This window comes from Acinetobacter sp. 226, from assembly GCF_048147925.1.
Classification (GTDB): Bacteria; Pseudomonadota; Gammaproteobacteria; order Pseudomonadales; family Moraxellaceae; genus Acinetobacter; species Acinetobacter pecorum.
Genome location: NZ_JAYWYX010000011.1, coordinates 1 through 57,671 on the forward strand (window position 1 = coordinate 1; position 57,671 = coordinate 57,671).

General features: G+C 43.2%; 55 protein-coding genes and 1 other RNA gene (1 of these 56 running past the window's edge). 36 read left to right on the forward strand and 20 right to left on the reverse strand.

The features are described from left to right. The first annotated feature begins 430 nt into the window (after window positions 1–430). Together mhpT and VXP95_RS06695 are read left to right on the forward strand one after the other, a co-directional pair. On the forward strand, window positions 431–1,636 hold the full coding sequence (gene mhpT / locus VXP95_RS06690; protein ID WP_416705473.1) for a 3-(3-hydroxy-phenyl)propionate transporter MhpT: 1,206 nt from the start codon (window positions 431–433) through the stop codon (window positions 1,634–1,636). A gap of 140 nt (window positions 1,637–1,776) precedes the next feature. Continuing rightward, window positions 1,777–2,103 carry a hypothetical protein gene (locus VXP95_RS06695; protein ID WP_064095995.1) on the forward strand — a complete coding sequence of 109 codons (327 nt, stop codon included), beginning with the start codon at window positions 1,777–1,779 and terminating at the stop codon, window positions 2,101–2,103. Between the two features lie 48 nt (window positions 2,104–2,151). Here the strand turns inward: VXP95_RS06695 and glnG are convergent, their stop codons facing one another. Together glnG and glnL are read right to left on the reverse strand one after the other, a co-directional pair. Continuing rightward, window positions 2,152–3,633 (reverse strand): nitrogen regulation protein NR(I), encoded by a 1,482-nt coding sequence (gene glnG / locus VXP95_RS06700; protein ID WP_064095996.1) that lies wholly within the window; start codon window positions 3,631–3,633, stop codon window positions 2,152–2,154. Then, a complete protein-coding gene (gene glnL / locus VXP95_RS06705; protein ID WP_064102040.1) occupies window positions 3,620–4,729 on the reverse strand; it encodes a nitrogen regulation protein NR(II) in 1,110 nt (369 codons plus the stop codon). The genes glnG and glnL overlap by 14 nt, the downstream gene beginning before the upstream one ends. A gap of 341 nt (window positions 4,730–5,070) precedes the next feature. Between glnL and rimO the strand changes: the two genes are divergently transcribed. The 12 genes from rimO to lpxA all read left to right on the forward strand — a co-directional run bounded on the left by rimO (window position 5,071) and on the right by lpxA (window position 17,514). Continuing rightward, window positions 5,071–6,414, forward strand: a complete 1,344-nt coding sequence (gene rimO, locus VXP95_RS06710) for a 30S ribosomal protein S12 methylthiotransferase RimO (RefSeq protein WP_064095998.1) — start codon at window positions 5,071–5,073, stop codon at window positions 6,412–6,414. A gap of 46 nt (window positions 6,415–6,460) precedes the next feature. After that, entirely contained in the window at window positions 6,461–7,189 is a 729-nt protein-coding gene (gene pyrH, locus VXP95_RS06715) for a UMP kinase (RefSeq protein WP_004786170.1), read from the forward strand. Window positions 7,190–7,269: 80 nt separating this feature from the next. Beyond that, entirely contained in the window at window positions 7,270–7,824 is a 555-nt protein-coding gene (gene frr, locus VXP95_RS06720; RefSeq protein WP_064102041.1) for a ribosome recycling factor, read from the forward strand. A 7-nt stretch (window positions 7,825–7,831) separates the two neighbouring features. Beyond that, on the forward strand, window positions 7,832–8,584 hold the full coding sequence (gene uppS, locus VXP95_RS06725) for a polyprenyl diphosphate synthase (RefSeq protein ID WP_064096000.1): 753 nt from the start codon (window positions 7,832–7,834) through the stop codon (window positions 8,582–8,584). Between the two features lie 3 nt (window positions 8,585–8,587). Continuing rightward, window positions 8,588–9,412: a phosphatidate cytidylyltransferase gene (locus tag VXP95_RS06730; protein ID WP_064096001.1), complete on the forward strand. Its 825-nt coding sequence runs from the start codon at window positions 8,588–8,590 to the stop codon at window positions 9,410–9,412. Next, entirely contained in the window at window positions 9,413–10,609 is a 1,197-nt protein-coding gene (ispC, locus tag VXP95_RS06735) for a 1-deoxy-D-xylulose-5-phosphate reductoisomerase (RefSeq protein ID WP_416711733.1), read from the forward strand. Window positions 10,610–10,612: 3 nt separating this feature from the next. Next, window positions 10,613–11,968, forward strand: coding sequence for an RIP metalloprotease RseP (rseP, locus tag VXP95_RS06740; RefSeq protein WP_064096003.1), 1,356 nt, complete (start codon window positions 10,613–10,615; stop codon window positions 11,966–11,968). Between the two features lie 84 nt (window positions 11,969–12,052). Continuing rightward, entirely contained in the window at window positions 12,053–14,584 is a 2,532-nt protein-coding gene (gene bamA, locus VXP95_RS06745; protein WP_416711760.1) for an outer membrane protein assembly factor BamA, read from the forward strand. An 82-nt stretch (window positions 14,585–14,666) separates the two neighbouring features. Beyond that, the gene (locus tag VXP95_RS06750; protein WP_416711734.1) at window positions 14,667–15,164 is read left to right on the forward strand and encodes an OmpH family outer membrane protein; all 498 of its coding nucleotides are present in this window, start codon (window positions 14,667–14,669) and stop codon (window positions 15,162–15,164) included. Window positions 15,165–15,167: 3 nt separating this feature from the next. Next, a complete protein-coding gene (gene lpxD / locus VXP95_RS06755; RefSeq protein WP_064102044.1) occupies window positions 15,168–16,238 on the forward strand; it encodes a UDP-3-O-(3-hydroxymyristoyl)glucosamine N-acyltransferase in 1,071 nt (356 codons plus the stop codon). Between the two features lie 5 nt (window positions 16,239–16,243). Continuing rightward, on the forward strand, window positions 16,244–16,729 hold the full coding sequence (fabZ, locus tag VXP95_RS06760; RefSeq protein ID WP_171254947.1) for a 3-hydroxyacyl-ACP dehydratase FabZ: 486 nt from the start codon (window positions 16,244–16,246) through the stop codon (window positions 16,727–16,729). Continuing rightward, a complete protein-coding gene (gene lpxA / locus VXP95_RS06765; RefSeq protein ID WP_416711735.1) occupies window positions 16,726–17,514 on the forward strand; it encodes an acyl-ACP--UDP-N-acetylglucosamine O-acyltransferase in 789 nt (262 codons plus the stop codon). The genes fabZ and lpxA overlap by 4 nt, the downstream gene beginning before the upstream one ends. A gap of 60 nt (window positions 17,515–17,574) precedes the next feature. Here lpxA and VXP95_RS06770 read toward each other — a convergent pair whose 3' ends face one another. Further along, window positions 17,575–18,372, reverse strand: a complete 798-nt coding sequence (locus tag VXP95_RS06770; protein WP_144723955.1) for a YbgF trimerization domain-containing protein — start codon at window positions 18,370–18,372, stop codon at window positions 17,575–17,577. A gap of 294 nt (window positions 18,373–18,666) precedes the next feature. On the opposite strand from VXP95_RS06770, the gene ffs reads away from it, so the two are divergent. After that, window positions 18,667–18,763, forward strand: an RNA gene (gene ffs, locus VXP95_RS06775) — signal recognition particle sRNA small type. A gap of 210 nt (window positions 18,764–18,973) precedes the next feature. On the opposite strand, the gene VXP95_RS06780 is transcribed toward ffs, so the two are convergent. The 4 genes from VXP95_RS06780 to VXP95_RS06795 all read right to left on the reverse strand — a co-directional run bounded on the left by VXP95_RS06780 (window position 18,974) and on the right by VXP95_RS06795 (window position 21,979). Then, window positions 18,974–19,591 carry a regulatory protein RecX gene (locus tag VXP95_RS06780; RefSeq protein WP_416705467.1) on the reverse strand — a complete coding sequence of 206 codons (618 nt, stop codon included), beginning with the start codon at window positions 19,589–19,591 and terminating at the stop codon, window positions 18,974–18,976. 91 nt (window positions 19,592–19,682) lie between these two features. After that, window positions 19,683–20,726, reverse strand: a complete 1,044-nt coding sequence (recA, locus tag VXP95_RS06785; RefSeq protein WP_416681074.1) for a recombinase RecA — start codon at window positions 20,724–20,726, stop codon at window positions 19,683–19,685. A 145-nt stretch (window positions 20,727–20,871) separates the two neighbouring features. After that, complete coding sequence (locus VXP95_RS06790) at window positions 20,872–21,312, reverse strand: RNA-binding S4 domain-containing protein (protein WP_144723958.1); 441 nt, start codon at window positions 21,310–21,312, stop codon at window positions 20,872–20,874. Then, the gene (locus VXP95_RS06795; protein ID WP_416711736.1) at window positions 21,305–21,979 is read right to left on the reverse strand and encodes an HAD-IA family hydrolase; all 675 of its coding nucleotides are present in this window, start codon (window positions 21,977–21,979) and stop codon (window positions 21,305–21,307) included. Before VXP95_RS06795 ends, VXP95_RS06790 begins: the two co-directional genes overlap by 8 nt. Window positions 21,980–22,656: 677 nt before the next feature. On the opposite strand from VXP95_RS06795, the gene VXP95_RS06800 reads away from it, so the two are divergent. The 4 genes from VXP95_RS06800 to VXP95_RS06815 all read left to right on the forward strand — a co-directional run bounded on the left by VXP95_RS06800 (window position 22,657) and on the right by VXP95_RS06815 (window position 25,247). Next, window positions 22,657–22,896, forward strand: coding sequence for a hypothetical protein (locus tag VXP95_RS06800; RefSeq protein WP_064096049.1), 240 nt, complete (start codon window positions 22,657–22,659; stop codon window positions 22,894–22,896). Between the two features lie 335 nt (window positions 22,897–23,231). Next, window positions 23,232–24,083, forward strand: a complete 852-nt coding sequence (locus VXP95_RS06805) for a 3'(2'),5'-bisphosphate nucleotidase CysQ family protein (RefSeq protein ID WP_416711737.1) — start codon at window positions 23,232–23,234, stop codon at window positions 24,081–24,083. Between the two features lie 60 nt (window positions 24,084–24,143). Next, entirely contained in the window at window positions 24,144–24,884 is a 741-nt protein-coding gene (locus VXP95_RS06810; protein ID WP_064096051.1) for a histidine phosphatase family protein, read from the forward strand. A 237-nt stretch (window positions 24,885–25,121) separates the two neighbouring features. Next, window positions 25,122–25,247 (forward strand): hypothetical protein, encoded by a 126-nt coding sequence (locus tag VXP95_RS06815; protein WP_257220449.1) that lies wholly within the window; start codon window positions 25,122–25,124, stop codon window positions 25,245–25,247. A 192-nt stretch (window positions 25,248–25,439) separates the two neighbouring features. On the opposite strand, the gene rpsT is transcribed toward VXP95_RS06815, so the two are convergent. Then, window positions 25,440–25,709 carry a 30S ribosomal protein S20 gene (rpsT, locus tag VXP95_RS06820; protein WP_005096723.1) on the reverse strand — a complete coding sequence of 90 codons (270 nt, stop codon included), beginning with the start codon at window positions 25,707–25,709 and terminating at the stop codon, window positions 25,440–25,442. Between the two features lie 214 nt (window positions 25,710–25,923). Between rpsT and VXP95_RS06825 the strand changes: the two genes are divergently transcribed. From VXP95_RS06825 to VXP95_RS06835, 3 genes are all read left to right on the forward strand, one after another. Then, entirely contained in the window at window positions 25,924–26,589 is a 666-nt protein-coding gene (locus VXP95_RS06825; protein WP_064096052.1) for an NAD(P)H-binding protein, read from the forward strand. Between the two features lie 12 nt (window positions 26,590–26,601). Then, window positions 26,602–27,111, forward strand: a complete 510-nt coding sequence (rraA, locus tag VXP95_RS06830) for a ribonuclease E activity regulator RraA (protein ID WP_416711738.1) — start codon at window positions 26,602–26,604, stop codon at window positions 27,109–27,111. 101 nt (window positions 27,112–27,212) lie between these two features. After that, the gene (locus tag VXP95_RS06835; protein WP_416711739.1) at window positions 27,213–27,992 is read left to right on the forward strand and encodes a glutathione S-transferase N-terminal domain-containing protein; all 780 of its coding nucleotides are present in this window, start codon (window positions 27,213–27,215) and stop codon (window positions 27,990–27,992) included. A gap of 78 nt (window positions 27,993–28,070) precedes the next feature. On the opposite strand, the gene VXP95_RS06840 is transcribed toward VXP95_RS06835, so the two are convergent. Genes VXP95_RS06840 through VXP95_RS06850 form a run of 3 tightly spaced genes read right to left on the reverse strand, consistent with a single transcriptional unit; the run spans window position 28,071 to window position 30,246 of the window. Further along, the gene (locus VXP95_RS06840; RefSeq protein WP_416711740.1) at window positions 28,071–29,240 is read right to left on the reverse strand and encodes a JmjC domain-containing protein; all 1,170 of its coding nucleotides are present in this window, start codon (window positions 29,238–29,240) and stop codon (window positions 28,071–28,073) included. Window positions 29,241–29,269: 29 nt separating this feature from the next. After that, window positions 29,270–29,863 (reverse strand): Maf family protein, encoded by a 594-nt coding sequence (locus tag VXP95_RS06845; RefSeq protein ID WP_416681081.1) that lies wholly within the window; start codon window positions 29,861–29,863, stop codon window positions 29,270–29,272. Beyond that, window positions 29,863–30,246: a DUF2237 family protein gene (locus tag VXP95_RS06850; protein ID WP_004279857.1), complete on the reverse strand. Its 384-nt coding sequence runs from the start codon at window positions 30,244–30,246 to the stop codon at window positions 29,863–29,865. The genes VXP95_RS06845 and VXP95_RS06850 overlap by 1 nt, the downstream gene beginning before the upstream one ends. A gap of 139 nt (window positions 30,247–30,385) precedes the next feature. Here VXP95_RS06850 and VXP95_RS06855 point away from each other — a divergent pair, with 139 nt between their 5' ends. From VXP95_RS06855 to VXP95_RS06870, 4 genes are all read left to right on the forward strand, one after another. Next, window positions 30,386–31,573, forward strand: coding sequence for a phosphoglycerate kinase (locus tag VXP95_RS06855; protein WP_064102051.1), 1,188 nt, complete (start codon window positions 30,386–30,388; stop codon window positions 31,571–31,573). A gap of 151 nt (window positions 31,574–31,724) precedes the next feature. Continuing rightward, window positions 31,725–32,003 (forward strand): hypothetical protein, encoded by a 279-nt coding sequence (locus VXP95_RS06860; RefSeq protein ID WP_064102052.1) that lies wholly within the window; start codon window positions 31,725–31,727, stop codon window positions 32,001–32,003. A 120-nt stretch (window positions 32,004–32,123) separates the two neighbouring features. Then, a complete protein-coding gene (gene fba / locus VXP95_RS06865; protein WP_064096059.1) occupies window positions 32,124–33,161 on the forward strand; it encodes a class II fructose-bisphosphate aldolase in 1,038 nt (345 codons plus the stop codon). A gap of 86 nt (window positions 33,162–33,247) precedes the next feature. After that, window positions 33,248–34,102, forward strand: a complete 855-nt coding sequence (locus VXP95_RS06870) for an EamA family transporter (RefSeq protein ID WP_416705424.1) — start codon at window positions 33,248–33,250, stop codon at window positions 34,100–34,102. Here VXP95_RS06870 and VXP95_RS06875 read toward each other — a convergent pair. Together VXP95_RS06875 and nfsB are read right to left on the reverse strand one after the other, a co-directional pair. Beyond that, on the reverse strand, window positions 34,065–34,292 hold the full coding sequence (locus tag VXP95_RS06875) for a hypothetical protein (protein ID WP_416681084.1): 228 nt from the start codon (window positions 34,290–34,292) through the stop codon (window positions 34,065–34,067). The two genes, VXP95_RS06870 and VXP95_RS06875, sit on opposite strands and share 38 nt — an antisense overlap. Window positions 34,293–34,397: 105 nt before the next feature. Further along, window positions 34,398–35,051, reverse strand: a complete 654-nt coding sequence (gene nfsB, locus VXP95_RS06880; RefSeq protein WP_416711741.1) for an oxygen-insensitive NAD(P)H nitroreductase — start codon at window positions 35,049–35,051, stop codon at window positions 34,398–34,400. Between the two features lie 243 nt (window positions 35,052–35,294). Here nfsB and hpaI point away from each other — a divergent pair, with 243 nt between their 5' ends. Beyond that, a complete protein-coding gene (hpaI, locus tag VXP95_RS06885; protein WP_416681085.1) occupies window positions 35,295–36,089 on the forward strand; it encodes a 4-hydroxy-2-oxoheptanedioate aldolase in 795 nt (264 codons plus the stop codon). 673 nt (window positions 36,090–36,762) lie between these two features. Beyond that, window positions 36,763–36,984: a transposase gene (locus VXP95_RS06890; protein ID WP_171254949.1), complete on the forward strand. Its 222-nt coding sequence runs from the start codon at window positions 36,763–36,765 to the stop codon at window positions 36,982–36,984. A gap of 29 nt (window positions 36,985–37,013) precedes the next feature. Here VXP95_RS06890 and VXP95_RS06895 read toward each other — a convergent pair whose 3' ends face one another. Both VXP95_RS06895 and VXP95_RS06900 read right to left on the reverse strand, forming a co-directional pair. Continuing rightward, on the reverse strand, window positions 37,014–37,733 hold the full coding sequence (locus tag VXP95_RS06895) for a UDP-2,3-diacylglucosamine diphosphatase (protein ID WP_416711742.1): 720 nt from the start codon (window positions 37,731–37,733) through the stop codon (window positions 37,014–37,016). Between the two features lie 110 nt (window positions 37,734–37,843). Next, complete coding sequence (locus tag VXP95_RS06900) at window positions 37,844–38,353, reverse strand: peptidylprolyl isomerase (protein ID WP_064096065.1); 510 nt, start codon at window positions 38,351–38,353, stop codon at window positions 37,844–37,846. A 423-nt stretch (window positions 38,354–38,776) separates the two neighbouring features. Here VXP95_RS06900 and VXP95_RS06905 point away from each other — a divergent pair, with 423 nt between their 5' ends. Further along, entirely contained in the window at window positions 38,777–40,504 is a 1,728-nt protein-coding gene (locus VXP95_RS06905; protein WP_416711743.1) for a glutamine--tRNA ligase/YqeY domain fusion protein, read from the forward strand. A gap of 69 nt (window positions 40,505–40,573) precedes the next feature. Continuing rightward, a complete protein-coding gene (locus VXP95_RS06910; protein ID WP_416681088.1) occupies window positions 40,574–41,485 on the forward strand; it encodes a bestrophin family protein in 912 nt (303 codons plus the stop codon). A gap of 79 nt (window positions 41,486–41,564) precedes the next feature. Here VXP95_RS06910 and VXP95_RS06915 read toward each other — a convergent pair whose 3' ends face one another. The 4 genes from VXP95_RS06915 to putA all read right to left on the reverse strand — a co-directional run bounded on the left by VXP95_RS06915 (window position 41,565) and on the right by putA (window position 48,004). Continuing rightward, complete coding sequence (locus VXP95_RS06915; protein WP_416711744.1) at window positions 41,565–42,125, reverse strand: lecithin retinol acyltransferase family protein; 561 nt, start codon at window positions 42,123–42,125, stop codon at window positions 41,565–41,567. A gap of 391 nt (window positions 42,126–42,516) precedes the next feature. Beyond that, the gene (locus VXP95_RS06920) at window positions 42,517–42,741 is read right to left on the reverse strand and encodes a hypothetical protein (protein WP_034436106.1); all 225 of its coding nucleotides are present in this window, start codon (window positions 42,739–42,741) and stop codon (window positions 42,517–42,519) included. 243 nt (window positions 42,742–42,984) lie between these two features. Continuing rightward, window positions 42,985–44,067, reverse strand: a complete 1,083-nt coding sequence (trmA, locus tag VXP95_RS06925) for a tRNA (uridine(54)-C5)-methyltransferase TrmA (protein WP_064102057.1) — start codon at window positions 44,065–44,067, stop codon at window positions 42,985–42,987. 184 nt (window positions 44,068–44,251) lie between these two features. Further along, window positions 44,252–48,004 carry a trifunctional transcriptional regulator/proline dehydrogenase/L-glutamate gamma-semialdehyde dehydrogenase gene (gene putA / locus VXP95_RS06930; protein ID WP_416711745.1) on the reverse strand — a complete coding sequence of 1,251 codons (3,753 nt, stop codon included), beginning with the start codon at window positions 48,002–48,004 and terminating at the stop codon, window positions 44,252–44,254. 118 nt (window positions 48,005–48,122) lie between these two features. On the opposite strand from putA, the gene VXP95_RS06935 reads away from it, so the two are divergent. Next, the gene (locus VXP95_RS06935) at window positions 48,123–48,617 is read left to right on the forward strand and encodes an Lrp/AsnC ligand binding domain-containing protein (protein ID WP_416711746.1); all 495 of its coding nucleotides are present in this window, start codon (window positions 48,123–48,125) and stop codon (window positions 48,615–48,617) included. A 64-nt stretch (window positions 48,618–48,681) separates the two neighbouring features. Here VXP95_RS06935 and putP read toward each other — a convergent pair whose 3' ends face one another. Continuing rightward, window positions 48,682–50,190, reverse strand: coding sequence for a sodium/proline symporter PutP (gene putP / locus VXP95_RS06940; RefSeq protein ID WP_416711747.1), 1,509 nt, complete (start codon window positions 50,188–50,190; stop codon window positions 48,682–48,684). Window positions 50,191–50,599: 409 nt separating this feature from the next. Here putP and aspA point away from each other — a divergent pair, with 409 nt between their 5' ends. The 5 genes from aspA to VXP95_RS06965 form a co-directional block, all read left to right on the forward strand. Next, window positions 50,600–52,051 carry an aspartate ammonia-lyase gene (aspA, locus tag VXP95_RS06945; RefSeq protein ID WP_416711748.1) on the forward strand — a complete coding sequence of 484 codons (1,452 nt, stop codon included), beginning with the start codon at window positions 50,600–50,602 and terminating at the stop codon, window positions 52,049–52,051. Between the two features lie 129 nt (window positions 52,052–52,180). Then, window positions 52,181–52,546: a hypothetical protein gene (locus tag VXP95_RS06950; RefSeq protein WP_171255283.1), complete on the forward strand. Its 366-nt coding sequence runs from the start codon at window positions 52,181–52,183 to the stop codon at window positions 52,544–52,546. Window positions 52,547–52,669: 123 nt separating this feature from the next. Then, window positions 52,670–56,128, forward strand: a complete 3,459-nt coding sequence (gene mfd, locus VXP95_RS06955; RefSeq protein WP_416711749.1) for a transcription-repair coupling factor — start codon at window positions 52,670–52,672, stop codon at window positions 56,126–56,128. A 229-nt stretch (window positions 56,129–56,357) separates the two neighbouring features. Continuing rightward, entirely contained in the window at window positions 56,358–56,792 is a 435-nt protein-coding gene (locus VXP95_RS06960) for an HIT domain-containing protein (protein ID WP_004646760.1), read from the forward strand. A gap of 56 nt (window positions 56,793–56,848) precedes the next feature. Further along, on the forward strand, window positions 56,849–57,671 hold the 5' portion of the coding sequence (locus tag VXP95_RS06965; RefSeq protein ID WP_064102061.1) for an adenylate/guanylate cyclase domain-containing protein. The gene runs 623 nt beyond the window's last position; 823 of the gene's 1,446 nt are visible here — the first part of the coding sequence; it begins with the start codon at window positions 56,849–56,851; its stop codon lies off the right edge, out of view.

Consider the following 57,671-nt stretch of genomic DNA (forward strand, 5'->3'; position numbering starts at 1 on the left):
TTTCGACAGTTAGTTAGCTTTTTAACCCCTAAACCTATGAAAATCGGGTGGGGATGATTTTTTTGTCGTGTGCAGAGTTTTTTATTATATGAAATTTAAATCAAATTAACACTGATTTTTCTCTTAACAAAAGCCCGCATCTCGCGGGTTTTTTATTGGCTGGTGGTTTTGTATAAGTTTTGACTATCGTGAGATTAGAAATACCTACTATGAAGTCAAGTTATTGAAAAATATATTCAATTGAAATTATTAAGATGTAATAAGTCTGGATACTTAATCTTTTAGGTCTAATTTTGACACTATTTATTGCCGATGAGAGTACTTAAACCCGACTATTGTCGTGCTATTTCTCAATCAGCATTAAGTTGAGAATAGGGCAACGGATCGCCAGGTGATGAAGCGATTTGTAGATTATTGATGGAGATCAATCATGGCACAGCCATACAGCGGAAAAACCCAAAAAATCTTAACCATATTCTTATGTTTTTGGGTCGCATTTTTTGAAGGTTTTGACCTTCAAGCTCCCGGGGTTGCAGCGAAAGGAATTGCAGCAAGCTTTGGTTTAGGTCAGGTTCAAATGGGTTATGTGTTTAGCCTGGGCGTCTTTGGAATGCTGTTCGGCGCATTCTTTGGTGGACGTATCGCAGATTATTTAGGGCAAAAGAAAGTCCTGATGCTCTCTGTGACTATTTTTGGTCTGTTCATGTCGCTGACTGCGATTGCGCCAAGTATCGAAGTTTTATATGCAGCGCGTTTCTTTACCGGGCTGGGTTTAGGTGCTGCAATGCCGACCATGATTTCAGTCGTCGGTGATGAAGCAACGGAAGCCAACCGTGGCAAGTTAAATAGTTTGATGTATTGTGGTTTGCCGGTAGGTGCGATCTTTGTTGCCGGTCTGGCCATGCTGCTTCCGGATATTCAATGGCAAACCTTATTCCTGATTGGGGGATTAACGCCTTTGGTATTAATTCCATTGATGGCGTTTATTCTTAAAGATAAGCCTAAAATGAATGTGGAAGTGCCGGTTTCTGGCGAAGCTGTACCGGGAATGGCTGAAGTTTTGTTCAAGCAGCGACAGTATAGAAATACATTACCTCTTTGGGTTGGTTTCTTTTTTACTCTCATGATTAATTATATTTTGATCAGCTGGTTGCCTAATTTACTTATGGAACAAGGCTTACAGAAGCAGCAGGCATTTTTGGTAATGTTAATGTTCCAGATAGGGGCAGTGATTGGAACCTTAAGTCTGGGTTATTTACTGGACCGTTTAAAGCTTTGGCAAATGGCAGTCATTATTTATAGTGGTTTGTTTGTGGCGCTGGTATTACTTTTTACCACTACTTCTATTCCACTTTTGATTTTTGCGGGAATTATGGGAGGTATTTTCTCTACAGGTGGCCAATCTATTCTCTATGGGATCTCACCGATTTTTTATTCGGACTTGGGTAAGGTGACTGGTGTAGGGAGTGCAATCTCGCTAGGACGTTTAGGGGCGATGACCGGACCGTTGTTAACCGGAAAAATTCTGGCATTGGGTTTGGGAACTACAGGTATTCTTATGGCAAGTTTACCGGCAGTGGTGGTCTCGGCAGTCGCAGTCACAGCATTATCACGTTATAAGGCTGCGCATACCTAATTGGGCCTTGAGAGCAGAGCTATCAATATTAAAAAAGGGAGTCTGAAGATTCCCTTTTTTATCAACTGGATTTTTAATTGAGTAAAGACAAGCCATAAAATTTGCTAAAATAGACAAATAGCAAACAGATTGACTTTCATATGGCATATCAAATTATTCCGCTTTCGATTCAGGCCACCGATAATATTGCCTGCCCACATTGCCACCAAGACATCATTAACTGGCAGGAAGAGCAATATATCCAACCTTGTGAACATACCTTATTTATTGCCATGGATATTGGCTTTGAATATATCACTGATGAATTCGAGCAAACCATGCAAAAAACAGTGGATGAATTGCATGCCAATGACGACGTGGTAAATATGTTTGAGGAAATTAGCCTAAGTACATATCCAAACTATTTAATATTAAAATCTGATTTGGGCGCAGCAGGCTATTCACGTTATATTGGTTTAACTGTCTAACTTTTTACTGGTCGTAATAAAAAAGCACCCGCGGGTGCTTTTTTATTTTCAGGCCTGGCTTTCGATTTCTTCTACTTCGTCATCATCAGCACTGTCCATGCCCAGTTCTTTAAGTTTGCGGGTCAAGGTGTTACGCCCCCAGCCCAGAAGTTCAGCAGCATGACGCTTACGGCCGCGTGTTTGTTGCAGGGCTGCATTAATTAGAGTGCGCTCAAACATGGGTGTCGCTGCATCCAGTAATTTCATCTCGCCATTTTTCAGCTTCTGGATTGCCCATTGACCTAGTAATTCATCCCAGTGATGCGGTGCAATCTGGTTCAGGTTTGGGATCGGAGCACCAGGATCCTGTTGCTGGATCGGAATCTGTTTCAGTTCAGGTGGCAGGTCTTCAGGATAAACTTCACGACCTGTAATCATTACGGTTAGCCAGCGACAGGTATTTTCCAGCTGACGAACATTACCTTGCCAAGGCAGCTTTTGCATGTATTCCTGAGTTTCAGGACGCAATATCTTGGGATTTACACCGAGTTCCTTCCCGGCACGTGCAAGGAAGTGCTGTGCCAGCATCGGAATATCTTCACTGCGATGTGCCAATTTGGGGATATGAATCCGGATCACATTCAGGCGGTGATACAAGTCCTCCCGGAAACGGCCATCATGGACCAGTTTTTCCAGATCCTGATGTGTCGCTGCCACGATACGCACATCGACCTTAACCGGAATATGACCGCCAACACGGTAGAACTCACCATCTGCGAGTACACGTAGTAAACGGGTCTGGGTCTCAAATGGCATATCGCCAATTTCATCTAAGAACAATGTACCGCCGTTGGCCTGTTCAAAACGACCTTGACGTTGGGTATTGGCACCGGTAAAGGCACCTTTCTCATGGCCGAATAATTCTGTCTCGATCAGGTCTTTTGGAATGGCTGCCATATTGAGCGCAATAAAAGGTTTTGAACTGCGTGGTGAATGACGATGCAGGGCATGCGCCACCAGCTCTTTACCTGTACCCGACTCACCATTAATCAATACGGTAATGTGCGATTGAGACAAACGGCCAATGGCTCGGAATACTTCCTGCATGGCAGGTGACTCACCAATAATCTCTGTAGATTGAATTGGCGGGGCAGTCTTTGCTGACTCTTGCTGCTGCAGCTTGGTAATATGTAAAATTGCACGATTTACCAGCGCCAGCGCTTCATCAATATCAAAAGGCTTAGGTAAATATTCAAATGCACCGGTTTGATAACTTGATACAGCAGATTCCAGGTCTGAATGTGCTGTCATAATAATGACAGGCAGGTCCGGATAACTGTGTTTAACCTTGCCCAGGAAGGTGAGTCCATCAATACCCGGCATGCGGATATCGGTCAGAATTACATCGGGTGCTTCAATACTCAATTGATCCAGAGCAGATTGTGCTTCTTCAAAACTGGTCACATCCAGACCTTCTTCTTTAAAGGTCTTTTCCAGTACCCAGCGCATGGCGCGATCATCATCAATCACCCATATTTTATTTCGCGACATGATTTGACTCCCAAGGTAAATATAAGCTAAAGACAGTTTTTCCAGCCACGGACTGACACTCGATCATGCCGTTGTGCTGATGAATAATATTTTGAGCAATACTGAGGCCCAGACCGGTTCCTTTGGCCCGACTGGTGACCAGTGGATAAAACACCGATTCGATAATATCTTCCGGAACTCCCGGGCCATTGTCTTCAATATCAATCCGTACCACAGAACGGTGAATCACCCCGTTAATGGTAAAGAGACGCTGAATCCGGGTTCTTAAAATCAGTTCCGGTTGATGTTGGATAAAGAATTCCTTGTTTTCGGTCATGGCCTGTACAGCATTGGCACAAATATTCAAAATGACTTGAATCAGTTGGTCTCGGTCTGCCAGAACTTCAGGTAATGACAGGTCGTAATCCCGGGTAATTTTGATTTTCTTTTTGGTCTGGTTGGCAATCAGGGAGCGTACCCGTTCCAGTGGTTCATGTATATTGACCAGTTCATAGCTTGGAAGCTGGCGTGAGCCGAGCATGGTGTCGGCCAGATTTCTAAGTCGATCCACTTCGCTAATGATAATGTCGGTAAATTCTTTATATTGTGGATCATTCAGGCTGCGTGCCAGTAATTGGGTCGCCCCGCGAATGCCACCGAGTGGATTCTTGATTTCATGCGCGACACCGCGAATCAGCTGGCGCGCCACCTGGTGTTGTTGTACCAGATTTTCCTCACGCGAGATTTTGAGCATGCGATCGCGAGGATTGAGTTCGATGAGTAACAGCGGATGATAAGGTTTGCCAAGGTTTAGCTGAGAAACAGTGTAATCGACATGAATGTCTTTGAAGTTGACCAGAATAGTGGCTTCACGACGCGTATAGGGCTGTCCCGTACTTAAGGTATTATTCAGGGCTTCTTCGGTATTAAACTCATCTGTGGGGTTTTGCAAAATATTCAGCACAGATGTGCCACTCGCCCGAAATAAGCTCACATCAAATAGGGCTTCGCAGGCAGAGTTCAGATAATAAATATTTAGATCGCGGTCTATCAATAAGATACATGTGGTCATATTGTCCACTAAAACACGATAGTCGATCGGAATAAGTTGATCCATTCGCGGGTTTGTTCCTGTATTAAAATGGCGCAATGGCATCTTCATAAAGCAATTTAATCAATTTTAAGTTCTGATTTGATGCAAGATGCACGCCAACTTTTATGAATAGAGTTTATTTTTTGCTGGAAAACGCAGAAATGTGGCAGAGCAACATGGTTCATCTTAGATATAACGGATTAATTTGAGGCTGTAAATCTAAAATGATTCATTTTGGTGCATTGCTGGGTATCTTGAATATTTTATGGCTATATTTTAGTGCGTGATGCAAAGAGTCGGGTTTTCAACTATTTTTATGATGCGAAAAGACATACAATACGCGCATTCTAGTAGAGCGAAAATTCATGAAGTCCCCCAAAGTCGGTTTTGTATCTTTAGGTTGTCCTAAGGCATTGGTAGATTCTGAACGTATTTTAACCCAGTTAAAGACTGAAGGTTATGACGTCGCTTCGGATTATGACGGTGCTGATTTAGTTGTAGTAAATACCTGTGGTTTCATTGAATCTGCAGTGCAAGAATCGCTAGATGCGATTGGTGAGGCGATGAGCGCGAATGGTCGCGTGATCGTAACAGGTTGTCTAGGTAAAGACGAAGACAAGATTCGCCAGATGCATCCGAATGTCCTGAAAGTGACAGGTGCAGCGGCATATAAAGAAGTTATGGATGCGGTTCATCAATACGTGCCTGAGCCGCCAAAACACAATCCATTTATTGATCTGGTTCCAGAGCAAGGCATCCGCCTGACCCCAAAACACTATGCTTATCTGAAAATATCTGAAGGCTGTAACCACCGTTGTACCTTCTGTATTATTCCAAGCATGCGTGGCGATTTAGTCTCACGTCCAGTCGGTTCTGTGCTTGAAGAAGCTGCAGCGCTGAAACGTGCCGGTGTAAAAGAAGTACTTGTCATCTCCCAGGATACTTCTGCTTATGGCCTGGACACGAAATACAAGCTGGATTTCTGGAATGGCCAGCCGGTTAAAACCAAATTCTATGATATGTGTGAAGCATTGGGGCAGTTGGGAATCTGGGTGCGTTTGCACTATGTTTACCCGTACCCGCATGTGGATGCTGTAATTGACCTGATGGCACAAGGCAAAATCCTGCCTTATCTGGATATTCCATTCCAGCATGCAAGTCCAAAAATTCTCAAACTGATGAAACGGCCTGCGCACAGTGAAAATACCCTGGAGCGTTTGAAAATCTGGCGTGAGAAATGTCCTGATCTGGTGCTCCGTTCAACATTTGTGGTGGGTTTCCCGGGTGAAACCGAAGAAGACTTCCAGATGTTACTGGACTGGCTGAAAGAAGCTCAGTTGGATCGTGTGGGATGTTTCACCTATTCGCCAGTTGAAGGTGCGACAGCAAATGATTTGCCAGATCACGTTCCTGAAGAAATTAAACAAGAACGCTATGAGCGTTTCATGCAGGTTCAGCAGGAAATCTCGGCAGCCAAACTCCAACAGCGTATCGGTCAGATCATGACTGTGCTGGTAGATGACCTGGAAGATGAATTCCCGGTAGCGGTTGCACGTTCGTATGCAGATGCACCTGAAATTGATGGTAATGTTTTTGTTGAAGATATCGATAAAAGTGTCATTAAGGCAGGGGATTTGCTTGAAGTTGAGATTACTGATGCAGATGAATACGATCTGTATGCAAAACTCATTTCAGTCAAGTCTGCTTAATATTTTGAATTAAAAAAATTTAAATTGAATACTTTGGAGTTTGATGATGTTGGATTCTAAAAAGCCACGCTTTGGTCGCATCCTGTTAAAGCTTTCTGGTGAAGCGCTGGCAGGCAATAAAGACATGGGAATCGATGCACAAGTGCTCGATCAGATGTCACTTTCTATTGCGCACCTTGTGGGTTTAGGCGTACAAGTAGGTATTGTTGTTGGTGGTGGTAACCTCTATCGCGGCAGTCAACTACAAAAAGATGGCCTGGTGGGTCGTGTAACTGGCGACCAGATGGGTATGCTGGCTACAGTCATGAACGGTTTGGCACTTCGCGACGCTTTGGTGCGCCGTAATATTAAAACCCGTTTAATGTCTGCTTTGCCAATTGGTGCTGTGGTTGAGTCTTACTCAAGCCGTGATGCAATCCGTCACCTGACTCAGGGTGAAGTATGTGTATTTGTGGCAGGTACAGGTAATCCGTTCTTTACGACAGACACTGCTGCCTGTTTACGCGGTATCGAAATAGAATCAGATTTGATCTTGAAAGCGACCAAGGTAGATGGCGTATATAACAAAGATCCAAGCAAGTACGAAGATGCAGTGAAATATGACACTTTGACTTTTGACCAGGTTCTGGACGAAAAGCTGGGTGTGATGGATTTAACAGCGATCTGCTTGTGTCGCGACCACAATGTACCACTACAAGTATTTGATATGAATAAATCTGGTGCATTGCTTTCCGTCGTTATGGGCGAAAAAGAAGGAACTCACGTTACCAATTAATGACGTGAGCACCAAAGCACTTTATACTACACGCTAATTTAGTAATAACCTCTTTTAAAGAATTAAGTAAGGAAGATCATATGATTAACGATCTTAAAAAAGACGCAGAAGAGCGTATGAACAAGTCACTTGAATCGTTGGAACACGGTTTTGCTAAAGTTCGTACCGGACGTGCGCATCCCTCGATTCTAAACGGTGTCATGGTTCCTTACTATGGCTCTGATGTGCCATTGAACCAAGTTGCAAACGTAGGTGTTGAAGATTCACGTACTTTGCTGGTTCAGCCATTTGAACGTTCAATGGTGGCGGCAATTGACAAGGCGATCCGTGAATCTGATCTGGGTCTGAACCCGATTACTGCAGACGCGATCCGTGTGCCAATGGCAGCTCTGACTGAAGAAACCCGTCGTGACATGCAGAAAGTTGCACGAAACGAGGCTGAAAATGCCAAAGTTGCCATCCGTAACATCCGTCGTGATGTATTAGGCGATATCAAAGCATTGTTGAAAGAAAAAGAAATTTCTGAAGATGATGAACGCCGTGCTTCTGACGACATTCAGAAAATTACAGACAAATTTGTTGCTGAAGTAGACAAACGCTTGGCTGCGAAAGAAGCTGAATTGATGAAGGTCTAATTCATCGATGACCGCTGCTGAAGAAAATTCCTGTCTTCCAAAACATGTTGCCATCATTATGGATGGCAACAATCGTTTTGCCAAAAAAAATCAGATGCAAAAAGGTGACGGGCACCGTGAAGGAAAAACGGTTCTGGATCCTATCGTCGAACATTGCAGAAAAAGAAATATCCAGGCTTTAACTGTCTTTGCATTTTCCAGTGAAAACTGGAACCGTCCCCAATATGAAGTAGACCTGCTCATGAAGCTGTTGGAAGACACCATTCATGAACAGTTGCCACGTATGGAAAAATTTAACATTTCCTTGCGATTTATTGGTGATCGGTCGCGTTTATCTCCTGAACTGCGGGCGCTGATGTTGCAAGCAGAACAAAGGACTGCTAATTTCGATAGTATGACGCTCACCATTGCAATCAGCTATGGTGGAATGTGGGACATGGCACAAGCTGCGAAGCAGATTGCTGCGGATGTTTTAACAAATAAATTAGATCTTGAAGCAATTGATACTGATATGTTTGGTCAATATGTCAGTCTGAGTGACTTGCCGCCTGTTGATCTGCTGATTCGTACTGGTGGAGATTTCCGCTTGTCCAATTTCCTGCTCTGGCAGGCAGCATATGCAGAGTTGTATTTTACTGAGACCTTATGGCCAGAATTTACCATAGAAGAGTTTGACGATGCACTTGCTGTGTTTGGTGGTCGCGAACGTCGTTTTGGTAAAACATCAGAGCAGATTCATCAAGAAAGACTTGAGAATTAATAAATGTTTGAGCGGATTATAACCGCATTGGTACTGGTAGCAGTTGTACTTAGTTGCATGTTTGCTACCGAATCACATTATCCAATGTTCGCATTGATGGTTGTGGCTGCCGGGGTGGCAGGTTATGAGTGGTTTAAACTCATGCCTCGAAAATTTAAACATGTCGTCAAACCTGTTGCTTGGGGATATGGAGTGCTCACTGCAGCACTCTCCGCTTTGGCATTGTATTTTGCCGAGGTCGCCTTATTGTTATGGGTAGCTTCTATTGTTACCTGGTTACTGAGTATTTACTGGGTAAAAACCTACCCTGAATATGATGGCTGGTACAATAACAGTCTGCATGGCATCGGGGTGGTATTAATTTCCGCTGCGGTTACTGCAATTTTCTCGGTCTGGCAAAGTTCACCTTGGTGGCTGATGTACCTGTTTTTACTGGTATGGGGCGCAGACAGCGGTGCGTATTTTGTAGGTCGTAAATTCGGCAAGAAAAAACTGGCGCCAGATGTCAGTCCTAACAAGTCTATAGAAGGACTTTATGGCGGTATTGTTACTTCAATGCTGATCGTGACTGCAGTTGCTTTGCTTTATCTGGATATGACTTGGCCAGAACTGATTTTATTCCTTATTTTGTCAGTGGTTACAGTATTTAGTTCGGTGCTGGGAGACCTGTTTGAATCCATGATCAAACGTCGTGCCGGTATTAAGGATTCAGGTCGAATTTTGCCAGGGCATGGCGGAGTACTGGATCGTATTGATTCTTTGCTTGCTGCAGCTCCAATCTTTGCAGCAGGTATGGCTGTTTTAAAACTTATTGGTGTAGATTTATAAATGTCACAAGCAGTTTGTATACTGGGTGCTACAGGTTCCATTGGTCAAAGTACTTTAAAAATCTTGCAGCGACATCCTGAAGCATACTCGGTTTTTGCTGTGACCGCGCAAAGTCGTATTAATGAGCTGGTCGAAATTTGCCGTCAATACCATCCTAAAGTGGTGGTGGTGCCAGCTGATAAAGTAGATGAACTCTCAAAACGACTCCAGCAACACCATTTATCCGATATTGAAATTTTGCATGATGAAGCCGGTTTAATTGCAGTGGCTGAACATGCTGATGTCGATATTGTGATGGCAGCAATTGTTGGTGCAGCAGGCTTGTTACCAACCTTGGCTGCGGTGAAAGCGGGTAAGCGCGTACTGCTGGCCAATAAAGAAGCCTTGGTCATGTCGGGTGACATCATGATGCAGGCAGTGCGCGATCATGGTGCTTTATTGCTTCCTGTTGATTCTGAACACAATGCAATTTTTCAGTGTCTGCCCCAGCATTATTTTGAAGCAGAGCGTCATGGTAAACCAAAACTGGGTGTATCCCAGATTTTGCTGACCGCATCAGGTGGACCATTTCTGAACCACAGCATGCAGCAACTTGAGGAAGTTACACCTGCCCAGGCCTGCAAGCATCCCAACTGGTCTATGGGGCAAAAAATTTCAGTCGATTCTGCTACCTTGATGAATAAAGGTTTGGAATTGATCGAAGCCTGCCATTTGTTTGCAGTTCAAGAACAATTTGTTACAGTTGTTGTGCATCCACAGAGTATTATTCACTCAATGGTTCAATATGTAGATGGTTCGACTTTGGCACAAATGGGTAATCCGGATATGGGCACGCCTATTGCACATGCTTTGGCATGGCCTGAGCGTATCAGTACGCATGTGGCACCGCTGGATCTGTTTATGCATTCACAACTCAATTTTCAAGAACCGGATGTGCTCCGTTTCCCTGCATTAAAACTGGCACGTCAGGCCATGCAGAGTGGCGGAATTGCACCTACGATTTTAAATGCGGCCAATGAAATTGCAGTTGCTGCATTTTTAAATCAACAGATCAGATTTACTCAAATTCCTCAAGTGGTTGAGCATGTTCTGAATCAGATGGACAATCAGCCCGCACATGATCTGGAGGCTATCTTGCAAGCAGATCAAATGGCACGAGGTTTATCACAGCAGTATGTTGTGAATAAAGGAAGTTAAAACATGAGCGCCTTGTTTATTATTGCAGCCGCAATCCTGTTACTCGGTCCCTTAATTGCGATTCATGAGTTTGGTCACTATATTGTAGCGCGTAAACTGGGCGTTAAAGTTCTGGTCTATTCCATTGGTTTTGGACCGACCTTATTAAAATGGACCTCGAAAAAATCTGGAATTCAGTACCAATTGTCTGCCTTGCCTTTGGGCGGGTACGTCAAAATGCTGGATGAGCGAGAAGGCAATGTCGCTGAAGAAGATTTACCGAAAGCCTTCAATCGGCAGCATCCGTGGAAGCGGATTGCCATTGTGGCCGCGGGTCCGTTGATCAACCTGATTTTTGCAGTCCTTTTGTTTTGGGTGCTGTTTTTACCGGCACAAGAACAACTCAATACCCGGGTAGGCAAAGTTCTTCCAAATACTCCTGCTGCGACCGTACAGATGCAGCCAGGTGACAAGATTGTAGCTGTGGATGGCACTCAGGTAGAAACCTGGGAAAAACTCAATTATGCCTTGGTAGATCGTGTTGGTGAAACTGGCGTGGTTTCTATACAGGTGGACCGTGCGGGTGAGAACAAACAGTTCCAGTTGCCGATTCAGGAATTCCTCAAAGATCAAAGCCAGTCACCACTCGATAGTCTGGGCTTCTTGCCATATCGTCCACAGATTCCGGCAGTCATCTCCAAACTCAGCGATGATGGAGCAGCCATACGTCAAGGCTTGAAAGAGGGTGACAAGATTCTGGCCATTGATGGTGTGCAGATGAAAGACTGGTTTGATGTCGTACAGGTGGTGCAGGCATCTCCAGAAAAGTTGCTTAAAATTGATGTACTACGTGGAAATCAGGTGGTTCAGCTTGAGGTCATGCCGCAAGGCAAACGTGACAATATGGGGAATGTGACCGGTATGCTGGGCGTGCAAAGTGACCCGGGTAAAATTAACATTCCTGCAGAATATAAGCAGACCATCCATTATACGCCAGGTGAAGCGCTGGTCATGGCATTTGATAAAACAGCACATTTATCTTCAATGATTCTGAACTCGATTGTCAAAATGGTGCGTGGCCTGATTGGTCTGGATAATTTATCAGGACCAATTACCATTGCCAAAGTGGCCGGACAGAGCGCAGAAATGGGTTGGGAAACTTTTATTTCCTTTATGGCCCTAATGAGTGTAAGTTTAGGAATATTAAACCTATTGCCTATTCCAATGCTTGATGGTGGACATCTGGTTTACTATTTTGTTGAATTAATTCGTGGTAAACCTGTTTCCGAACAAATACAATTGGTTGGACTAAAAATTGGTATGGTACTGCTCGGCAGTATGATGCTTCTGGCATTATTTAATGATTTTATGCGTTTATAACAACGTAGATGGAATAAATTAACAGCGGAAAAGACTGGCATGCAGCACACACATTTATTTATGCCTCTGGCACTCGTTAGTGCAATGGCAGTAGCACAACAAGTATATGCAGCAGATGAATTCATTGTACAAGATATAAAATTTGATGGATTAGTACGTTTAACTCCTGACAATGTGTATGGCCTAGTGCCGATTAACAGTGGTGATCGGGTCAATGATCCTATCATCTCTAATGCAATTCGTAGCTTGTATGCATCAGGCCTGTTTGATGACATTAAAGCTGTTCAGCAAGGCAATACTTTGGTTTTCCAGGTGGTTGAACGCCCAGTCATTTCAAAAATTGAATTGAAAGGCAATAAACTGATTCCTAAGGAAGCACTTGAAGATGGCCTGAAGAAAATGGGTCTGGCTGAAGGTGAGGTGCTGAAGAAGTCAGCATTACAAACCATTGAAACTGAACTTGAACAGCAGTACATGCAGCAAGGTCGTTATGATGCGGATATTACAGTTAAGACAACTCCTCGACCAAATAACCGGGTTGAATTGCTGATCGATTTTGTTGAAGGCAAAGCAGCCAAAGTTTTCGATATCAATATTATTGGTAATACTGTATTTAAAGAATCCGATATCAAGCAGGCTTTCGCAGTAAAAGAAAGTGGCTGGAGTTCTGTCATTTCCCGAAATGACCGTTATGCACGTGAAAAAATGGCGGCAAGCCTGGAAGCTTTGCGTGCCATGTATCTGAATCGCGGTTATATCAACTTTAATATTACCAATTCTAGTCTTAACTTGAGTGAAGATAAAAAGAATGTCTTTATCGAAGTTTCTGTGGATGAAGGTGAGCAGTTTAAATTTGGTCAAACCAAATATTTAGGCGATGCGCTTTATAAGACTGAAGAATTGCAAGCCTTGCAAATCTTCAAAGAAGGCGAAATTTATTCTCAGGAAAAGGTCAACGCGGTTAAGCAGTTATTGTTACGCAAGTATGGTAATGCGGGTTATTACTATGCCGAAGTCAACGTTGTTCCTCAAATTAACAATGACACCAAAATGGTTGATCTGAATTACTATATTAATCCGGGTCAGCAGGTTACGGTACGACGTATTAATTTTACCGGTAACAATAAAACAGCCGATGAAGTATTACGCCGTGAAATGCGCCAGATGGAAGGTGCATTAGCAAGTAATGAGAAGATTGACCTTTCTAAAGTGCGTCTGGAGCGTACCGGCTTCTTTAAAACCGTAGATATTAAACCGGCACGTATTCCTGGTTCGCCGGATCAGGTAGATCTGAATGTTGCAGTCGAAGAGCAGCATTCAGGAACCAGTACCTTGGCGGTTGGTTTCTCGCAAAGTGGCGGTGTTACATTCCAGGCCGGTTTAAGCCAGACCAATTTCTTGGGTACCGGTAATAGTGTATCGATCGATTTATCACGTTCTGAAACGCAAGATTACTATAACCTGAGTGTGATGGACCCGTACTTTACGATTGATGGGGTGCGTCGCGGTTATAATCTTTATTATCGTAAAACCAAGCTGGATGATGACTATAACGTCAACAACTATGTAACAGACAGTTTTGGTGGTGGGATTAACTTTGGTTATCCAATTGATGAGAACCAGAGTGTCAGCATGGGGCTCAATATTGACCAGACCGAAGTAACAACTGGTCCGTATGTGTCTACTTATGTACGTGACTATTTGTTATCGAAAGGTGGCAAGGCTACGAATCGCCGGACTGATGTGTGTACAGCCTATCTGTATTCTCAGGCAGATTTAGATGTGTTGGATAAAAAGCCGAGACCAACAAATCCACCTGAAGGTTATGACATCAAAGACAAGTGTCTGGATGCCGATCGTCAGACAGCGGACTTGGTTGATTTTGATGACCAGTTCAAAGGTGACTTCTTAACCTACAATTTGAATTTGGGATGGTCTTATAATACCTTAAACCGCCCGATGTTCCCGACAAGTGGTATGTCTCATCGAATCAATGGTGAAGTCGCATTGCCGGGCAGTGATGTGGAATACCAAAAACTGACTTATGATGCACAGGCATTCTTCCCGCTAGGTAAAGATTTTATCCTGCGCGGTTATGGCAAGTTGGGTTATGGTAATGATCTGCCATTCTATAAGAATTTCTTTGCAGGTGGTTTCGGCTCGGTTCGTGGTTATGAGAACAGTACACTGGGGCCTAGATATCCAGGCGTAACTTTTAATGAAACCAATCAAAGAGATTGGGATCCTGAAGAAGTCGGTGGTAATGCTTTAGTGCAGTTTGGTACTGAACTGGTACTTCCTATTCCGTTCAAGGGGGATTGGGCACGTCAGGTTCGTCCGGTCCTGTTTGCTGAAGGTGCACAAGTATTTGATACACAATGTGATGTACCACGTGGTGAGATATATGTTAATAGTCAGGTTGGCCGGGTAGATGCCAAACAGTATTGTAAGGACAACTTCGGTTTTGATGTTGATAATATGCGTTATAGCGTAGGTGCTGGCTTTACCTGGATTACCATGATTGGGCCATTATCACTGAGCTATGCTTATCCATTGAATAAAAAAGACGGCGATGAAACCAAAAATATCCAGTTTGAAATTGGACGTACTTTCTAAGAGTCTCAGGAAATCCTGAAGGTAGATTTTGCTCATGAGGTTTAAAAACTTTGTGAGCAAATTTTTTTGAATGAGTAAGAATATGAAAAAAATGATTATGGCGATGAGCCTGGCTTTAGCGAATATTGCTCCTATAACTCACGCGGCCAGTATCGGGGTAATTGATCTGGAACGAGTGGTTGAAGGCAGTACATACCTGAAACAACAAAATTCGATATTCCAGCAAAAAATTCAGCCGCAAACGACCAAGATTGAGCAGCTCAGTAAAGAACTAGAAACTTTACAGCAACGCGCTCAGTCAAATACCAAATTGACTGATGCAGAAAAACAGCAAATGTCTGCCCAGTATCAAACCAAGTTTCAGGAATTAAACCAGCTCCAGCAATCTGTGCAGAGTAGTGTTCAGGGTTCAATTAAACAGATTCGCACCATATTTGATGCACGTGTCAAGTTAGTTGCTGAGCAGCTGCGCAAAGAAAATAACCTGGATGGGATTTTAAATAAAAATTCAGCACTTGCTTATGACGCTAAATATGATTTAACTGATAAAATGATTCAAAAGGTTAATGCAATTAAGTAATCAATGAATCATCAAAAACTTCAGTTAGCTGATCTCGCTCGCCTTGTACAAGGCGAGTATGCAGGTCAGGCAGATTTGTGTTTGAGAGGTCTGGCAAGTCTTGAAAAGGCAACTTCTCAAGACCTGGCATTTGTTAATGCAGATAAATATCTGGAACAGGCTGCTCAGAGTCAGGCGGGTGCTTTGATTGTAACTGCTGAATTAAAAGAGCAGCTAAGGTCCAAGCACAATTTTATTATAGTGGCCAATCCTTACCTGGCTTTTGCTATTCTGACTCACGTTTTTGAGAAAAAGCATACGAATCGGGGCATTGAAAGTACTGCACAAATTCATCCCTCTGCCATCATTGCTGACAGTGCCTATATTGGACATTATGTGGTAATTGGCGAGAACTGCGTAGTGGGTGAAAACACGATTATCCAGTCACATGTTCAAATAGATAATCAGGTTGAAATTGGTAATGACTGTTTTATCGATGCACATGTCACATTGACCGGTGAAACTAAAATCGGAAATCGTGTTCGCATTCATGCCAATAGCGTAATTGGCAGTGAGGGTTTTGGTTTTGCACCTTATCAAGGTAAATGGCATCGTATTGCCCAGTTGGGTTCGGTGCGCATTGCTGATGATGTCCGGATTGGTTCAAACTGTAGTATCGATCGCGGTGCCTTGGATGACACGATTTTGGAACAAGGCGTCATTATTGATAATCTTGTGCAAATCGCCCATAACGTCAAGATTGGTGCTAATACCGCTATTGCGGCTAAATGCGGTATTGCAGGTAGTACCACAATTGGCAAAAACTGTATTCTGGCAGGTGCTTGTGGTGTATCAGGACATCTAGATATAGTCGATAATGTGACATTAACTGGAATGTCAATGGTGACAAATAACATTACTGAAGCTGGTACATATTCTTCAGGTATGGGATTGCTGCCAAATCAGCAATGGAAACGCACGGTGGTTCGTTTAAGACAATTAGCAGATGTGCCATTGACCCAATTGGTAAAACGATTAGATCATATGCAATCTCAAATTGAGTCCATTGAATCAACATTTAAGTTGCGTAAATAATTATGATGATAGAGTCGAATTTGCCTACATTCACGAAGCCTGAATTGCCAATGAATATTCAAAAGATTCGTGAATATTTGCCCCATCGTTATCCATTTTTACTGGTTGATCGCGTTGTTGAGATTACCGAAAATGGCATTGTTGGTTATAAGAATGTCTCAATTAATGAAGAGTTTCTGCAAGGCCATTTCCCGAATTATCCCATCATGCCGGGTGTGCTGATTGTAGAGGCATTGGCTCAAATTTCTGGAATCTTGGGCTTTGTGATGAATAATGAAGTTCCAAGCGAGGGTTCATTGTTCCTGTTTGCGGGTGCGGAGAGGGTTAGATTTAAAAAACAGGTGGTTGCAGGTGACCAATTGGTTTTAAAATCTGAATTAGTGATGCATAAACGCGGCATTTACAAATATAATTGTACTGCCACAGTAGATGGCGTCGTCGCAACAACCGCGGAAATTATGGTTTCGCATCAGAAAGTCGAGCAGGCATGAGCAATAATCCCCTGATTCATCCAACTGCCATTATTGATTCATCAGCAGTCATTGCTGCCGGTGTAGAAATTGGTCCTTATTGTATTGTTGGGCCAAATGTCACTATTGGGGCGGGTAGCAAACTTCATTCACATGTCGTGGTGGGAGGCTATACGCGTATAGGTGAATATAACGAAATTTTCCAGTTTGCCAGTGTGGGCGAAGTTTGTCAGGATCTAAAATACGCAGGTGAAGAAACCTGGCTGGAAATTGGTGATCATAACAAGATTCGCGAGCATTGCAGTCTGCATCGTGGTACGGTCCAGGATCAAGGTATAACCAAGATTGGCAGTCATAATCTGCTCATGGTGAATACGCATATTGCTCATGACTGTATGGTCGGTGATTATAATATTTTCGCCAACAATGTCGGTGTGGCTGGTCATGTGCATATAGGTGATTACGTCGTCATTGGCGGTAACTCTGGAATTCATCAGTTCTGCAAGATTGACTCTTATAGCATGATTGGGGGTGCATCATTAATTCTAAAAGATGTCCCGGCTTATGTCATGGTTTCAGGCAATCCGGCCCATGCATTTGCCATGAATGTCGAAGGTATGCGTCGTAAAGGCTGGTCGAAAGATACCATTAACGGTTTGCGTGAATCCTTTAAGCTGATTTATAAATCGGGATTAACCACTCAGGAAGCGGTTGAGAAAATCCGTAGCGAAATTCTTCCAGAAGTTCCTGAAGCACAACGTCTGATTGATTCACTTGAGCAGTCTAAGCGTGGCATCGTGCGCTAAATGACAGAATTAAAAAAAGACACCTTCATGGTGTCTTTTTTTGCTTTACAACTTTCTATTTTACTTAAGAAATTTTATTTCTTCAGCTTTCGGATAATTCTTCAATAGCTTTGTCTTATATTGCGATGCAAGCGTAGCATTCTTTTCGACATCTTTGCTGATGTTATAAAGCTGATAAAGGGCAGTGGAGGCTTTCGCAGAATTTGGATAGCGGTCAACGACAATCAGATAATTACGTTTCGCTTCAGCAAATTTTGGCGGGTCGATCGCCAGATTGAATTCCGCTAACCAGAAATAAGCATTGCTGATATAAACGCTATTCGGGTTATTCTTGATAAAGTTCTGCATGGGTGCAATGGCTTTGGCTGCACCGCCATTTTTATAAGCATCTAAAGCCACGGTATAAGCTGCTTTTTCCAGCTCAGCAGGTTGCTGTCCGCTGCTTGCTGTATTGACCTTATTTGCGCTTAGACTGGGTGCAGTATCCTGTGGGTTTTCCTCCGTTGGATTGTCTTCAGCAGGTTCAATTTTTTGCTGTAACAGTTCTAGGCGCTGATCGAGATCGGCATAACGATTGTTCAGTTCATTTTTAAGCTGCGTAATCTCGTTTTCCTGTTCCTCTATTTTACCGCGCAAAATCCGTAGATCATTCTCGAGCTGCTGGTTCTTTTGCATGATTTGCCAGCTGGTATTGGTTTGAACGGCTGGAGCTGCGCCAGCAGGGATTGCGGCTGGGGTATTGACTGCAGTCTGGTTGCTGGTTTGACTCAAGCCACGCGATTCAATAGGAATATTGGCAAATAGAGGGATGGTAAAGAGTGCTGTCACTGCACACAATACGGTCTTTTTAAGCATCATAAAATTTCCATAATTCTTTGTGAGATGCGGATCCGCTACTCATCTTTTCAAGATAGATCATTGATATACGTTGCACACATTAAAAACGGCATTTTTAGAAAATGCAACAAGGTTTTACAAAGATCATGTGAATCTGAGTATTGATGGATTGATTGTGAAGATTGCTCCCAAAGCTGCAGAAATATCGATATTGTTTTTAAAATAATCAAACGGATAGCTGAAAGGGGTATTTTAAGAAACAAGGCTTGCAACTTGATTAAAAATCTCTATACTCTGTTTTTGTAATGGTAACCCTGCTGGTTACTTCGCAATTATACTCTATGAACCCCGCCAGGACCGGAAGGTAGCAACGGTAGTAGAACTATGATGTGCCGGAGCTTTGCTGGTAGGGTTGCCACCATATTCTTCTTATTATAATAACAATGAAAATTCGCAGTTTTATATTTTCACATATTATTCCTTTTTCAATATCCTCACACAGCATTATCTTATTAGTTTAATGATTAAATCATTATTAGTTTATATTGTGCTTTACTTTATTTTCTCAACTATATGGGATTAAATATTTAATTCATTAAGGCTTTCAAAAAAAAGATAAGAGTTAATCTTCTGCTTTACGGTTAATTGCCTTGATAATCGCATCCATTTCAAAACCACGATACATCAGGAAACGGATCTGTTTGGCTTTGAGCTTAGGATCTTTAGTGACTTCTATTCCATATTTTTTTACTTTTAGCTCGTAGGCCTGCTGTACCCAGTCGGTTTCCTTGAGTTCTTCCGAAATAAGCGCGGCATCAATCTTTTTACTCTTGAGTTTCATTTTAATTTGATTGGGGCCTTTGCCTTTACGCTTTTGACTCGACAACATGGTTTCCGCTACGCGCTGATCACTTTGATAGTTCTCACGGGACAGCTCTTCAACCAGATTAATAACTTCATCACGATGCTCTGCATAGAGGGCGAGTTTCTCTATCAGTTCAGCTTTGGAATATTCCTTGCGCGTCAGTACCGCAAAAGCATAAGAACGTAAACGTGAGCCAGTCAGTCCTGGTTTTTTTTCATCTTTGGCTGATGATGAAGAAAACAGGCGTTCCTCGGGATCAAATTCAGGAGTGTCTTGCAGCGCTGTTTTTGCAGGTCGAGTATGATCTTCAGTATCGCCAAACTGCTGTTTTAAAGTTTCATAATCGAGCAGTTTGCTAAATTTCGCGTCTGACATGATTCTCTCGGATTTTACATTCCATATATAATAACAAAACGCCCCGTAGGGCGCTGTGTCTTGACGTTTATAGATGATGCATCTAATAATATCACGCATCTAAAAAGTCGGGCTCTTCCTTGCTATTGTCTTCTTCAACAACCACTGCTTTAGTCAGAAGCTGGTCGCGAATCAGTTTTTCAATCGTCTGAGCCATTTCTTTATGCTCTTCCAGATAACGGATGGTGTTGTTCTTACCTTGGCCAATTTTTTCGCCTTGATATGAATACCACGCACCGGCTTTCTGCACGATTTCTTGCTGTACAGCAAGGTCGATCAATTCACCTAGATGGTTAACACCTTTGCCATAAAGAATCTGGAATAAAGCTTCTTTAAACGGAGGCGCCATTTTGTTTTTCACGACTTTGACTTTGGTTTCAGACCCAACAATCTCGTCACCTTCTTTCACTTGTCCAATACGACGAATATCCAGACGTACAGATGCATAGAACTTCAGTGCGTTACCACCAGTTGTGGTTTCAGGGCTACCGAACATGACACCAATCTTCATACGAATCTGGTTAATGAAGATCACCATGCAGTTTGAGCGTTTGGCATTACCGGTAATTTTACGCAGTGCCTGGCTCATCAAGCGGGCTTGCAGACCCATATGCGAGTCACCCATTTCACCTTCAATTTCAGCGCGCGGAGTCAAGGCAGCCACGGAATCGACAACGATCATGTCGATCGCGCCAGAACGCACCAGCATGTCTGCGATTTCAAGTGCCTGTTCACCGTGATCGGGTTGCGATACCAGCAGGTTGTCGATATCTACACCCAGTTTGCGTGCATATTGAGGATCAAGTGCGTGTTCTGCATCGATGAATGCACATGTACCGCCTGCTTTTTGACACTCTGCAATTGCTTGCAGAGTCATTGTGGTTTTACCTGAAGATTCAGGACCATAGATCTCGACGATACGACCTTTAGGTAAACCACCAATACCGAGCGCGATATCCAGCGTTAAAGAACCTGTAGACACAGCTTCAACTGCCTGAACGGTATTGTCACCAAGACGCATAACTGTATTTTTACCAAACTGTTTTTCAATCTGGCTTAAGGCAGCATTGAGCGCCTTGTTTTTATTCTCATCCATCTTACAACCTCAATACGATGTCACTAAGTTAGTACTCAAGTGGATGTCTTAAATTAGAGCTTTGTTCCACAGGTGTATAGTGACAGAATTTTCCCTAGTGTTCTATAAAAGTCAGCGCATGTACGACATATTCTGACGCTTAAATTTAATCGTCATTATAGGACCATGACTCATCAAAATTCTGACTATTTTCATTTTTAAATTTACTGATGTCACGACGATCTTTCTTGCTTGGACGATGGTCGGGACGAGCTAGATTATGCAACTTTCTTTGTGATGTAATCAATTCCCGACGTGCAATACTGACTTCGGTTTCTTCATACAGTTTTTGTGCCACCGGTGCAGGGCCACGAACATCAGAAAGTTCCTTAACCAGCACGGTTTTTTTGTCGATACCTTGCTGAATCGTCAGTTCCATACCGACGCGGACTTCGCGTGATACCTTGACACGTTCACCATTGTGATGAACTTTACCGCCTTCAATCGCATGTTTGGCAATCGAACGGGTTTTGAAAAACCGTGCTGCCCATAGCCATTTGTCTATACGCATGCCTACCGCATCTTCGGGTAAAGACGATTTACGCATATTTTATTTCTACCTCAGCCTGATTTAAATATGTGATTAAATCTGTTAATTGGTGCAGCATCGGGTAATTGCAAGTCTCGCGTGCGACTTTGGCTGAAGAGGGTTGCTGGATGCTCAACAGATTTTGAATGCCATAGGTTTTGGCGCCATTCAGGACTTTTTCAGTATCATCAATAAAATAAGCATGTGTAGGATCAAATGGATGCAGTGCATTCAGGCCTTGCCAGAATTCGACAAATTCTTTGGCATGCCCAATCGTTTCTGAGCTGACAATCACATCAAAATAATCTCTTAAATTCAAGTGATCCAGTTTGAAAGCTAGACCGGCACAGTCAGCGTTGGTGGCCAGCCAGATGGGATAGCCGTTATTTTTGAGATAATCCAGTAATTCAAGACAGTGAGGGCGTAAAGCGACTTTATCTTTATGTTCAATTTGCATGGCCAAAACATCAACTCCGACTTTCGCCGTCCAGAAGCGCGAGGAGTACCAGTTTAAAGTGTGATTATGTTGCTGATAAAATGCAAAGAGTATCGCTTGGCTTTGTTCCAGGCTACAGCCATGAGTTGCTGCATAACGTACAGGCAATAACTCGTTCCAGATAAAATCATCGTAGGCAAGGTCAAGTAAAGTACCATCCATATCGAAAATGATAGTCGGTCTTTGCATTCAGGATTCTCCAAAGTTTTTCAAAGTTCAACAAAGCATGTAGAAAAGCTTTAGATTCAATGAAATTAGCTGTCTTTCGCGTTCTTTAACGGTGATCAAATAATTTCAAAGTTCAACAAAATCATTTACCTTTCAAGAAAAAATGATGTACATCGGGGTATACATCATTTCGCTCTGCTTGAATATATGCAAAGTATAGAGCATTTGGGCAGGAAAATTTATATGGGTTGAAGTGATGGTGGGCTTAAATTCAATAAAGCACAACTACATGAAAAGGTGGGGGTGGTGACAGATAGGGGTGGTCCGTCGATTCGACTAATACCTAACCTTAATATCGTGTGGCAATACCGCTATTGTGTTGAAAGGAGGGGGATGAATATCTGAAACAGCTCACAGTTAAAGACATTTGCGATCTTTGGTGGGATACGAATGCGTTTCATAAAGTTTTTTATAAGTAGAATTATCGGGCCTTTGAGTTGCTGGTTTATCTGCAATAAGTAGACGCGAGCAATGAGGTTGAAACGCATCAGGTGCAAAAAAAATGTACTTTGGCAGCACAGAACCCAACTGGTCGCGCTTTACAAATTGGATAATAATCCATAAAGGTCATTCAATTGTTTTGCTCTATTTTCTTCGCTTAAATAAGAAACACATTAATTAAATTGTAAGGAATAAAAATGGATGCTGATTTTCAAAGTGTCGTTAATCTAGGAGTGCCATCAGGTCCTCAACCCACACATTTAATTGCTTACATGCAGAACGGTGAAATTAAGACAGTCGAACTCAAAAATGCTTCTGTCGGACTGGCAGAACATGGTGGAACTGATCTAGAGCAGATTTCTAAAGAAGTCATGAGTTATCTTGATTTAAAAGAGGATATTAAGATTATCGCTATTACTGATTTAGGAATGCATTAATTTTCTTAGCCAACAAATTATATTTTTACTAAAGCTCGGATGGTGGTACTTATCCGGGCATTTTTATCTTAAAAAAATAATACAAAATCGCGATAGTCGATGGGCGTCTGCAGTCAATCTAGCGGGTAATACGGGTATGCAAATAGAATTGAAATCGTAGCAAAGTCCTCCAGTTAAGAGTTTCTATCTATTATGAATGTAAGTATGTTTTTGAATATATGTATAAAATTAAATAATAAATAAAAATATATCTAAATTAATATTTTGAAACTCTATCCCTGCCTATTGAAAAATATGTTAGGTTTTTCAGAGCATTTGAGAGATTCAGGTTTTCTATGTTTAGAGCAACAGCAGCGCCACAAGACCCGATGGTTTTACAGTTCGTGCCCATTTTGACCCAAGCTTGTGAAATTTTGCGAGAAGAATATCAGCGTTATTGTTCTGGTGCAGCTTTTGATATCCTTAAAAAGGATGATAATTCTCCGGTGACTCAGGCAGATTTTCGGGTTAATACTTATCTGACTCGGGCTTTGGCGGAGATTTCAGACTTACCTTTATTGTCTGAGGAAGGGCAAGAGCATGAACGCCGCTCATGGACAGAATTCTGGTTGCTTGATCCGCTAGATGGAACCAAAGAGTTTTTGCACCAACGGCCTGAATTCACCATTAATTTAAGTCTGGTCAGAGGCAGTTTAACCACTTTTGCCATATTGGCGGTTCCTGAGCAGCAACTGATTTATTTCTGTCCAGAGCAGGGACTGCCTTATAAATATGATATTCGAACTATGGCCTGGTTCGAATATGAAACGTCTTTGACAACCAAAATACTTTCTGTAGGTTTGAGTCAAAGCAGCCAGCAGAAACCGAAATATACCGAGTATTTGCAAAGTCTGGCCAAGCTTACTGACTATACGGAATTTAAAGCGGGCAGTGCCTATAAATTTTGCCTGATGTTAGAAGATCAGGTGGATATCTATCCACGGTTTCATCCGACCTCGGAATGGGATACCAGTGCTGGTCAATGTATGCTCGAACGGATTGGTGGTGGCCTGGTCGATTTTAAAGGCCGTCCATTTACCTATAATCATCGGAATACCTTGCTGAATGGCGGATTCATTGCCTTTAAAAATAATGAGATGAAAAATATTGCATTGCAGGCAGTGTCTGACATGCAGACTGAGCATTGAGCAAAATCCTGAGCGTGTTATAGTGGTAATTAAGCTATTACAAATCCACTAGGCTGTAACGTGTCCCTGAAACTGCTTCCTCCGAGTATGTTGAGTGCAATTGATCTATTGCCCGATGTACAGACGCCTGTCACCTTATTCACACGACATTCGATTCGTGAGGATGTGCGGGGTCAGGGTTTAGCAGGTTATGACCTGCAACTGACCAGTCAGGGACGGGATCTGGCGCAAGAATGGGGCGCTTATCTGGCTGATCAGACGGATCGCATGATTCATCACTGTATTTCGAGTCCGATCCAGCGCTGTATCGATACCGCTGCCCTGATGATTGAAGGGGCAGATGCGGTTACTCCTGAGCAAAATACCCATAACATTGAAATTATAGAGCAGGGGCTTCTGGTTGAGCCGGGCAGTTTTGTGCTGGATATTCAAAAAGCCGGACCTTATTTCGCCAAGCAGGGTGCGCTCGGCTTCATTAACAGTTTTGTCAATAATGCCTTGCCGGGGATGAAACAGCCGATTCATGGTGTGGTGGATGTGCTGGAACTGATTTACAACACTCATCCGCAAAATAAATATGGATTGAGTCTGGCCGTCAGCCACGACACCATTTTGGCAGCAATGATTGCGGTGATGTCGGGACGTCAGGATGTCAGTCGGGAAGACTGGCCAAAAATGATGGAAGGGTTATTTGTCTGGTTCGAGGGAGATATATTTTTAGAGTCCAAACTAAAATGGATCTGGCGTGGTCAGGTACATGAACTGGATATTGCTGATTTTAAGCGCTCACAGACTTCTTAAATAAAATTATTTTATCCAAGACTCAATTGTGCGCAGCAATTGGGTTTTTTATTTTTAGCTGTAAAAATTATAAAGATGCTGAACTTCTGTATTGATCATTAACTATACGTCGGTCTAAAACGTTAAAGAGTAAATTCTAAAATAGCATTTTTTACATTTATAAGATAAAAGTTCAATAATGTAACGCTGAAAATTATCTATGCTTGATAGATATGGAAATCTTCTTGAGAAAAAATTATGAAAATTATTACAGTTTTAAGCCTGATCGCGATTTTGGGTTTAACCGCATGTCAAAAACGGGACACTGACAATTCGAAACAGGACAAAACGACTTCGCCATCCTCGATGGATAAAGATCGATAAGTTAAAAGAACTTGAAAATAGAAATAGGACTTGGTTGTGAATTTATTAAATAGATTATCCAATCTCAGTACGGTATTGGCCGGTTAAATACATCAGCCAGGTGGCATGAATATGAAGATTGATATTTTTTCTTTAAATTTTCTAAATTTCAGATACAAAAAAAGCCCTAAAAAGGGCTTTTCTTATTTGCGATTAGTTAGAAGCTAGTGCTTTAACTTGCGCGTTCAAGCGGCTCTTGTGACGAGCTGCTTTGTTTTTATGGATGATGCCTTTGTCAGCCATGCGGTCGATTACTGGAACAAGCGTTTTGTACGCTTCAGTAGCAACAGCATAGTCATTAGTGCTGATAGCAGCTAATGTACGTTTAAGATAGGTACGAACCATAGAACGCAAGCTTGCGTTGTGTTTGCGTGCTTTAACGTTTTGACGAGCACGTTTTTTAGCTTGAGCAGAGTTTGCCACTCGTGCACTCCTTGAAATTGATTGGTCTGGGCGGGCTGAAACTCAACTGAAAACCAACATCAGAGGAATTATCACCAGCCCGTAAACAAGTGCCATATTCTGATTAAACTAAGCACCGAAGTCAAGTCTTGACATGCTTTGACAACATTTTAGATGCAGAAAAATTCTAAAGAAAACGTTAGATTAGTATTCCACCTAGGAGATCGTATAAAAAATGACTAAATCACTGACTCATCCCGTTGTTATAGGTGCCACCGGATTGGTAGGGAAACAACTAATAAAACGTTTGCAGGAAGAACCCACTTGCCAGCAGATTACTGCAGTGGTCAGAAAATATCAAAAAGATCTGGATGCTCTGGATAAAGTTCAACAACTGGTATTAGAGGATTTCCTGATGCTGAATGATCAGGATGTCAGCCAGCATAGCCATGGCTTTAGCTGTCTGGGCAGCACCATGAAAAAAGCCGGATCTAAACAGGCATTTTATAGTATTGACTATACGATAAACGCACACTTTGCAGAGCTATTGCAACAGACTTCAGCGCATTACCTGCTGCTGAGTGCGATGGGCGCCAATTCGCAATCACATTTTTACTATAACCGGGTTAAAGGCGAACTGGAGGATTATGTGCAAACATTGACCCTGGATAAAATCAGTCTGATTCGGCCTTCATTGCTTATTGGTGAACGTCCAGAACAGCGTTTTCTAGAAGATATCGCGCAGCAGGTTTACCATAAAGTATCGCGTTTTATTCCTGACAATTTTGTTTACAAGCCAGTGACAGCTGAACAGGTCGCTCATACTATGGTCGAGGCTGCGCTGACCCAGACGGTAAAATTTGAAATTTATGATAATTTACGTATACAAAAAATGAAATGAGGGGAAAACACCGTGTCTACAGCAGCATTTGTTACCTGTGACTTGTTAGATGATCATCCTGAGCTAGAGCTTCAAGTAGTTACACCTTGTCTGGACGGTAAATTTTTTAAGAGTTATGGAGCTCGAAAAACTTTTGGCGGTCAGATTGTGACAGTAAAATGTTTTGAAGATAATTCACGCGTGAAAGAGTTGTTGGCCACAGATGGAACCGGCAAGGTACTGGTGGTAGATGGTGGTGCATCAATGCGCTGCGCCTTGATGGGTGACCTGATTGCAGAGTCAGCTGTAAAAAATCATTGGAATGGTGTAATTATTTATGGTTGTGTGCGTGATGTCGATGCAATCGCTGAACTTGATCTTGGTGTGAAGGCCTTAGCTGCGATTCCGCAAAAGAGCAATCGTAAAGGCATTGGTGAAGTTGATATACCACTGTACTTCGGTGGTGTTACCTTTCAATCAGGTGAATACGTCTATGCAGACAATAATGGTATCGTTTTGTCTAAAGAAAAACTGGTGGACTAATCCTGTTTATTGAAAACATACAAAAATCAGCTATAACGTGAAAGTTCGGCAGTTTAGATTGCAGCTTTCACGGCTTGAAAATAATAAAGAGGATAGATGATATGTTAGGTCATCAGATTAAAGTAGCACAGGCATTGGCATCTGCATTTCTGGAAGGCGGTCGAGGAACGACTGGAACCCCGTTTCCAAACCAGCCTGAAAAGCCGCTAAAGCTTTATGAATACGAAGGCTCACCATTCTGTCGCCGTGTACGTGAAGTGATGACTTTACTGAACCTCGATTACGAAGTGTATCCATGTCCACGAGGTGGTAAACGCTTTCGTCCCGAAGTAAAACAGCAGGGCGGTAAACTTCAGTTCCCATTTTTAGTGGATGAAAACACGGGAGATAAGCTGTACGAATCTCAGGATATTATTCACCACCTGTTTAAGCATTATGGCAAAACCGGTAAAACCCCAGCCAAGTATGCAAATTATCCAAAGGTGCCAGTTGCCGCCATTGCCGGTACGATGGTGAACGGCCTACGCGGTGGTATGGCGAAACCCTTAAAGAAAGATAAACCTGTACCTGCACAGCTTCTTGAACTGTGGGGCTTTGAAGCCAGCCCATATACCCGTATTGTCCGTGGTGTATTGTCTGAGCTAGAAATTCCCTATATCTACCATAATGTAGCGAAAGAGCGCTGGCAGGATCAGGGTCTGGCAAAACTGCGACTAAAACCGGGTAAATATGAACCATTGCCGGGCGGTAAGCGTGAACATGTCTTAGAAGTGATGGGAAATAATATTCAGGTACCTTATCTGGTCGACCCGAATACCAATGTGAAAATGTTCGAATCGAAAGATATTGTGGATTATCTAAAACGTCAGTATGGATATTGATTCCTGTAACTGTTTTAAATAAAAGAATTCCTAAGCCAGAAAAAAAAGAGGATCATTTGATCCTCTTTTTTATATTTCTTATTCTTCTTCAGCAGGTGGAACCAGCATGAGAATTGATTCATTGAGCAGATCTGCCAGATCTTCCAGCATATCTTCATCAGCAAAGTCCAGATCCAGCATCACAGACTCACCATTGGCAATCAGCTTGAGTTTTTCTGCAAAAGCTTCCGAGACACATAAACCTTCGCCATTGCCCCAGAACAGTACTTCACCATCTTCTTCAGTATAAAGCAGGCGTGATGCAGGCTCGAGCATAATGCTATAACCCTGATCCAATGCCTCTTCCAGGTCGCCCGTACCAATTTCCCCAGCTTCCGGAAGGTTTTCTGGGTATTTGGGTTCAGACATCAGGCTTATAATGGCATCTTCAAGTACATTGGAGTTATGCAGCTGCTCCATGATTTTGCCTTTCAGATATTCAAGCTCATTCGCTGTGACTTCACCAGCAGCACTGATTTGATCACGAATGATGTCAGTCAGAGGATTGCGTAAAGCTTCATTTTCGGCAAACTTGTCGCCGACACGATCCATCATGTCACTGACATTCGGCATACGGAAACCGAAAGAATAAGTCAGGCAGTCATCTTCAGCGACGCCGTAGTGAGCCAGACCAGGCGGCACATAGAGCAAGTCGCCAGGTGCCAGGACTTCATCAAAATTAACTTCCATTTCTGGTAACAGTTTGAGTGGTTGACCTGGAACGAATGCAGTTTCGGCATCACACATTTGCCCAAGCTGCCAGCGACGGTGGCCATAGCCTTGTACCAGAAATACATCATAGAAGTCGAAATGTTTGCCGACTGAACCGCCTTGCGGTGCATAAGACACCATAATGTCATCGCGACGCCATTGTGGAATAAACGGGAATTTTTTCCAAAGTGCCGACAGGTCAAATGAATAATGATCTACAGCCTGAACCAAAAGCGTCCAGAGTTTGGGCATCTTCTGGAAATCTGCTTTGAGTAAAGGCGAAGATTTCACGCTCCACTGATTCGGATCACGGTCTTTCTGCTTGATGAGACGGGCAGTGACATGTTCTTCAAGCGCAAGTTCCATCACATCGTTGGGTTCAAGCAAACTGACGATTTCAGGCATCGCATTACGCACCAGTAAAGGTTTCTTTTGCCAGTATTCACTAAGGAATTGTTCAGCGGTCATACCGCCTAATACGTCTAAAGGTTGAGACATAGAGTACAGCCTGAATTTAAAGGGAGAGATTAAGGAACCAGAATTTTTAATTCACGAAGAATATGACAGAGCTTGATCATCGGCATGCCCATCAGTGTAGTCTGGTCTTGTCCGATCATTTCTTCAAACAAGCTGATGCCGAGGCTTTCGCACTTAAAGCTGCCTGCACATTGCAAGGGTTGTTCAATTTCGATATAGCGCTCGATTTCGGCCTGAGACAGTTTACGAAACTTGACTTTATAGTGTTCAACCAGACTTTGTTCAAAACCGGTCGATCGCTGCTGCACACTGAGCGCCGTACTGAAATATACAATTTTGTCCGAGTTGGCTTGTAGCTGGCGAATAGCTTTTTCAGTCGTTAACGGTTTACCGATAAAAATATCCGGTGCACCTTCACGCCATGCCACCTGATCTGAGCCGATCACAATCGCTTCTGGATTCTGTTCAGCAATATATCTGGCTTTTTCAAAAGCCAGTCGTTGTGCCAGATCATCTGCATGATTTTCCCCGCGAGGAGACTCATCAATATCCGGAACTACGGAAATATAATCAATATGCAAACGATCCATCAGCGCTTTACGGGTTTGACTGGATGATGCCAAGATAATCTGTACAGAATTCATTAGACAGCATATTCCTCAAGAATATTTAACGGTACGTAAGCAAGAACAGCTTTGTGACAGGCTTGCAGCTTGATCGGGGGTGCCTGACCGGCTTCATAGGCTTCGACCCAGCGCGTCACGCAGATACACCAGAAATCGCCAGGCTGCAGGCCGGGAAAGTCCAGTTCAGGTAAAGGTGTAATCAGATCATTACCGACTTTTTGGGAAAAATTCAGAAACTCTGAAGTCATTTGCGCACATACCGTATGTTGCCCCAGATCAGTGGTTGCAGTATGGCAAAAGCCATTGCGGAAATACCCGGTAATCGGATCGAAGCAACAGCTGGACAAAGGCTCACCTAACACGTTCAAACGGTTAAGATTTGGATCAGGATGTATCGACATAAGGACTGAATCTAAAAGAGGCTTTTTTCTATCATAACAAAACTTTGGCATTCATAATGATTTCTGCAAAAGATGCTAACCTTTTTCTGCATAATCATTTAAAATCGGCTGGTTTTAATATCTATAAAGTGAGCTTTACATGAACTTTCAGCGTATGACTGACCTCGATTTAGCAGGTAAACGTGTTCTGATCCGTGAAGATTTAAACGTTCCTGTTAAAAATGGTGTGATCACCAGCGATGCGCGTCTTCGTGCAGCATTGCCAACGATTAAAGCAGCACTAGAAAAAGGCGCTGCAGTAATGGTGTATTCTCATCTGGGTCGTCCGGTTGAAGGTGAGCCTAAGGCTGAACAGTCACTTGCTCCTGTAGCGGCTTACCTGACTGAAGCTTTGGGTCAGGAAGTGAAACTGTTCACTGACTATTTAGATGGCGTTGATGTTCAGCCAGGTCAGGTTGTTTTGCTTGAAAACTGTCGTTTTAATGTGGGTGAAAAGAAAAACAACCCTGAGCTTGCAGCAAAATATGCAGCACTTTGCGACGTATTTGTAATGGATGCCTTTGGTACAGCGCACCGTGCAGAGGCCTCAACTGAAGGCGTAGCGCGTTTAGCGAAAGTTGCAGCAGCAGGTCCTTTATTGGCAGCTGAACTGGATGCGCTTGGCCGTGCACTGAAAACTCCAGAAAAACCAATGGTGGCGATTGTTGCAGGTTCTAAAGTTTCAACCAAACTTGATGTTTTGACTTCACTGTCTGATATCTGTGATCAATTGATTGTGGGTGGTGGTATTGCCAATACATTCCTTGCTGCAGCGGGTTATAACGTAGGTAAATCATTGTGTGAAAAAGACCTGATCGATACAGCAAAAGCCATTGCTGCAAAAGTATCAGTTCCGCTTCCTACTGACGTTGTGGTTGCAGATGCCTCTGAAATCAACTTTGAAGATTTCTTGGGTTCATTGGCTGCAGCCAAAGCAACGGTGAAAAACGTTGCAGATGTTGCTGATAACGACATGATTCTAGACGTTGGCCCGGAAACTGCAAAAGCATTTGCAGAAATCCTGAAAACCTCTAAAACCATTCTTTGGAATGGCCCGGTCGGCGTATTTGAAGTAGATCAATTCGGTGAAGGTACTAAAACTTTATCTTTAGCAATTGCTGAATCGGAAGGTTTCTCGATCGCGGGTGGTGGTGACACTCTGGCTGCGATTGACAAGTATGAAGTGGCTGACAAGATTGGCTATATCTCGACGGGTGGTGGTGCATTCCTTGAGTTTGTTGAAGGTAAAACACTTCCTGCAGTTGCAGTGCTATTAGAACGTGCTTAAGTGTAGGTTCTGATTTAAAAAGCTGGCATGATGCCAGCTTTTTTTTATTTTTATAGACCAGAGATTCTGAATCCGTTCATCATTTGGTCATTAAAATGCAATAAACCTGTCATATGATGCAGACCATGAGTCAACAAAACGAGATCTCCTGATGAAACAGCAACTCACTTTAGCTGCATTACTGGCAGCATCTTTGGCCTTAACCGCATGTGCGAAACAGGAAAGTGCCCCAGAATCTGAAGTAGAAGGTTCAGCACCTGTTGCTGCAGAAACCGTAAGCCCAGAACAACAGGCAGCAATTAATGCCATTGATAAGCCGGTTCTGGATGAAAAAAATATGGATGTCCCGCCTGAAATTGCCAATGCGTCGGCAGATGCAGCTACACCAGATGAGTCTGGAGCCGCAGCTTCTGAGCCTGTTACACACTAAGTGAGAGTACGCAAGTGAAAATCCCTGCAAAAGCAGGGATTTTTTATAAAATATTGTATTTTTTGGCTGTATTGAAATAGTTGAACATGTAGAATATGGCCCATTACCTGGGAGGATATTATGGCTCTTATTTCGATGCGCCAGCTCTTGGATCACGCCGGCGAACATGCATACGGCGTACCAGCGTTTAACGTAAACAACTTAGAACAAATGCGTGCAATCATGCTCGCAGCAGATGCAACCAATTCACCTGTAATCGTACAGGCGTCTGCGGGTGCACGTAAATATGCAGGTGCTCCGTTCTTGCGTCACCTGATTTTGGCTGCAATTGAAGAATGGCCACATATTCCAGTGGTAATGCATCAGGATCACGGTACGAGCCCTGACATTTGTCAGCGTTCTATCCAGTTGGGCTTTACTTCGGTCATGATGGACGGCTCACTGGGTGAAGACGGTAAAACACCAACTTCATACGAATACAACGTCGACGTTACTCGCCGTACTGTCCAAATGGCACATGCATGTGGCGTTTCAGTAGAAGGTGAAATCGGCTGTCTGGGTAGCCTGGAAACAGGAATGGCAGGCGAAGAAGATGGCGTAGGCGCTGAAGGCGTACTTGACCATTCTCAGCTTCTGACTTCTGTTGAAGAAGCGCGTCAATTCGTTGCAGATACCAATGTTGATGCATTAGCAATTGCAGTCGGTACTTCTCATGGTGCCTACAAGTTTACTCGTCCACCTACAGGCGATATTCTTGCGATTGACCGCATCAAAGAAATTCATGCAGCTCTGCCAAATACTCATCTTGTTATGCACGGTTCAAGCTCTGTGCCACAAGAATGGCTAGCAGTGATTAACCAGTATGGCGGTGACATCAAAGAAACGTATGGTGTACCTGTTGAGCAACTGGTTGAAGCGATCAAGCACGGTGTGCGTAAAATTAATATCGACACTGACTTGCGTTTGGCGTCTACAGGTGCAATGCGCCGTATGATGGCTGAAAAACCAAGCGAATTCGATCCACGTAAATTCTTCAGTGCAACTGTAGATGCAATGAAGCAAATCTGTATTGATCGTTATGAAGCTTTTGGTACTGCAGGTAATGCAGACAAGATTCGCCCGATTTCTCTAGAGAAAATGGTCGAGCGTTATAAATAATTCCTGTTGAATGATTTATAAGAAGGGCCCACAGCAAATGTGGGCTTTTTTATGGATAAATAAAGATGAAAAAATAAGAGCAGCGTATGGAACTGATTTTTATTGCAGCATTATGTAGTGTTGTAGTCTCAATATTATTAAAAGTCGCCAGGAACAAAGGCTTGAGCCCGATTCACATGATTAGCTGGAACTATGCCTCAGCTAGTCTCTTATGTTTTGTCTGGTTCAAGCCTGATATTCAGCATATTTCAATGTCCCAGACACCGTGGTTACTCATTTTAGCTTTGGGTATTTTGCTTCCTAGCGTATTCCTGTTTCTGGCTCAGGCCTTACAGACAGCGGGAATTTTAAAAACAGAAATTGCCCAGCGTCTCTCGGTGGTTTTATCTCTGGCGGCAGCCTATTTTATTTTTCAGGAACAGTTCAACCAGCTAAAAATACTGGGTATTGCCTTGGGGATCAGTGCAGTACTGTGCATTCTGCTTTCACATCGCCAAAGTAGCGGGCAGGGCAGTCAGGGAATGTTATATCTGGGTTTGGTCTGGATGGGTTATGCACTGATTGATGTCTTGTTGAAATATACGACCAGCTTGGGTTTGCAATTTGCCGTAGCGCTTAATCTGATGTTTGTATGCGCCATGATTCTATCGATGCTGTATCTACTACTCAAATATCATCATCTGGGGTCCGGCAAGGACATCGGCTTAGGCCTGCTACTGGGCGTACTGAACTTCGCCAACATCGCCTTTTATGTCAAGGCACATATGCTGCTTAAAGATACACCGGCAATCGTGTTTGCCGGCATGAATATTCTGGTAGTCATTTTTGGTGTAATTGCAGGGTTGCTGATCTTTAAGGAGCGCCTCAAACCTGCAAGCACGATAGGATTAATCCTAGGTGTGATCAGTGTGATTTGCCTAGCTTATGCAATGTCTGTCTAACATAGGAAGAGGCAAATTCAAGCGGATTACGCAGCACGTCTTCTTTTTCTACCCGTCCCAGCAGCAAGCCGGCCTGTTTACAGTCGGGACAATGCGGATAACGATACTGGGAATGCACATAATGGTGTAAATAGATTTTATCGCAATGTTTACATTCAAATTTTAAGGAGCGGGAAGCTATAACCGACATGGATACCTCTAATTGTTATTCTAGTTAGATATGGAGAATAAAGCAAAAAATAGGCCCGAATTGATATGCAAAGGGGCACTTGGCCCCTTTTATAACATAAATTAATTACAGTTTGGTGAAAATATCTTCGGCAGGTAGGCGTGATTTAGGTAGCTTGGCATTGAAGTCATTTTCACTGCGATAGCCTAAAGTCAACAATACGGAAGGGATCAAACCCTGTTCTGCAAGTTGTAGTTCTTCACTGATAATCTCTTCATCAAAACCGCCAATCGGTGTGGCATCGATACCTTCAATTCCGGCAGCCAGAAGCAACTGGCCAAGTGCAATAAAGGTCTGGTTTTCCGCCCAGCGCTGAATATCTCCTTTTTCATTACGATAGTAATGTATATAGCCTGCGCGGGTATTTTTCTGGCCTTCCTTGGCAGATTCATCTTTAAAACGGCCGCTAAGATCATCACGGTTCAATAAGTTGTCTAAATGTTGCTCATTAATATCTGCTTTGGTGCAGAATAAAATGGTATGTGAAGAATCCAGAACTTTGGGTGCATTGTAGGCATAAGTGCCGACCAGGGCTTTTGCAACGCGCTTTTTGGCAGCATCATGATCGGCAATAAAAAAATGCCAGGGCTGAATATTGATCGAAGAGGGGGTAAGACGCAAAATTTCTAACAGGCGATCAAACTGGGCTGGGGGGATTTTTTTGCTAGGATCATAGGCTTTAGTGGTGTAGCGATTTTGCGCGATCTTGAGTAAATCCATCAATGGACTCCAATCTTTTCAAATAAACAGCGGGTAGGGATTTTAACTATATACACTTTCCTATTCCCCAGATTATTACAATAAAACAGCATCTAGCAAAGCCAGTTCTGACATGATCTTGAACTGTAGGTCAGCCAAACTTAGAGCTAAATCAGATTAAAAACCATTTTTTGTCTATTGGCACTTTTAAGCAAGAAGCGTTTAATAAGAGGCATCGGCAGCAACATGCAAATAGGTTAGCGGATGCAAGTGACCAATTATTTTAAACACAAACTGAAAACCCAGCAGCAAATCGGCTTATGGATTGGACTGGCCGATGCCTATGGTACCGAGATTGCAGCCAATGCAGGCTACGACTGGTTGTTGATTGATGGTGAGCATGCACCCAGTGATCTGAGAACGACCTTGTCACAACTGCAAAGTATTGCTGCTTATCCCTCGCAAGCCGTAGTGCGGCCGCCCATTGGCAGCGTACAACTGATTAAGCAGCTCCTTGATATCGGAGCACAAACACTGTTGATTCCGATGGTGGAAACTGTGGAACAGGCCGAGCTTATGGTAAAGGCAGTTCGTTATCCGCCTGAAGGGATTCGTGGTGTAGGCGCTGCGCTGGCACGTGCTACCCGCTGGAACAGTATTCCGGATTATTATCAAAGGGCTCATGAGGAAATCTGTCTATTAATTCAGATTGAATCAGTAACAGGGCTGGAAAATCTGGATGCTATTCTTCAGCTTGACGGGATTGATGGGGTATTTATTGGTGCTGTCGACTTGTCTGCGACCATGGGCTATCAAGGTGATCCAAATCATCCTGAAGTGCAAAAAGCAGTAGTAGATGCCATTCAACGTATTCGTGCTGCCGGCAAGGCCGCAGGGATTTTGTCGACCCAGCATGAAGTGACTCAGAAATATCTGGAGCTTGGCACTGAGTTTGTCGCTGTGGGCGTGGATACCAGCGTTTTGATAAATTCTTTACGTGATCTGCTAGGAAAATATAGAAAGGATATCAATGTAATTCACCCGACTGGCGGCTATTAATCAATAAGAACTTCTGAATGAATAGCTTGCTTAGATTTTTGGTTTACTTTTAATCAGAAATTTTTTAGGATGAGCTATTCATTCAGCTATAAGAAGAAAATCCCAAGGAATCTTCAGGAAGCGGAACAGTTTTTACAAGAACAGCAGAACACCTTAAAGAATAAACGTCAGCAAAGAACTAGACGAGCGCAACAAGCTTTTTTTATGATTCACGTACTGTTTGCAGCCTTAAATGCTATTCTCTTGATCCTAAATTATCAAAAGACAGGAGAGTGGAACTTGCTGTACCTCGGGCTGAGTTTCATGTCTCTAATATTGATTTTAAGGTATTTAAAGACAGGTTTTGTTTATCAACGGAAATGAAATAACGTTAAAATGAATTTTAGATAATGAAAGTTAAAAGCCTAATAATTAACAAAGCATGAGAAAAGTTCTTAAAAATCCCATTCTATTGTAATGACAATGTATGTTTGCTTTCCTCGGGAATAAAGGGTATAGTGGCAAAACTTCGAGCGAGTATAGTTCTCGCTTTTATTATTTTTAGCTGATTGTGATTCACTTTTGGTTCAAGCATTTAAGCTTGAATAACATCTAGTAACTACAGAATTATTATACAAATTTGGTTTTATTAATCTCTTTGTACTGTCACAAAAAGCTCATATTATGAGTAAATATTTTGAATATATTAAATGAATGGCATGTCGCCACTGCCGTAAATGGTGGTGAAATTAACGTTAAATTAGTTCCTTTAAAGCGTAAACAGAGCACTCTGGATGGTTTTATCTGGGTAGAAGTTGGAAAAATGATCCAGCTGCAAACTGGTGAGGAAATCCTGTTTAATCTTGATGGTAAAAGCTTTTATACCGGTGTGAACCAGCTTTATCGTTTGTGTTAAGCGAATCTATATCTTAAAAAAGTGGCTGATTAATATCGCCACTTTTTTAGTTTCAGCATATCAAAATTTTGGTCTGGCTGGATTTCCAGAATTTCAGCATATTCCTGTTTCCAGTCACCCAGTACAATGCGCTTTTTATTAGCTGCTTGATGAATGGCAGCCCGATGTGTATGACCGTGAATCAGCACATCAGCTTGTTTGAAGGCAGCTTCTACGGCAGATGCATTCACATCCATCACGGCATAGCTTTTTAATTGCTGTGCTTCATGGCTTTTTTTACGAAAGCCACTGGCCAGTCTGGCACGAAAGCTGAGCGGCATTTTGCGTAATACGCCTAAAACCCAAGGATGACGAATTATTTTTCTAAACCGTTGATAGGACACATCGTCGGTACACAGAGCATCGCCATGTTCAATGCGATATCGGGTCGAGCCAATATTAAAATAGGCAATCTCTGGCAAAAGTTGTCCAGAAAATTGATCCAGAAAATCCTGACCTAAGACAAAGTCCCGATTACCTACCAGAAAATAAACCTGATTGCCTGCTTGAGTAAACTGTTTTAATGCAATGACAATCTCATCCAGCCATGGAGACTTATCGTCATCGCCAATCCAGGCATTGAACCAGTCACCCAGAATATACAGGTGGATATTTCGATCTTGATATTCAGTTAATAAATCTAAAAACCCCCGAACAAGTCGAGGGTGATCAGGTGACAAATGTAAATCTGAGATAAACAGATAGGTCACGAATCTTTTCCTTTTATTCCTCTCTAGATCCCTCATTCATATGAGGGATTTTCCATTACACCGTTTTAAAGCATCGCTTTAAAACTCATAGAGAACGGAGAGGACGTTTTTTATTCAGAAATGATTTTTGCAGATTCAATCACGACATTTTCTAGAGGAACGTCAGCGTGATAGCCACGGTTGCCAGTACGCACGTTTTTGATTTCATTTACAACATCCATACCTTCAACAACTTTACCAAATACGGCATAGCCCCAACCTTGAGCAGTTTTGCCAGTGTGGTTCAGGAATGAGTTGTTTTTCACGTTAATGAAGAACTGGGCAGAAGCAGAGTGCGGTGCCTGAGTACGCGCCATTGCAATCGTACCTTCGTCATTGGTCAAGCCATTGTCTGCTTCGTTTTCGATTGCATCGCGTGTTGCTTTTTCCTTGAAGTTTTCATCCATGCCGCCACCCTGGATCATGAAACCATCAATAACACGGTGGAAAATTACGCCGTCATAAAAACCGTCACGTACGTATTCTAAAAAGTTAGCTACGGTTTTAGGTGCTTTTTCAGTATTGAGTTCTAGAACAATACGACCTTTATTGGTGTTTAATTCGACTTGAGGAAAACTCATTGTGTAATCTCCTGATCATGGACAAGTGCCATGGTTTTTTCTGAATGAGTGAAGCATAAGCAAACTGCGTTCGACAAGGCAAGTAAAAACATTATTTTCTTTGTTAAAAGCATAAAAATAATACCTTATTTATACGTTGATTTATCAAGGTATTTCAAATACTGACAGACATGGCGTAATATTTCTGACAAGCATGGATTAAAACATTTTCTAATCTTTTAACGCCTGGATAGTTTGGTTATAGACAGGTTGCCGTATTTTCACTTTTTAAAATGAGTGAATTGAAATCAAATACCCGAGTTAGCGGTTGAGAGATTAATCACCTATAGTTAAACTAAGTAACTTTGTTAATGAATATACGTACAAATTGTACGATTAAATATTTGTTAATCCCTTTTTAACTTTAGAAGTGAATGATTGATCATGAAGCCAAATGATGTTGTGACATCTCTGCCCGAGAACCCGACCCAAAATAACAGTGCAGTCGATTCAGTGCAGCAGCAAGAGCAACAACCAGGCTTGGATTTTGTACGTCAGGTCATTACCGATGATTTAGCTGCTGGTCGCGTTCAACAGGTGGTGACGCGTTTTCCGCCTGAGCCGAATGGCTATTTACATATTGGCCATGTGAAAGCAATTTGCTTGAACTTCGGAATTGCTGAAGAATTTAAAGGTGTTTGTAACCTGCGTTTTGATGATACCAATCCGGATGCCGAAGAACAGGAATATGTTGATGGTATTGCCAATGACGTGAAATGGCTGGGCTTTCAGTGGGAAGGCGAGCCGCGTTATGCATCAAGCTATTTTGATCAACTTTATACCTGGGCAGTTCAGCTGATTGAGCAGGGTGATGCCTATGTTGATTTGCAAAGTCCAGAAGAGATCCGTTTAAACCGTGGTAACTTTGTTGAGCCGGGTAAAAACTCGCCACAACGTGATGCAACTGTTGCGGAAAACCTGGAGCGTTTTGAAAAAATGCGTTGCGGTGAATACGCGGAAGGTCAGGCGGTTCTACGTGCCAAGATCGATATGACGTCACCAAACGTACATATGCGTGATCCGATTCTGTATCGTATTTTGCATTCTGAACATCATCAGACTGGCGATAAATGGAAAATTTATCCAATGTATGACTATGCGCATCCATTATCTGATGCGATTGAAGGCGTTACGCATTCACTGTGCACCTTGGAATTCCAAGATCATCGTCCGTTCTATGATTGGGTGATAGCAAAAGTTAAATCACCGTCAGTGCCACGTCAGTACGAATCTAGCCGTTTGAACGTGGATTACACCATCACCTCAAAGCGTAAACTGCGTAAACTGGTTGAAGGTGGCTTTGTTCAGGGTTGGGATGACGCACGTATGCCAACTGTAGTCGGTATGCGTCGTCGTGGTTTCACCCCTGAAGGTCTGCGTGATTTCTGTCAGCGCGTCGGTGTATCGAAGGTTGATGGCAGTATCGTCGATGTAGCCATGCTGGAATACTGTATTCGCCAGTCTCTGGAAAATACCGCCGCGCGTGGTATGGCCGTGTTAAATCCACTCAAAGTGACTTTAACCAATTTGCCAGCTGACATGGACCTGACCCATTCACGTCATCCGAATGTCGATATGGGTGAGCGTGTTATTCCACTGACGACCGAGCTGTTTATTGACCGTAAAGACTTTGAAGAAGAGCCACCAAAAGGCTTTAAACGTCTGATTCCAGGCGGTGAAGTCCGTTTACGTCATGCCTATGTCATCAAATGCGATGAAGTCATTAAAGATGAAAATGGTGAAGTGGTTGAGCTGAAATGTTCGATTGATCCTGAAACTTTAGGTAAAAATCCTGAAGGTCGTAAGGTGAAAGGCGTGATTCACTGGGTATCTGCGACTAAGGGTATTCCTGCCGAAGTGCGTATTTACGATCGTCTGTTTACGGAGTCTGATCCTGAAGTGGGCGATGACTTTCTGGAAAACCTCAACCCTGAATCATTGAAGGTGGTTCAAGCCGTGATTGAGCCTGCTTTGTCGCAAGCTCAGCCGGAAGATCGTTTCCAGTTTGAGCGTGAAGGCTATTTTGTGGCGGATCAATATGATCATTCCAGCGAAAAACCGGTATTTAACCGTATCCTTGATCTTAAGGACAGCTTTAAACCGGGCAAATAAGCTGGTTTAAGTCAAAATGTAAAAAGCCCAACTCTGGTTGGGCTTTTTTAATACAGCAGGGAACATTCCATGATTGTGCGTGATAAGAATAATAGTTTAGGTTTACTGTTTGCCTGGCAGGGAACGATTCTGCCCAAGGTGCTGCCCGCATTGGTTTTGGTGGTCTTTATTTCTGCCTTGCTGGTGTATTTGAGTCAGGCGCATTTCGTCAGCCTTCCTGCTGTCCCGGCAATTGGCTTTACGATTTTTGGTGTCATTCTCTCGATTTTTTTAAGTTTTAGAAATACGGCCTGCTATGATCGATGGTGGGAAGGACGCAAGCTTTGGGGTGCGCTGATTGCAACCACGCGTCATTTATGCCGTGACAGCCACGTTCTGGACGATCAAACCCGTGAAATCTTATTGTACCGCATGATGCTGTTTACCCATCTATTACGGGACCGATTGAGACAGCAGATCTCCAGCATTCAGGCTTATCAGGTCACTGCCGGTTTTGAACCTGAATCATTCGAGCAATTGCCCATGCAAATCAATCCCTCACAATGGGTACTGGAGCAGATGCAAAAAGAGCTGGTGCAGCAATATAAGCAGGGCAAGATCAGCGATATTATTTATAACAACCTGAATCAGCACACTGTAGCTTTGGGAGATATTCAGGCCGGTTGTGACCGGATCTTGTCCACACCATTACCATTTTCTTATTCGGTGTTGTTGCATCGTGCAGTTTATTCTTTTTGCTTCATCCTGCCTTTCAGTTTGCAGGCGAATTTAGGCCTGTGGACGCCGATTCTGGTCGGATTGATTGCTTATATGCTGCTCGGGCTGGACGAGCTCAGTGCGGAGCTGGAAGAACCTTTTGGCCTGCAGGACAACGATCTGCCGCTAGATTCAATTGTACGAATGGTAGAGCGGGAAACCCTAAGCTCTTTAGGTAAAGCACTACCTGAGGCGACTCAAGCCAGAAAAGGCTATTTAACCTGATTTGCTATCTATATCTTCAAAATGTAAACACGGCCTCAACCTTTCCTGCTCATCATTTATCGGTAGACTAGGTGTTGAATTAACGATGTTTAAAATTAGTCAGGTCTGATACCTTGGTTTTAGCCTGATCTTGCAATTCACGATATTGTTGCAAACGCTGCTTAGCTTTATCTCTGAGTTTTTTCTTGATGTACAGTGCCAATGCGAAACTGGTGGTGGTCAGGGTCAGGAACATGCTGTTCATAAAACTCATCATTGAGCTGATATAGCCAATCGTCGTCAGGCGATTCATCATGTAAATTACTTGCGGACTGCTTTCCACGCCGGTAATGGCCCAAGTACATAAATGCTCGCAATTATTAATAATTAGATGATAGTTATTTTCATGCATTCTGGAGCGCATGCGACGTACCACTTTACGACCTTTATATTTTGCCGAATCATAATGCTGGATGTGAATTGGTTTACCATGACTGAAATTTTCAATCGAGGTGATTTCAATAGGGCGTTTTTTGAATAAATGCGCAAAACCGGAATAATGAATGACACGACCACGTCCGGCATAAATCCCGTGATGGGTATAGCCGAAATGTTTGACCATAAGATGCGCCCCTATGGGAAACCGTTTAGTCCGCTGCATATCAGAATTAAGCCATTTAAAAGCATTGTCGTTTAATAGGAAGTGTACTGTGTTTTACAAAATTAATCGATGTCTTGTCTGCATTTCAGAATAAAATTGGAGACTTGATCATCATTTTTTAAATAATTCAAAGAAGCTAGAATCGAAGAAATATAGAGGTGATAAAAAGCTCTAAATAGCCTAAGAAAATCAGCTCTTGCTCTAAAATCAAAACCTGGAATCGAAGGTATCATGCAGAATTTCTCTGCCTCATGACAGAGACTCTCAAGTCATTTTTAGCCTTATAACCTGAGTAAAGGAAGAGGGGATTAAATTATTCAATCCCACTTCTCCAAATAAAAAAAGCACCTGATGAAACAGGTGCTTTTTTTACGGCTGTAACGTTGGTCGATTATTGCAATGGCAAGTGCTGAAGTTCATTCAGCTCTTTGCGGCTATAGCCTCGAGATACGAGAACCTTTTTAATTCCGATGATGATTTCTTCATCAGTGGCTTTAGAAAGTGCTTCAAGAAGCTGTTCATTTGTCTTGCAAGAGCAATCATTTTCAACACAAGCGATTTGATTCTTGTGTTCATTGTGTTGTTCATTAGAAAACAACTTTTGCCAAAAACTCATAGAGCCTTCATACAACAACCTAACATAGAGTGAAATATAGCCAATTAAATAAATAAAGCAATAGGGCCTATGTGATAAAAGCATCAGTCAGACTTGAAAATTTCCGATTAAAGCCAACATTTCTAACGATATTTATTGCTGTACAAGTCAATATTTATTATTAAGTTTATGATTATTAATACAAAAAATGGAGCTTCAAAAAGCTCCATTATTGTAACAATATAATAAATTGAAACAAATTCTTTATACTTTTTCCAGTAAAACACCTGTCTCTACATGGTGAGTATAAGGAAACTGGTCGAACATGGCGAATTTGCTGATTTTGTGGGTGTGAGACAATTGTTTCAGATTGTCATATAAAGTATCTGGATTACATGAAATATAAATAATACGCTGGAAACGTTGTAACAACTTCAGTGTTTCAGTATCAATCCCAGCACGCGGTGGATCGACAAATACCGTATCAAAATCATAAGTCGAAATATCGATTTGTGCTTCCTGCAAGCGGCGGAAAACACGTTCGCCATTATAAGCTTGAGTGAATTCTTCGGCAGACAGACGCGCAACCTGAATATTTTCAATCTGGTTCTGCTCAATATTCCACTCAGCTGCATAAACTGAAGATTTGGCTAATTCAGTGGCCAATACACGGCGGAACTTGGTTGAAAGCGGCAGAGTGAAGTTGCCATTACCACAGTAGAGTTCCAGCAAATCTTTATCTGATTGTTCCGCTGCATCACATGCCCATTCCAGCATTTTTTGACAAACTTGTGCATTGGGCTGGGTGAAGCTGCTTTCGATCTGCTTATATTTATAGCGACGATCAAAAACAGACAGTTCTTCCACCACATATTCATCAGTCAGGACAAATTTCTGGCCACGGCTGCGACCAATCAGTTTGATGTTGAGTTTTTCCGCCAGCGCTTTTGCTGCTGGTTCCCAGCTTTCATCCAGTTTACGGTGATAAATTAGGGATACCAGAACCTGACCACTTAAAGTCGCCAGAAAATGTACTTCAAACAGGCGATGACCCAGATTGGCATCTGCCTTGAATGCTGCCAGTAGTTGCGGCATCAAGTCATTAATACTGCGGTCTGCAATTGGAAACTCATCAATCCGAATCACTTTTTTATTGTTGTTCTCGTCACGTTCAAACATGGCATAAAACAGATCATCTTCAGTATGCCAGATCCGGAATTCAGCACGCATGCGGAAATATTTTTCAGGAGACTGGAATACTTCTAAAGCAGGTGGTTGATATTCGGCAAACTGAGCGCTGATGCGTTCAATTTTGGCTTCCAGTTGTTGCTGATAAGATGAGGTCATATGCAGTAAGAAATCGCAAATATTTTAAAGCGCAAATGGTAGCAAAAAATTGCCGATCTGCCTAAGCCTATTCTGGTAGAACGGCTTTAAAAACTGCATAAAAAAGACCAAACCCTCTGAGGAGAAAAATTTGGTCATAAAGAGGAAATATTTGAACTAAAAATGCGGGATTTATTCGACTTATTTAGAGATTACCCATGGTCATTAAACTGGCATTGCCGCCTGCCGCCGCCGTATTGATGCTGATGGCGCGTTCAATCACCAATCGTTCGACCGGAATATCGTAGTTTCCCGAACTCAAATGAGTAACACTAATAATTGGACCTTTTCGGGCTGCAATGCGTTTCTGCAAATCAATCAGTTCAGCAGTGTCACCATGATGCAGGACGGCATCAAACGCGCCTGTTTCAATATCCCGAATCACTTTGAATTGCTTGCTGACCGCGGCCGGCATTGTTGGTAAATATTTCAGCATAAAAGTATTGTTCGCCAGTACCGCAGGACGACTGCCAACCGATAAAATCGCCAGAATTTGCTGAATCTGATCCTGCTCGGTATGTGCTAAAGATAAAACGCTTTCTCGTGGCAAGATCATGTATTGATTTTCTTCACCGGTTGGGCCTTGCAGGCTAAAGCTTCGACCAGTCGAAATTTGCATAGGCGCTTTTAAAGATAAAGTCGGAAAAGTTTTAGCTACCCAGGCTTTAAACTCCTGAACAAGGTGATTTTCAACAAGTGCTGGCCCCACTTGAGCTGCATAAGGCTGCGCCAGTTTTTTCTCGGATACTTGATGCATTAAACGATAGATATACAACGGGCCACCCGCTTTCGGGCCGGTGCCGGACAGACCTTCGCCACCAAAAGGCTGGACGCCCACGACTGCACCAACGATATTGCGGTTAATATACAGGTTGCCGACTTCTGCTCGCGCAATCACGGTTTGCATGGTTTCATCAATACGCGTGTGCAAACCCATGGTCAGACCATAGCCTTTATTATTGATCTGATCTAATAACTGTTCCAGTCCGCCATATTTATAGCTGATCAGATGCAGTACCGGACCAAATACTTCTCGTTCCAGATCATCCAGATTTGGCAGTTCAATCAGGGTTGGTGCAATGAATGTTCCTAAAGTTAATTCAGTCTGGTCTTTAAACATCAACTGATGAACTTTATGACCTTTGCTGCGCATCTGCTCAATATGCTTTTGGATATTTTGTTGGGCTTCTGCATCAATCACCGGACCAATATCGGTTTTAAGCAAGATCGGATTGCCAACACGCAACTGATGCATCGCACCTTTAAGCATGTTGCGCACAGCCTCTAGATTATCTTCTTGCACACAGAGGACACGCAGGGCAGAACAACGTTGACCGGCACTGTCATAGGCAGAGTTCACAACATCCAGCACCACCTGTTCAGTCAATGCAGATGAGTCCACAATCATGGCATTCTGACCACCGGTTTCAGCAATCAGGGTGACGCTTTCTCCAAACTGGTTTAGCCGTTCTGCAACGGTTTTTTGTAGAATTTGGGCGACCTCGGTGGAACCGGTAAACATGATGCCCTGAATACGCGAATCTGCAGTGAGCTGTGCACCAATGGTTTCACCGCGCCCAGGTAGCAGCTGTAATACATCCTGCGGAATCCCTGCTTCCCATAAAATCTGTACGGCTTGTGCTGCAATGAGCGGTGTTTGTTCAGCCGGTTTGGCAATCACGGTATTACCTGCTACCAGTGCCGCTGAAATCTGGCCGGTAAAAATCGCCAGCGGGAAATTCCATGGACTGATACATAGCACGGTGCCTAAAGGCTGGATCTGTACATGGTCACTGAGATCCAAAACTTGAGCTGCATAATAGCGTAAGAAATCTACTGCTTCACGAACCTCAGCAATCGCATTGGCATAGGTTTTACCTGATTCACGAGAAAGAAGAACCATGAGCGGAAGCAAGCGCTGTTCCATCAGTTCTGCGGCTTTATTCAGGCAGGCAGCACGCTCATTTTTAGGCAAATTAGCCCAGAAACTTTGTGCATTGAGGGCTTGGGTGAGTGCAATTTCGGCCTGTTCAGAAGTTGCTTCATAGACCGTGCCGACCACATCCCGATGTTGTGCCGGATTGATTACGGGAACTGCATGGGTCGTATCCACGTTGCTAAATGCCGTTCCCATAGCCGCTGCCTGAAATTGCGTATTTGCCAGATTGGATGCGACGTCATTTAAAACCCTGAGTTCAGCATCATTGGCCAAATCGAGTCCTGAAGAGTTCAGTCGTGCATCGGTATAAAGATCTTGCGGATAGGGAATATGCGGATGCTTGGCACCCAATACGTTTTCCTGTTTTGATGCCTTTAAAATCGTTTGCTGTGGATTTTCAATCAAATCCTCAATGTTTAAAGTCTTGTCGGCAATACGATTGACGAAGGACGTATTGGCACCATTTTCCAGTAAACGACGCACCAGATAAGCCAGCAAGGTTTCATGATTGCCGACTGGCGCATAGATCCGGCAGGGTATACCGAGTTTATTTTTAGAAGGATTGCCCACTACATTTGCATAGAGCGGTTCGCCCATGCCATGCAGACATTGAAACTCATATTGGCCAGCATAATACTGCTCAGGTTGTGCCAGCTGATAAATCGTCGCTACCGTTTGTGCATTATGAGTGGCAAATTGCGGGTAAATATAATCCGGTTCAGCCAACAGCTTACGCGCACAGGTGATATAAGACAGATCGGTATGTACCTTGCGGGTAAATACCGGGTAATCCGACATTCCATCAATCTGGGCCTTTTTGATTTCGCTATCCCAATACGCGCCTTTGACCAGACGAATCATCAGGCGTTTCTGGCTGCGCTTCGCCAGATCAATGATGTAATCCACGACATAGAAGCAGCGTTTTTGATAGGCTTGAATCACAAAGCCAATGCCTTTCCAGTCCTGCAATTGCGGTTCAAAACACAGGCGTTCTAACAGTTCCAGCGAAATTTCAAGGCGATCGCTTTCTTCAGCATCGATATTTAAACCAATATTATATTGCTTGGCCAGGACCGCCAGTTTAAGTACTTTTGCATAGAGCTCATCATGCACACGATCCATTTGCGAGCGCTGATAACGTGGATGCAGCGCAGAGAGTTTGATAGAAATGCCAGGACCATCATAAACATCTTTATCCTGTGATGCTTGACCAATAGCATGGATGGCTTGCTGATAATCCTGATAATAACGTTCAGCATCCGGATCGGTCAGTGCTGCTTCACCCAGCATGTCATAGGAATAGCGAAAGCCTTTTTCTTCCAGCGGTTCGGCATTTTTTAATGCTTCATCAATGGTTTCACCCGTAACAAACTGCTCGCCCATCATGCGCATGGCAACATCGACGGCCTTACGAATAATTCCGCGGCCACTGCGTGCCAAAATCCCAGTCAACAAGCTAGACAGGTTTTTTTGCTGTGGGGTTTCCATCAGCTTGCCGGTCAGCATCAATCCCCAGGCGGCCGCATTCACAAACATCAATTGGCTCTGGCCCAAATGTTCTTTCCAGTTACCTTGATTGATTTTGTCTCGAATCAGCAAGTCACGTGTGGCTTTGTCCGGAATACGCAGCAAGGCTTCTGCCAGACACATCAGGGCAATGCCTTCCTGAGAGGATAAAGAAAATTCCTGCAATAAGCTCTGTACGATCCCGGCTTTCCCGGTGGAACTTTTGCGCTCACGCAAGGAATGCGCGAGATCAAAGGCAAGCGCCTGAATCTTGTCACTCATCTCGGAAGAAATTTCACTATGGGCCAATAACTCTTCGACGCATTCAGTTTCAGCACGACGCCATGCCGTATTAATCCGTTCTTCGTATTGGTTTTTATGTTTAAATTCAGCAATATAATTCGAGTGCTGGGCCGCATCTAAAATTGAATCTGGGCGGAGAGTGGTTGGCATAGTGACTTCCTGTACTGCGTCAATCAGTTCTTTGAGGTGAATGAGTTTTAATCTATAATCACAGAATATTTGACGAATATCTCACTATAGTCTTCGCTTTTTTTAGAGAATAATTCTAATGCCAAGTCCTTATTTGAACCTTGACCGTATAGATATTCGTATACTGGGTTTATTGCAATCTGATGCCAAGCTGTCCAATATCAAACTGGCTGAACTGGTCAATCTGTCACCTACGGCAGCCTTGGCCCGTGTACAAAAGCTGACCCGTGAAGGTTTTATTGTGGGCTATGAAGCATGTCTCAATCCAGTCATGTTGAATAATGGTTTTGTGGTCTTTGTTGAAATTCTACTGGATAAAACCACACCGAATGTTCTAGATGAATTTTCCCATGCTGTGCGGCAGATTCCTGAAATTATCGAATGTCATATGATCAGTGGCGGTTTTGATTTCGTGGTGAAAATCCGCTGTGCCAATATGGATGAATTCCGCAAAATCTCTGGTCAGATCTTGTGGCAATTGCCCGGAGTTAAGGAAACGCGCAGTTATCCGGTGATGGAAGTGATTAAAGAAAGTCAAAGAATTCATCTGAAAATGCCGGGAAAAGCCAAATAATTAGCAGTAAATTAAAATCAAAAAGGGACGCGAAAGCCCCTTTAATTTATGCTGAAGAAAATGTTTATTTTTTCATTTCCGCCATTTCTTTTTGATACTCGGCTTTAGCCATTTCAAAGCGTTCGACTACATCAGCGCTCGGTGCTCTATCCAGCAGGCTGACGATGATAATGCTGAGGGTGGCCAGAATAAAGCCCGGAATAATCTCATAAAGTCCGGTATCGCCCATGTAATTTTTCCAGACAATTACAGTCACGGCACCAACCACCATACCCACAATCGCGCCGTTGAGGGTCATACGCTTCCAGAACAAAGACAGGATAATTAGCGGGCCAAATGCAGCACCAAAACCTGCCCAGGCATAAGCCACCAGACCCAAAACTTTACTGTTCGGATTAATCGCCAGTGAAATCGCAACCAACGCGATCACCAAGACCATGCCGCGACCGACCCAGATCAGTTCTTTTTGTGAAGCATTTTTGCGCAGGAAGCTCTTATATAAATCTTCGGTCAGGGTGGTTGAGCAGACCAGAAGCTGACAGCTCAAGGTACTCATAATTGCCGCCAAGATAGCAGCCAGAATGATTCCGGCAATCCACGGATTAAACAGGATTTTGGTCAATTCCATAAATACCGTTTCAGGGTTTTGATTGACCACCGAGGCCAATGCGGGATTGACACTGAAGTAGGCAATACCGATATAACCGGCAGCCACTGCACCGCCTAGGCATAGAATCATCCAGGTCATGCCAATGCGGCGTGCAGCAGGAATGGTTTTGACCGAATCCGCTGCCATGAAACGCACCAGAATATGCGGCTGACCAAAATAACCCAAGCCCCATGCCAGACTGGAAATAATCGCGACGGTGCTTAAACCTTCAAGCATGCTTGAGGCATGTGGACGAGCCGATTCAAGAATGACACTCACTTGCTGGCTGTTGTCACCCAAGGCGAGGAAAGTAATGATCGGAGTCAGCAATAAGGCAAAAATCATCAAACCGGCCTGGAATGTATCGGTCCAGCTGATTGCCAAAAAGCCGCCAATACAGACATAGAGAATGGTCGCCATCGCACCAATCATAAGTGCTGTGGTGTAATTCCAGCCAAAAAGACTTTCAAACAGACGTGCGCCTGCAACCATACCCGAGGCACAATAAATCGCAAAAAACACCAGAATCACCAAGGCAGACAAGACCCGTAAAATACGTTTACGATCGGAAAAACGGCTGGTGAAATAATCCGGCAAGGTCAGGGCATTGTTCTGATATTCGGTATGGGCACGCAGTCGACCTGCCACCAGTAACCAGTTCAGCCATGCGCCGATAATCAAACCGACGGCAATCCACGCTTCTGACAGGCCGGAGAGGTAAATGGCCCCCGGAAGACCCATCAATAGCCAGCCACTCATGTCCGATGCGCCCGCCGAAAGTGCAGTAACGACACTGCCCAGACTTCGCCCACCTAAAATATATTCATCAAAATTAGAGGTTGCACGGTAAGCATATAAACCGATTGCAATCATGGCGATAATATAAAACACGAAGGTAATCAGGGTGGGGTTTAAATAAGTCATAGGCAGGGCATCCTGTAAATATGAAAATCATCGTCCAAGATGATTTTTTGTACGGAGATCGCAAGGCAGTGATTCAAGCATGGTTTAAAAATTACACTCTGTAACAATTGCACAGCTTTTATGTTTTCTTATTGTAAATTTACTTCAGATCCACTGAAATTGAACAATGAGGAGTTACGGGTATACAAGGCGAAAAGACGTCGATTAAGAAAAAAGTGGCAATGCATAATAAACAATTAACGTAGAGAAATTTTAGCCAGCAAATTACATAAACTTACAGAATTAACAGCTCTATCGTATTGGTAATAAACAGTAGCAAATCTAGGTCAAAGTCTTCATATTAGATGTGGATTTGTTTGCTCATATTGAGATCACACCAAATACGGTGCATCGCCAAGAGTATTTTTCCGTGGACAATTTGCTTCAAATCGAACCGACCCGCATAGAACGTGATTTGTTGGGTGAAAAACAGATTCCATTACATAGCTATTATGGGATTCATACCTTACGTGCTATCGAAAATTTTAAGATTTCCGGACTGGCCGTAGGACAACAACCGCATTTTATTCGTGCCTTGGCCCAAGTAAAAAAAGCCTCGGCACAGGCTAATCTGCATTTTAAAAAATTGCCTGAGCAGACCAGTCTTGTTATTCAGAAAGCTTGTGATGAATTGATTCAGCATCCGGAAGCGTGGCAATCGGCATTCCCACTCGATCCTTATCAGGGCGGTGCCGGAACATCCATCAATATGAATGCCAATGAGGTGATCGCCAATATTGCCCTTGAAATGTCGGGCCATCAGAAAGGTGATTATCACATTCTGCATCCGAATGATCACGTCAATACCTCGCAATCGACCAATGACGTTTATCCAACAGCCTTGCGTCTGGCAACCTATAGCAGTCTGGACGAATTATTGAATGTACTTAACGCATTAATAGAGTGTATAGGCCAGAAGGCGGCTGAATTTAAATATGTTATCAAGATGGGACGTACCCAGTTACAAGATGCAGTTCCGATGACTATGGAACAGGAATTCCGAGCATTTGCGACTTTATTAAAAGAAGATCTGAAAATGATTAGGCAGATGCGACAGTTGTTGCTGGAAGTCAATTTAGGTGCTACTGCGATTGGGACCGGGGTTAATACACCACCGGGCTATGCCAAGCGGGTGGTAGAAACTTTGGTGCACCTGACTGGTCTGCCTTTAAAAGGAGCCGCAGATTATGTCGAGGCGACCAGTGATTGTGGCGTCTTTATTATTCTGTCGAGCAGTTTAAAACGTCTCGCGGTAAAACTGTCCAAAATCTGTAATGATCTGCGCCTGCTCAGTTCGGGACCGCGTACAGGTCTGGCTGAAATTCGGTTACCCGAATTACAGGCGGGTTCTTCGATCATGCCGGCAAAAATCAATCCGGTCATTCCGGAAGTTGTGAATCAGATTGCCTTCCGGGTGATTGGTAATGATTTAACCATTACTATGGCTGCGGAAGCCGGGCAGCTACAATTGAATGTCATGGAACCTGTGATTGCCGTGGCGATGAATGAATCAATCCAGTTATTGACCCAAGGCATGCAAACTCTGAATCAGAAATGTATTGCTGGTATTCAGGCCAACGAGCAGATTTGCTTAAGTTCCGTTATGCGCAGTGTCGGGATTGTGACCTTGCTTGAACCGATATTGGGACATGCCAAATGCGATGAAATCGGCAAACAATGTATGCGCGAAAATAAAACCGTGCCACAGGTGGTATTAGAGTTGGGCTTATTGAGTGAAGCGCAATTAGAAGAGATTTTTGCATTTGAAAATCTGGTGTCTGAAATCCCTTCAGCAGAGAATCAGCTCGAACAGGTTTCTTAACAGAGCCAGAGACGTTAAGTCGTATGTAACATCGAACAGCTGCTATTTTGATAATTTGCCTTAAGTTCAGGATGTGGATTTGAGGCATTTTCATCTAGACTATAAGCTGAACTATATTTGGCTGGGTAAATGGCGATGTTTGATAAAATCAGTGCATTATTTAAAAGTAATAAACCGACTGCTGCACAGCTATATTTAGAAGAGCAGAATATCCAGTATGTAGAAGGTACAGGTTATATCGTCGATGGTATTCAACTCAATCAGGAATTGGGTGCACGATTAGAGTATTTGTCCAATCGCCGTTTAAAACAGTTTGATGATTTAAAAGCGTTATATGATACCGCGATGCTGATCAATGAAAAAATTGATCTGGAAATTGCCCATCAGCGTTTTAATGCGACTTTAGGCAATACCAAAGAAAACCTGCTGCAATTCAAAATGATCCTTAAGAAGTTAAATGATTATTATCGTAACTTTCTGCGTGATCAAAAATAAGCTGCAAAAGTGGCTTATTTTTGATGTGTATTGATGTCGCAAGACTGCATAAAAATAACAAAATATCCTGAGATCATCGTGCTAGTATAAGCCTCAGGTTATTTAGACTTTAAAGCTATATCCATGTTCCAGCAAGAAATTTCCCAACTCAATTTACCACAGCTCAAAGCAGGCGAGAAACGCTGGTTAGGCAATCTGCAAGGTTCCTCAACTGCATTATTGCTTAAAGAAATCGTGCAGCAGCAATCGCGTTTATTTATCGTGATTGCACGTAATAATCAGCATTTGGGTCAACTGGAAAGTGAACTGGAATTTTATGGGATTAAACCCACGATTTTTCCAGATTGGGAAATCTTGCCTTATGACCGTCTCTCCCCACATCAGGATATTGTCTCGGAACGTCTGGCAATCTTATCCAATATGCCCAAAACAGGTGTACTGTTGCTGTCCGCCTCAACTCTGGCACAACGTGTAGCGCCGACCTCATGGATTCTGGGTGAGCATTTTGATATTCATGTCGGTCAGAAATTTGATCTGGAAGAACAAAAGAAAAAGCTGATTCAGGCGGGTTATCATCTGGTCGATACCGTTTATGATCCGGGTGAATTCGCAGTGCGCGGCAGTATCATGGATATCTACGCATCGGGACAGGAAGCACCAATTCGGATTGACCTGTTTGATGATGAAATTGAAAGCCTGAAATTTTTTGATTCTGAAACTCAGCGCACCACAGAAAGTTTGCAGCAGTTTACCGTATTGCCGGCACAGGAATTTCCGCTCAAGGAAGGTCGTGCCACTTTCCGTGACCGCTATGCCGAATTTTTCCCGACCGCGAATCCAAAGAAAAACCCGATCTATCAGGATGTGATGGATGGCATAGTCTCGCCGGGAATCGAGTTTTATTTGCCCTTGTTTTTCAGCGCGGAAGCAATGCAAGGCCAAAGTTCACTGATTTCGTACCTACCAAAGAATGGCATTGTCATTACAGATAGGGCTCTCGAAGAAAGTCTCAGCCAGTTTTGGCAGGATGTGGTACGCCGTTATGAAGATCGTCGCCACAATGTCGATCAGCCGATCCTGCCTCCAGAAAGCCTGTTTTTTCAGACCAATCAGGTGCTGGAGCAGCTGAATCAGTTTGCACGTATCATTGCCGCACAAACACCTTTTGATCAAAAAGCTGGAGTATTGAATCTTGATACCCAGTTGCCACCGCGTCTACCTGTAGACCCGAAACGTGAAAAACCGTTTCATGAAGTCAAAAAATATATTGATCAGGCCAATCATCCGGTACTGCTGGTGGCTGAGAGTGCGGGACGCCGTGAAAGTCTCAAAGACGCCTTAAGACCAAGTCTGGGTGATATTCCAACAGTTGAAAATTTTGATAGTTTTGTCCAGTCCCTGCATGCAATTGCCATTACCAATGCGCCTTTAGAGCGCGGTCTGGTATTGACTGATCGTGTTAGCGTAATTTCTGAAAATCAGCTGTATGAACATCGGGTGGTACAGCGCCGTCGCAAGCGTCAGCAGGAAGTTTCCGAAGAGTTTCTGATCCGAAGTCTAACTGAGTTGACCATGGGTGCGCCTGTGGTACATATCGATTATGGGGTCGGACGTTATGCTGGTCTGGTCACCTTAAGTATTGATGATCAGGATCATGAATTCCTGCAGCTGGATTATGCAGATGCCGCAAAAGTCTACGTGCCGGTGACCAATCTGCACTTGATCAGCCGGTATAGTGGCGGTGATCCGGATCTGGCACCTTTGCATAAACTGGGTACAGATGCCTGGAATAAAGCCAAACGTAAAGCGCTGGAGCAGATTCACGATGTCGCGGCCGAATTGCTACATATTCAGGCACGGCGTTCTTCCAAGCCCGGGATCAGTTTTGAAATCGATCAAAGCCTGTATATGCAATTTGCCAGTGGCTTTGCTTATGAAGAAACACCGGATCAGGCCAATGCCATTGAAGCTACGCTGCAGGATATGCAGCAGGCCAAACCGATGGATCGACTGGTGTGTGGTGATGTCGGTTTCGGCAAGACAGAAGTCGCAATGCGTGCCGCATTTGTTGCAGTACAGAATAACCGGCAGGTGGCGATTCTGGTACCGACTACCTTGCTGGCACAACAGCATTATGATTCATTCAAAGATCGTTTTGCCGACTGGCCGGTCCGGATTGAAGTGCTGTCACGTTTCGGTTCTTCCAAATCACATACCAAGACCATTGACGACCTGATTGAAGGTAAAGTCGATATTGTGATTGGTACACATAAGATTTTGCAGGAAAATGTCCAGTTTAAGAATCTCGGTCTGATGATTGTCGATGAAGAGCATCGTTTCGGTGTGCGCGACAAGGAACGAATCAAGGCCATGCGTGCCGATGTTGATATGCTGACACTGACTGCGACCCCAATTCCACGTACGCTGAATATGGCCTTTAGTGGCATGCGTGATCTGTCGATTATCGCCACACCGCCGGCACGCCGTCTTGCCGTCAAAACATTTGTGCAGGAATATACCGATGACACCATTAAAGAAGCAATTCTGCGTGAATTGCTGCGCGGTGGGCAGGTTTATTTTTTGCATAATGAAGTTGATACAATCGATCGTGCCGCCGAGCATATCCGTAAATTGGTGCCGGAAGCGCGGGTGATTGTGGCTCACGGGCAGATGCGTGAACGTGAACTGGAGCAGGTGATGCAGCAGTTCTATCATAAGGAATATAATGTTCTGGTATGTTCGACCATTATTGAAACCGGGATTGATGTTCCGAATGCCAATACCATTCTGATTGAACGTGCTGACAAACTCGGATTGGCACAACTACATCAGCTGCGCGGACGTGTAGGGCGCTCACATCATCAGGCTTATGCCTATTTAATGGTGCCGTCTTTAAAAGCCTTAAAAGGTGATGCGGAAAAACGTCTGGACGCCATTCAGCGTGCATCAACCTTGGGTGCCGGTTTTATGTTGGCAACTGAAGATCTGGAAATTCGCGGCGCAGGTGAATTACTGGGTGAACAGCAGAGCGGTTCGATGCAGGCGATTGGTTATAGCCTGTATATGGAAATGCTGGAAAAAGCCACCAAAGCCATTCAAAAAGGCAAAACGCCAAACTTCGATGCACCATTGTCTTTGACTGCCGAAATTACCCTGCATATGCCCGCACTGATTCCAGATGAATATCTTGGCGATGTCCATCAACGTCTGTTGTTTTATAAGCGTATCAGTAATACCGATACCCAGGAAAAACTGGATAATATCCGGATGGAATTGATCGACCGTTTTGGCATACCGCCTCAACCTGTCAAACAGCTTTTTACCGTCCATCAGATTCGACTGAAGGCCGAACAGCTTGGTATTACCAAAATTGATATCAGTAGCCAGGGCGGGCATATTGAATTTGCTCCGGATACCCCGGTTCAGGCGATGACCATCATCCAGATGATGCAGAAACATCCGACCTATTTCCGTATGGAGGGAGGACAACGTCTGAAAGTGATGGTCATGCTGGAAGATTATCAAAAACGGATTCAGTTTATTCAGGATTTGCTGGATAGTCTGCTCAAAGAATTGCACTGATTTTATTCGATTAAATCAGCCTGAAAATTCAGCTGGGATTACATTACAGGATGAAATTTGCAGGAACGACAGGCTTGATTTTTTTGATGAATTGTTTAGAGTGATTGTTGTGATCTGCTTTGCAACAAATCATGAGAATTTGTCTTTAAACACATTGCTTCCAATATTCAGCTTCAGTTGGATATGTTAGTATTAGCCATCATTCTAATTTTGCATCATTTATAAAGATATGTTTAGTTTGCATCCACAACTTGCTCAAGATACTTTTTTTGTAGGCGACTTTCCTTTGTCAACATGTCGTTTGATGAATGATATGCAATTTCCCTGGCTGATTCTGATTCCACGTGTGCCGGGTGTCTCTGAACTATATGAATTGAGCCAAGCTGACCAAGAGCAGTTTTTAAGAGAGTCAAGCTGGTTATCTAGCCAGCTGGCACGTGTTTTCCGTGCGGATAAGATGAACGTAGCAGCGCTAGGCAATATGGTGCCGCAATTGCATTTTCATCATGTGGTCCGTTACCAGAACGATGTTGCATGGCCAAAACCGGTTTGGGGCACACCTGCAGTTCCCTATAGCAGTGAAGTACTTGCACACATGCGTCAAACCTTGATGCTGGCTTTACGTGGCCAGGGCGATATGCCATTTGACTGGCGCATGGACTGATCAGTCAAAGGCATTCAAAGAACCATGGACAGTTGCGGACTTCAGGGAGTGAGTGAGTGCAATTAGACGACTGGATTCAAAAAGAGCCTCATCAGTTCGAATATTTTCATCGCATGATGGGATATATCATGTTGTCTGTGGTTCTGGTCGTTTTTCATTACACTGAACCAGATACCCAGTATCAACTTTTTGTTCCCTTTTTTTTGTTTCTGGTTTTACTGATCATCCCTAAGCTATCTCGCTGGATGATTTATAAATATGATTATCACATCCGGCGCAATATTCTTTTTCTGATCGATGTCATTGTCATTTCGGTAGTTTTGGCGGCCGTGCATCTGGACCTGGTATTGTCTTTACTCGGTCTGGTCGCAGTCCTCTACACCGCAATCAGTAATAAAATCTCATTTATGATGGCTTCTCTAGCCAGCCTGATCGGGATTACGCTTTTCTATCTGGCCAATATTCTGGTCTTCGGGTTTAATAATTATTTTGAGTCGACCAGTAGTGAACTGACGGTTCTTGGTTTTATCTGCCTGATTACCTATTTTGGTGTTGGAAGTTTTTATCAAAGTGGTCGTGTGCAATACATGACCCAGAAGAAAGACCATTATTTCGAACAGATGAACCGTTATATGGAATTTGCCAATCAGTTGAGTCGCTATGCGCCTATGCAGTTGTGGCAATCGATCATGAAAGGTGAGTCTGAAGCTAAAATTGAGTATAAACGTAAAAAACTGACGATTTTTTTCTCAGATATTCAAGGTTTTACAGAGTTGTCTGAAACCCTGATTCCAGATGATCTGGCATTCCTGCTGAATGATTATCTTCGGCATATGACCGAAATCGCAAAAAACTATGAAGCGACTGTTGATAAGTTCA

What these genes read in the sequence shown, in the direction of transcription:
- mhpT (WP_416705473.1), top strand. Translation starts at nt 431, where the DNA reads ATGGCACAGCCATACAGCGGAAAAACCCAAAAAATCTTAACCATATTC.
- VXP95_RS06695 (WP_064095995.1), top strand. Translation starts at nt 1,777, where the DNA reads ATGGCATATCAAATTATTCCGCTTTCGATTCAGGCCACCGATAATATT.
- glnG (WP_064095996.1), bottom strand. Translation starts at nt 3,633, where the DNA reads ATGTCGCGAAATAAAATATGGGTGATTGATGATGATCGCGCCATGCGC.
- glnL (WP_064102040.1), bottom strand. Translation starts at nt 4,729, where the DNA reads ATGGATCAACTTATTCCGATCGACTATCGTGTTTTAGTGGACAATATG.
- rimO (WP_064095998.1), top strand. Translation starts at nt 5,071, where the DNA reads ATGAAGTCCCCCAAAGTCGGTTTTGTATCTTTAGGTTGTCCTAAGGCA.
- pyrH (WP_004786170.1), top strand. Translation starts at nt 6,461, where the DNA reads ATGTTGGATTCTAAAAAGCCACGCTTTGGTCGCATCCTGTTAAAGCTT.
- frr (WP_064102041.1), top strand. Translation starts at nt 7,270, where the DNA reads ATGATTAACGATCTTAAAAAAGACGCAGAAGAGCGTATGAACAAGTCA.
- uppS (WP_064096000.1), top strand. Translation starts at nt 7,832, where the DNA reads ATGACCGCTGCTGAAGAAAATTCCTGTCTTCCAAAACATGTTGCCATC.
- VXP95_RS06730 (WP_064096001.1), top strand. Translation starts at nt 8,588, where the DNA reads ATGTTTGAGCGGATTATAACCGCATTGGTACTGGTAGCAGTTGTACTT.
- ispC (WP_416711733.1), top strand. Translation starts at nt 9,413, where the DNA reads ATGTCACAAGCAGTTTGTATACTGGGTGCTACAGGTTCCATTGGTCAA.
- rseP (WP_064096003.1), top strand. Translation starts at nt 10,613, where the DNA reads ATGAGCGCCTTGTTTATTATTGCAGCCGCAATCCTGTTACTCGGTCCC.
- bamA (WP_416711760.1), top strand. Translation starts at nt 12,053, where the DNA reads ATGGCAGTAGCACAACAAGTATATGCAGCAGATGAATTCATTGTACAA.
- VXP95_RS06750 (WP_416711734.1), top strand. Translation starts at nt 14,667, where the DNA reads ATGAAAAAAATGATTATGGCGATGAGCCTGGCTTTAGCGAATATTGCT.
- lpxD (WP_064102044.1), top strand. Translation starts at nt 15,168, where the DNA reads ATGAATCATCAAAAACTTCAGTTAGCTGATCTCGCTCGCCTTGTACAA.
- fabZ (WP_171254947.1), top strand. Translation starts at nt 16,244, where the DNA reads ATGATAGAGTCGAATTTGCCTACATTCACGAAGCCTGAATTGCCAATG.
- lpxA (WP_416711735.1), top strand. Translation starts at nt 16,726, where the DNA reads ATGAGCAATAATCCCCTGATTCATCCAACTGCCATTATTGATTCATCA.
- VXP95_RS06770 (WP_144723955.1), bottom strand. Translation starts at nt 18,372, where the DNA reads ATGATGCTTAAAAAGACCGTATTGTGTGCAGTGACAGCACTCTTTACC.
- VXP95_RS06780 (WP_416705467.1), bottom strand. Translation starts at nt 19,591, where the DNA reads ATGTCAGACGCGAAATTTAGCAAACTGCTCGATTATGAAACTTTAAAA.
- recA (WP_416681074.1), bottom strand. Translation starts at nt 20,726, where the DNA reads ATGGATGAGAATAAAAACAAGGCGCTCAATGCTGCCTTAAGCCAGATT.
- VXP95_RS06790 (WP_144723958.1), bottom strand. Translation starts at nt 21,312, where the DNA reads ATGCGTAAATCGTCTTTACCCGAAGATGCGGTAGGCATGCGTATAGAC.
- VXP95_RS06795 (WP_416711736.1), bottom strand. Translation starts at nt 21,979, where the DNA reads ATGCAAAGACCGACTATCATTTTCGATATGGATGGTACTTTACTTGAC.
- VXP95_RS06800 (WP_064096049.1), top strand. Translation starts at nt 22,657, where the DNA reads ATGGATGCTGATTTTCAAAGTGTCGTTAATCTAGGAGTGCCATCAGGT.
- VXP95_RS06805 (WP_416711737.1), top strand. Translation starts at nt 23,232, where the DNA reads ATGTTTAGAGCAACAGCAGCGCCACAAGACCCGATGGTTTTACAGTTC.
- VXP95_RS06815 (WP_257220449.1), top strand. Translation starts at nt 25,122, where the DNA reads ATGAAAATTATTACAGTTTTAAGCCTGATCGCGATTTTGGGTTTAACC.
- VXP95_RS06825 (WP_064096052.1), top strand. Translation starts at nt 25,924, where the DNA reads ATGACTAAATCACTGACTCATCCCGTTGTTATAGGTGCCACCGGATTG.
- VXP95_RS06835 (WP_416711739.1), top strand. Translation starts at nt 27,213, where the DNA reads ATGTTAGGTCATCAGATTAAAGTAGCACAGGCATTGGCATCTGCATTT.
- VXP95_RS06840 (WP_416711740.1), bottom strand. Translation starts at nt 29,240, where the DNA reads ATGTCTCAACCTTTAGACGTATTAGGCGGTATGACCGCTGAACAATTC.
- VXP95_RS06845 (WP_416681081.1), bottom strand. Translation starts at nt 29,863, where the DNA reads ATGAATTCTGTACAGATTATCTTGGCATCATCCAGTCAAACCCGTAAA.
- VXP95_RS06850 (WP_004279857.1), bottom strand. Translation starts at nt 30,246, where the DNA reads ATGTCGATACATCCTGATCCAAATCTTAACCGTTTGAACGTGTTAGGT.
- VXP95_RS06855 (WP_064102051.1), top strand. Translation starts at nt 30,386, where the DNA reads ATGAACTTTCAGCGTATGACTGACCTCGATTTAGCAGGTAAACGTGTT.
- VXP95_RS06860 (WP_064102052.1), top strand. Translation starts at nt 31,725, where the DNA reads ATGAAACAGCAACTCACTTTAGCTGCATTACTGGCAGCATCTTTGGCC.
- fba (WP_064096059.1), top strand. Translation starts at nt 32,124, where the DNA reads ATGGCTCTTATTTCGATGCGCCAGCTCTTGGATCACGCCGGCGAACAT.
- VXP95_RS06870 (WP_416705424.1), top strand. Translation starts at nt 33,248, where the DNA reads ATGGAACTGATTTTTATTGCAGCATTATGTAGTGTTGTAGTCTCAATA.
- VXP95_RS06875 (WP_416681084.1), bottom strand. Translation starts at nt 34,292, where the DNA reads ATGTCGGTTATAGCTTCCCGCTCCTTAAAATTTGAATGTAAACATTGC.
- nfsB (WP_416711741.1), bottom strand. Translation starts at nt 35,051, where the DNA reads ATGGATTTACTCAAGATCGCGCAAAATCGCTACACCACTAAAGCCTAT.
- hpaI (WP_416681085.1), top strand. Translation starts at nt 35,295, where the DNA reads ATGCAAGTGACCAATTATTTTAAACACAAACTGAAAACCCAGCAGCAA.
- VXP95_RS06900 (WP_064096065.1), bottom strand. Translation starts at nt 38,353, where the DNA reads ATGAGTTTTCCTCAAGTCGAATTAAACACCAATAAAGGTCGTATTGTT.
- VXP95_RS06905 (WP_416711743.1), top strand. Translation starts at nt 38,777, where the DNA reads ATGAAGCCAAATGATGTTGTGACATCTCTGCCCGAGAACCCGACCCAA.
- VXP95_RS06910 (WP_416681088.1), top strand. Translation starts at nt 40,574, where the DNA reads ATGATTGTGCGTGATAAGAATAATAGTTTAGGTTTACTGTTTGCCTGG.
- VXP95_RS06915 (WP_416711744.1), bottom strand. Translation starts at nt 42,125, where the DNA reads ATGCAGCGGACTAAACGGTTTCCCATAGGGGCGCATCTTATGGTCAAA.
- VXP95_RS06920 (WP_034436106.1), bottom strand. Translation starts at nt 42,741, where the DNA reads ATGAGTTTTTGGCAAAAGTTGTTTTCTAATGAACAACACAATGAACAC.
- trmA (WP_064102057.1), bottom strand. Translation starts at nt 44,067, where the DNA reads ATGACCTCATCTTATCAGCAACAACTGGAAGCCAAAATTGAACGCATC.
- putA (WP_416711745.1), bottom strand. Translation starts at nt 48,004, where the DNA reads ATGCCAACCACTCTCCGCCCAGATTCAATTTTAGATGCGGCCCAGCAC.
- VXP95_RS06935 (WP_416711746.1), top strand. Translation starts at nt 48,123, where the DNA reads ATGCCAAGTCCTTATTTGAACCTTGACCGTATAGATATTCGTATACTG.
- putP (WP_416711747.1), bottom strand. Translation starts at nt 50,190, where the DNA reads ATGACTTATTTAAACCCCACCCTGATTACCTTCGTGTTTTATATTATC.
- VXP95_RS06950 (WP_171255283.1), top strand. Translation starts at nt 52,181, where the DNA reads ATGGCGATGTTTGATAAAATCAGTGCATTATTTAAAAGTAATAAACCG.
- mfd (WP_416711749.1), top strand. Translation starts at nt 52,670, where the DNA reads ATGTTCCAGCAAGAAATTTCCCAACTCAATTTACCACAGCTCAAAGCA.
- VXP95_RS06960 (WP_004646760.1), top strand. Translation starts at nt 56,358, where the DNA reads ATGTTTAGTTTGCATCCACAACTTGCTCAAGATACTTTTTTTGTAGGC.